The 55578-nt window shown below is 65.0% G+C and carries 55 protein-coding genes (1 of these 55 cut by a window edge); 27 read left to right on the plus strand and 28 right to left on the minus strand.

Translation table 11 applies throughout. The features are described 5' to 3' along the window. Positions 1-44: 44 nt before the first annotated feature. The 5 genes from HMPREF9710_RS06265 to HMPREF9710_RS06285 all read right to left on the minus strand — a co-directional run bounded on the left by HMPREF9710_RS06265 (position 45) and on the right by HMPREF9710_RS06285 (position 5734). A complete protein-coding gene (locus tag HMPREF9710_RS06265; protein ID WP_005664899.1) occupies positions 45-1394 on the minus strand; it encodes a hypothetical protein in 1350 nt (449 codons plus the stop codon). A gap of 38 nt (positions 1395-1432) precedes the next feature. Continuing rightward, positions 1433-4258: a type VI secretion system Vgr family protein gene (locus HMPREF9710_RS06270; protein WP_005664901.1), complete on the minus strand. Its 2826-nt coding sequence runs from the start codon at positions 4256-4258 to the stop codon at positions 1433-1435. A gap of 207 nt (positions 4259-4465) precedes the next feature. Beyond that, positions 4466-4879, minus strand: coding sequence for a lactoylglutathione lyase (gloA, locus tag HMPREF9710_RS06275; RefSeq protein ID WP_005664902.1), 414 nt, complete (start codon positions 4877-4879; stop codon positions 4466-4468). Positions 4880-4978: 99 nt separating this feature from the next. Further along, positions 4979-5410, minus strand: a complete 432-nt coding sequence (locus HMPREF9710_RS06280; RefSeq protein WP_005664904.1) for an OsmC family protein — start codon at positions 5408-5410, stop codon at positions 4979-4981. A gap of 3 nt (positions 5411-5413) precedes the next feature. Further along, the gene (locus HMPREF9710_RS06285) at positions 5414-5734 is read right to left on the minus strand and encodes a hypothetical protein (protein WP_005664905.1); all 321 of its coding nucleotides are present in this window, start codon (positions 5732-5734) and stop codon (positions 5414-5416) included. 143 nt (positions 5735-5877) lie between these two features. Here HMPREF9710_RS06285 and HMPREF9710_RS06290 point away from each other — a divergent pair, with 143 nt between their 5' ends. From HMPREF9710_RS06290 to HMPREF9710_RS06345, 12 genes are all read left to right on the plus strand, one after another. Beyond that, complete coding sequence (locus HMPREF9710_RS06290; protein ID WP_005664906.1) at positions 5878-6786, plus strand: DUF3667 domain-containing protein; 909 nt, start codon at positions 5878-5880, stop codon at positions 6784-6786. Positions 6787-6915: 129 nt separating this feature from the next. After that, on the plus strand, positions 6916-7818 hold the full coding sequence (locus HMPREF9710_RS06295; protein WP_005664908.1) for an NAD kinase: 903 nt from the start codon (positions 6916-6918) through the stop codon (positions 7816-7818). A 66-nt stretch (positions 7819-7884) separates the two neighbouring features. Then, entirely contained in the window at positions 7885-9549 is a 1665-nt protein-coding gene (gene recN / locus HMPREF9710_RS06300) for a DNA repair protein RecN (protein WP_005664910.1), read from the plus strand. 134 nt (positions 9550-9683) lie between these two features. Further along, positions 9684-10112: an organic hydroperoxide resistance protein gene (locus tag HMPREF9710_RS06305; protein ID WP_005664912.1), complete on the plus strand. Its 429-nt coding sequence runs from the start codon at positions 9684-9686 to the stop codon at positions 10110-10112. 136 nt (positions 10113-10248) lie between these two features. Beyond that, positions 10249-11352 carry a ferrochelatase gene (hemH, locus tag HMPREF9710_RS06310; RefSeq protein ID WP_005664914.1) on the plus strand — a complete coding sequence of 368 codons (1104 nt, stop codon included), beginning with the start codon at positions 10249-10251 and terminating at the stop codon, positions 11350-11352. A 237-nt stretch (positions 11353-11589) separates the two neighbouring features. Beyond that, the gene (gene grpE / locus HMPREF9710_RS06315; protein ID WP_005664916.1) at positions 11590-12165 is read left to right on the plus strand and encodes a nucleotide exchange factor GrpE; all 576 of its coding nucleotides are present in this window, start codon (positions 11590-11592) and stop codon (positions 12163-12165) included. Between the two features lie 121 nt (positions 12166-12286). Next, positions 12287-14236, plus strand: coding sequence for a molecular chaperone DnaK (dnaK, locus tag HMPREF9710_RS06320; RefSeq protein WP_005664918.1), 1950 nt, complete (start codon positions 12287-12289; stop codon positions 14234-14236). Positions 14237-14351: 115 nt separating this feature from the next. Then, positions 14352-15482 (plus strand): molecular chaperone DnaJ, encoded by a 1131-nt coding sequence (gene dnaJ / locus HMPREF9710_RS06325; protein WP_005664920.1) that lies wholly within the window; start codon positions 14352-14354, stop codon positions 15480-15482. Positions 15483-15706: 224 nt separating this feature from the next. Then, a complete protein-coding gene (gene can, locus HMPREF9710_RS06330) occupies positions 15707-16405 on the plus strand; it encodes a carbonate dehydratase (RefSeq protein WP_005664922.1) in 699 nt (232 codons plus the stop codon). Further along, complete coding sequence (locus HMPREF9710_RS06335) at positions 16383-16751, plus strand: nucleotide pyrophosphohydrolase (RefSeq protein WP_005664923.1); 369 nt, start codon at positions 16383-16385, stop codon at positions 16749-16751. Before can ends, HMPREF9710_RS06335 begins: the two co-directional genes overlap by 23 nt. A 325-nt stretch (positions 16752-17076) precedes the next feature. Continuing rightward, positions 17077-17856, plus strand: coding sequence for a gamma-glutamyl-gamma-aminobutyrate hydrolase family protein (locus HMPREF9710_RS06340; RefSeq protein WP_005664925.1), 780 nt, complete (start codon positions 17077-17079; stop codon positions 17854-17856). A gap of 80 nt (positions 17857-17936) precedes the next feature. Continuing rightward, positions 17937-19307 carry a glutamine synthetase family protein gene (locus HMPREF9710_RS06345; protein ID WP_005664927.1) on the plus strand — a complete coding sequence of 457 codons (1371 nt, stop codon included), beginning with the start codon at positions 17937-17939 and terminating at the stop codon, positions 19305-19307. A 33-nt stretch (positions 19308-19340) separates the two neighbouring features. Here HMPREF9710_RS06345 and HMPREF9710_RS06350 read toward each other — a convergent pair whose 3' ends face one another. The 3 genes from HMPREF9710_RS06350 to HMPREF9710_RS06360 all read right to left on the minus strand — a co-directional run bounded on the left by HMPREF9710_RS06350 (position 19341) and on the right by HMPREF9710_RS06360 (position 22738). Further along, complete coding sequence (locus tag HMPREF9710_RS06350; protein ID WP_005664929.1) at positions 19341-20801, minus strand: high affinity choline transporter 1; 1461 nt, start codon at positions 20799-20801, stop codon at positions 19341-19343. Between the two features lie 128 nt (positions 20802-20929). Continuing rightward, positions 20930-21676, minus strand: coding sequence for a LytR/AlgR family response regulator transcription factor (locus HMPREF9710_RS06355; RefSeq protein WP_005664932.1), 747 nt, complete (start codon positions 21674-21676; stop codon positions 20930-20932). Between the two features lie 3 nt (positions 21677-21679). Further along, entirely contained in the window at positions 21680-22738 is a 1059-nt protein-coding gene (locus HMPREF9710_RS06360; protein ID WP_005664934.1) for a sensor histidine kinase, read from the minus strand. A gap of 177 nt (positions 22739-22915) precedes the next feature. On the opposite strand from HMPREF9710_RS06360, the gene HMPREF9710_RS06365 reads away from it, so the two are divergent. Together HMPREF9710_RS06365 and HMPREF9710_RS06370 are read left to right on the plus strand one after the other, a co-directional pair. Continuing rightward, positions 22916-23692 (plus strand): DeoR/GlpR family DNA-binding transcription regulator, encoded by a 777-nt coding sequence (locus HMPREF9710_RS06365; protein ID WP_005664935.1) that lies wholly within the window; start codon positions 22916-22918, stop codon positions 23690-23692. Then, positions 23689-24837: an MFS transporter gene (locus tag HMPREF9710_RS06370; RefSeq protein ID WP_005664937.1), complete on the plus strand. Its 1149-nt coding sequence runs from the start codon at positions 23689-23691 to the stop codon at positions 24835-24837. The genes HMPREF9710_RS06365 and HMPREF9710_RS06370 overlap by 4 nt, the downstream gene beginning before the upstream one ends. Here the strand turns inward: HMPREF9710_RS06370 and thpR are convergent. The 7 genes from thpR to hda all read right to left on the minus strand — a co-directional run bounded on the left by thpR (position 24827) and on the right by hda (position 29861). After that, complete coding sequence (gene thpR / locus HMPREF9710_RS06375) at positions 24827-25339, minus strand: RNA 2',3'-cyclic phosphodiesterase (RefSeq protein ID WP_005664939.1); 513 nt, start codon at positions 25337-25339, stop codon at positions 24827-24829. The two genes, HMPREF9710_RS06370 and thpR, sit on opposite strands and share 11 nt — an antisense overlap. A gap of 10 nt (positions 25340-25349) precedes the next feature. Next, on the minus strand, positions 25350-26216 hold the full coding sequence (panB, locus tag HMPREF9710_RS06380; RefSeq protein WP_005664940.1) for a 3-methyl-2-oxobutanoate hydroxymethyltransferase: 867 nt from the start codon (positions 26214-26216) through the stop codon (positions 25350-25352). A gap of 76 nt (positions 26217-26292) precedes the next feature. Beyond that, complete coding sequence (locus HMPREF9710_RS06385; protein ID WP_005664942.1) at positions 26293-26640, minus strand: DMT family protein; 348 nt, start codon at positions 26638-26640, stop codon at positions 26293-26295. A 12-nt stretch (positions 26641-26652) separates the two neighbouring features. After that, positions 26653-27126 carry a 2-amino-4-hydroxy-6-hydroxymethyldihydropteridine diphosphokinase gene (gene folK / locus HMPREF9710_RS06390; protein ID WP_005664944.1) on the minus strand — a complete coding sequence of 158 codons (474 nt, stop codon included), beginning with the start codon at positions 27124-27126 and terminating at the stop codon, positions 26653-26655. Then, on the minus strand, positions 27123-28514 hold the full coding sequence (gene pcnB, locus HMPREF9710_RS06395; protein ID WP_005664946.1) for a polynucleotide adenylyltransferase PcnB: 1392 nt from the start codon (positions 28512-28514) through the stop codon (positions 27123-27125). The genes folK and pcnB overlap by 4 nt, the downstream gene beginning before the upstream one ends. Continuing rightward, positions 28507-29181: an HAD family hydrolase gene (locus tag HMPREF9710_RS06400; protein ID WP_005664948.1), complete on the minus strand. Its 675-nt coding sequence runs from the start codon at positions 29179-29181 to the stop codon at positions 28507-28509. The genes pcnB and HMPREF9710_RS06400 overlap by 8 nt, the downstream gene beginning before the upstream one ends. Continuing rightward, complete coding sequence (gene hda, locus HMPREF9710_RS06405) at positions 29178-29861, minus strand: DnaA regulatory inactivator Hda (protein ID WP_005664949.1); 684 nt, start codon at positions 29859-29861, stop codon at positions 29178-29180. Before hda ends, HMPREF9710_RS06400 begins: the two co-directional genes overlap by 4 nt. 179 nt (positions 29862-30040) lie before the next feature. On the opposite strand from hda, the gene purM reads away from it, so the two are divergent. Continuing rightward, on the plus strand, positions 30041-31084 hold the full coding sequence (gene purM, locus HMPREF9710_RS06410) for a phosphoribosylformylglycinamidine cyclo-ligase (protein WP_005664950.1): 1044 nt from the start codon (positions 30041-30043) through the stop codon (positions 31082-31084). Between the two features lie 60 nt (positions 31085-31144). Here the strand turns inward: purM and HMPREF9710_RS06415 are convergent, their stop codons facing one another. From HMPREF9710_RS06415 to HMPREF9710_RS06435, 5 genes are all read right to left on the minus strand, one after another. Continuing rightward, positions 31145-33175 carry an alpha/beta hydrolase family protein gene (locus tag HMPREF9710_RS06415; RefSeq protein WP_005664952.1) on the minus strand — a complete coding sequence of 677 codons (2031 nt, stop codon included), beginning with the start codon at positions 33173-33175 and terminating at the stop codon, positions 31145-31147. A gap of 110 nt (positions 33176-33285) precedes the next feature. Further along, positions 33286-35346, minus strand: a complete 2061-nt coding sequence (locus tag HMPREF9710_RS06420) for a sodium:solute symporter family protein (protein ID WP_005664954.1) — start codon at positions 35344-35346, stop codon at positions 33286-33288. After that, the gene (locus HMPREF9710_RS06425) at positions 35343-35666 is read right to left on the minus strand and encodes a DUF4212 domain-containing protein (RefSeq protein ID WP_005664956.1); all 324 of its coding nucleotides are present in this window, start codon (positions 35664-35666) and stop codon (positions 35343-35345) included. Before HMPREF9710_RS06425 ends, HMPREF9710_RS06420 begins: the two co-directional genes overlap by 4 nt. Next, positions 35644-37227 (minus strand): sensor histidine kinase, encoded by a 1584-nt coding sequence (locus HMPREF9710_RS06430; protein ID WP_005664958.1) that lies wholly within the window; start codon positions 37225-37227, stop codon positions 35644-35646. Before HMPREF9710_RS06430 ends, HMPREF9710_RS06425 begins: the two co-directional genes overlap by 23 nt. After that, positions 37224-37958 carry a response regulator transcription factor gene (locus HMPREF9710_RS06435; protein WP_005664960.1) on the minus strand — a complete coding sequence of 245 codons (735 nt, stop codon included), beginning with the start codon at positions 37956-37958 and terminating at the stop codon, positions 37224-37226. Before HMPREF9710_RS06435 ends, HMPREF9710_RS06430 begins: the two co-directional genes overlap by 4 nt. A 202-nt stretch (positions 37959-38160) precedes the next feature. On the opposite strand from HMPREF9710_RS06435, the gene recA reads away from it, so the two are divergent. The 6 genes from recA to HMPREF9710_RS06465 all read left to right on the plus strand — a co-directional run bounded on the left by recA (position 38161) and on the right by HMPREF9710_RS06465 (position 43776). Continuing rightward, positions 38161-39237: a recombinase RecA gene (recA, locus tag HMPREF9710_RS06440; protein ID WP_005664962.1), complete on the plus strand. Its 1077-nt coding sequence runs from the start codon at positions 38161-38163 to the stop codon at positions 39235-39237. Between the two features lie 72 nt (positions 39238-39309). After that, a complete protein-coding gene (recX, locus tag HMPREF9710_RS06445; RefSeq protein WP_005664963.1) occupies positions 39310-39771 on the plus strand; it encodes a recombination regulator RecX in 462 nt (153 codons plus the stop codon). 541 nt (positions 39772-40312) lie between these two features. Then, a complete protein-coding gene (locus HMPREF9710_RS06450) occupies positions 40313-40876 on the plus strand; it encodes a DUF2889 domain-containing protein (RefSeq protein ID WP_005664964.1) in 564 nt (187 codons plus the stop codon). A gap of 67 nt (positions 40877-40943) precedes the next feature. Continuing rightward, complete coding sequence (gene sucC, locus HMPREF9710_RS06455; protein WP_005664966.1) at positions 40944-42113, plus strand: ADP-forming succinate--CoA ligase subunit beta; 1170 nt, start codon at positions 40944-40946, stop codon at positions 42111-42113. A gap of 18 nt (positions 42114-42131) precedes the next feature. Next, positions 42132-43013, plus strand: a complete 882-nt coding sequence (gene sucD / locus HMPREF9710_RS06460; protein WP_005664967.1) for a succinate--CoA ligase subunit alpha — start codon at positions 42132-42134, stop codon at positions 43011-43013. A 304-nt stretch (positions 43014-43317) separates the two neighbouring features. Then, positions 43318-43776, plus strand: a complete 459-nt coding sequence (locus HMPREF9710_RS06465) for a pilin (protein WP_005664969.1) — start codon at positions 43318-43320, stop codon at positions 43774-43776. 63 nt (positions 43777-43839) lie between these two features. Here the strand turns inward: HMPREF9710_RS06465 and HMPREF9710_RS06470 are convergent, their stop codons facing one another. Beyond that, positions 43840-45897 carry a S9 family peptidase gene (locus HMPREF9710_RS06470; protein ID WP_005664971.1) on the minus strand — a complete coding sequence of 686 codons (2058 nt, stop codon included), beginning with the start codon at positions 45895-45897 and terminating at the stop codon, positions 43840-43842. 223 nt (positions 45898-46120) lie between these two features. On the opposite strand from HMPREF9710_RS06470, the gene HMPREF9710_RS06475 reads away from it, so the two are divergent. Beyond that, a complete protein-coding gene (locus HMPREF9710_RS06475; protein WP_157225439.1) occupies positions 46121-47053 on the plus strand; it encodes a MerR family transcriptional regulator in 933 nt (310 codons plus the stop codon). Here HMPREF9710_RS06475 and HMPREF9710_RS06480 read toward each other — a convergent pair. From HMPREF9710_RS06480 to moaC, 4 genes are all read right to left on the minus strand, one after another. After that, positions 47050-47760 carry a flagellar brake protein gene (locus HMPREF9710_RS06480; RefSeq protein WP_005664975.1) on the minus strand — a complete coding sequence of 237 codons (711 nt, stop codon included), beginning with the start codon at positions 47758-47760 and terminating at the stop codon, positions 47050-47052. The genes HMPREF9710_RS06475 and HMPREF9710_RS06480 overlap by 4 nt on opposite strands. A 182-nt stretch (positions 47761-47942) precedes the next feature. Next, positions 47943-48338, minus strand: a complete 396-nt coding sequence (locus tag HMPREF9710_RS06485; protein WP_005664977.1) for a VOC family protein — start codon at positions 48336-48338, stop codon at positions 47943-47945. Positions 48339-48371: 33 nt separating this feature from the next. Then, complete coding sequence (locus HMPREF9710_RS06490) at positions 48372-48707, minus strand: hypothetical protein (protein ID WP_005664979.1); 336 nt, start codon at positions 48705-48707, stop codon at positions 48372-48374. A gap of 117 nt (positions 48708-48824) precedes the next feature. Then, the gene (moaC, locus tag HMPREF9710_RS06495) at positions 48825-49331 is read right to left on the minus strand and encodes a cyclic pyranopterin monophosphate synthase MoaC (RefSeq protein ID WP_005664981.1); all 507 of its coding nucleotides are present in this window, start codon (positions 49329-49331) and stop codon (positions 48825-48827) included. 101 nt (positions 49332-49432) lie between these two features. Here moaC and HMPREF9710_RS06500 point away from each other — a divergent pair, with 101 nt between their 5' ends. Further along, positions 49433-51004 (plus strand): beta-barrel assembly-enhancing protease, encoded by a 1572-nt coding sequence (locus HMPREF9710_RS06500; protein WP_005664983.1) that lies wholly within the window; start codon positions 49433-49435, stop codon positions 51002-51004. 1 nt (position 51005) lies between these two features. Here HMPREF9710_RS06500 and HMPREF9710_RS06505 read toward each other — a convergent pair whose 3' ends face one another. The 3 genes from HMPREF9710_RS06505 to HMPREF9710_RS06515 all read right to left on the minus strand — a co-directional run bounded on the left by HMPREF9710_RS06505 (position 51006) and on the right by HMPREF9710_RS06515 (position 52855). Next, entirely contained in the window at positions 51006-51593 is a 588-nt protein-coding gene (locus HMPREF9710_RS06505) for a DUF2946 family protein (protein WP_040775146.1), read from the minus strand. Then, positions 51594-52577, minus strand: a complete 984-nt coding sequence (locus HMPREF9710_RS06510; protein ID WP_005664986.1) for a YheT family hydrolase — start codon at positions 52575-52577, stop codon at positions 51594-51596. Positions 52578-52660: 83 nt separating this feature from the next. Further along, complete coding sequence (locus HMPREF9710_RS06515) at positions 52661-52855, minus strand: zinc-finger domain-containing protein (RefSeq protein ID WP_005664989.1); 195 nt, start codon at positions 52853-52855, stop codon at positions 52661-52663. A gap of 257 nt (positions 52856-53112) precedes the next feature. On the opposite strand from HMPREF9710_RS06515, the gene HMPREF9710_RS06520 reads away from it, so the two are divergent. The 4 genes in view from HMPREF9710_RS06520 to pyk are tightly spaced (at most 59 nt apart) and all read left to right on the plus strand, a layout consistent with a single transcriptional unit that may run on beyond the window. Next, positions 53113-53865 (plus strand): AzlC family ABC transporter permease, encoded by a 753-nt coding sequence (locus HMPREF9710_RS06520; RefSeq protein WP_005664991.1) that lies wholly within the window; start codon positions 53113-53115, stop codon positions 53863-53865. Continuing rightward, on the plus strand, positions 53858-54202 hold the full coding sequence (locus HMPREF9710_RS06525; protein ID WP_005664992.1) for an AzlD domain-containing protein: 345 nt from the start codon (positions 53858-53860) through the stop codon (positions 54200-54202). The genes HMPREF9710_RS06520 and HMPREF9710_RS06525 overlap by 8 nt, the downstream gene beginning before the upstream one ends. Before the next feature lie 51 nt (positions 54203-54253). Then, positions 54254-55456 carry a phosphoglycerate kinase gene (locus HMPREF9710_RS06530; RefSeq protein WP_005664994.1) on the plus strand — a complete coding sequence of 401 codons (1203 nt, stop codon included), beginning with the start codon at positions 54254-54256 and terminating at the stop codon, positions 55454-55456. A gap of 59 nt (positions 55457-55515) precedes the next feature. Beyond that, positions 55516-55578, plus strand: the start of a protein-coding gene (pyk, locus tag HMPREF9710_RS06535; RefSeq protein ID WP_005664995.1) for a pyruvate kinase. 1386 nt of this gene lie beyond the right edge of the window; only the first 63 of its 1449 coding nucleotides appear in the window; it begins with the start codon at positions 55516-55518; the stop codon falls past the right edge of the window.

Genomic DNA, 55578 nt, shown 5'->3' on the forward strand with positions numbered 1-55578 from the left:
CTCTGGGAAGGGCTGCGCGACGTGCGCGCCTCAGCTCTCACCCTTCAAGCACTACGCGAACTTGGAGACTGACGAGTTGTGTATAACGAGGTGGGGTCAGTCCTGTCGATTTTGAAGACTATCTGCTCTCCTCCGCCCTCAAGATGTTGGTCTGGTAGCGATTTCTTTTTCTGACCAGCCGCTGGGCCTTGCCATGCTTTTAATGTTTCGCCAGGTTTGATGTCGTAGATTACGAATTGACCATTTCCGTTCCAATCTGGCCATACAGCCAGAAACTTTCTCCAGGCAACTTTTGGATCTGGCGAGTTCTGAATCTCGTTAAAGGTTTTTTCGCTTATCCAACAGTCGCTCATTGCCCGACTATTAGGAGATATAATCCGAAATAGCCGTGCTGGCCCTTTAATGGACACGCTGGCCATCTTGTGAAAGGATTCTATGTTGTCATCTGTCAGTGGAGGCCAACCATCTTTTGCCTTTTTATCGACGCGGTAACGTTCTAAGTCGGCTTGTTGCGAAGGGAACTTTAGAGTCTGACCTGCGCTCAACCATGACGGCTTTGGGTTTGATGTTCGCATCATGGTCACCGCTGCTGCTTCGGGAATTGCTCCTCGATAGTGGACATTCTTGACATCCACAATCCCATGAAGACGTCTTAGCGATTCTCTTCCCAGTCGCATGATGATCGCATCGAGTATCTCCTGAATTGGTCCACATGCTTTTCTCAACCCTTCGTCAGCTTTTGCACGAACCCAAACGATCGTATCGAGCGCCACTTTTGCCTTCGCGCCCACGCGAGGAATATGCTCGACCTTGGCGACAAGGGCTTGTGTCGTGTTCACTCCTTTGTCGAACGCGCGCAATAGCGCATCCGGATTTGTTTTGGCCTTGACCTGCTTGATCTCCTTCGCGAGCCACGCGAAAACGTCGTCGACCTTGAGGCGACGGAGATAGTGCTGGCATGTTTCGCGGCGTAGCAGCGCCACCACGCACGTCATCGAGGCATCTACGGCAAGCGAGAATCCCTTGCTTGCTCCCCGTCGTATATACGAGAAGAACACCTTCAACACGCCCTTGACCAGGGACCCAAGAACTGGAAACAGCCCAATGAGCGTCAGCGCCAGCGCAACCCATGCCCACGTATCGTCCGGCTCCTGGCGCAGCTTCTTGCAGTTCGCGACCAAGTCCCGCACATCGCAGACCTGATCGACCAGGGGAATCATCGAGATCGCGGCGTCGGCCACGATCTGTCCGGTGGACCGGTTCTCGTTGAAGTCTCCCTGAATCGCCTCCCAAAACCACTCCCAGGCACTTTTGTCACCCTCCGCTTCTGCTTGTGGTGTGCCGGTACTCCATGCAACTGCACTACGCAACTGGGTAGGATTTATCTCGGCCATTGCTACGCTCCGGCAGGCACTGCGTTATGGGGCAGAATTCAGCGAGTCAATGCTTCCAACGGATCGTGAGGATCCTCATCGTCAGGTTTCCGCGGCTTGTAAATGACCTTCTTGACCGCCTTGTTCTCAACGTTTTCGTGCAAGGCTTTGCCATCCTTGTCGAGCGTTCCTGTGACGACTGGTCCATCCTGAAAATGGATTTCGTAGTCGACGTCGGGAATGCCCTCGGCGATCTCGGGATCGAGGTAGTGCAAGGCAATCCAATGCTGCATCTCGGGGCTGAGTTCCCCCGGTAGATTGCGCAGATTGGCGGTGTTGCGACCGCCCTTGTCGAAGAGGTGCTTGCCACCCTTGACCGAAAACTTCCCAGGGCAGGCAAAGGTAATATCCCCACCTTCCAGCGTGATCGCCGATTCCCCGGCCTGCAGCACGATCTTTTCCTTCGCCTTGATCTCGATCCGGTCATTCACCGACATCACAGTGACTTCCTTGTCCGCCAAAATCTCCAGCTGATCCGTATGCGCCTGCAACGACACCGGTCCATTCGCCGCAATGGCCTGAATGCCACCCGCATGCGAAAACAGGCTGGCCGCGCCACCGGCCACGGTCGACACCGTATGCGCCGCAGCGATATGGAAATCCGACTGCGTCGTCCACTGCATCTGCCCGCCGGCATAGATCACGGTCGATGCCGGCGTCGCCCAATTGATGCTGGCCGCCGAGTCCATCAGCACGACCGCCGCCCCGAATTTTTCAACTGGCTGCCCGCCATCGAGCTCGCGCGACCCCGCCTTGGCCTTGAGCGCCGTCTGTCCCCCAACCGCACCGTCGTACTTGCCCCTGGCCTGAGGATCGATCAGCGCGATGAATTCCTCCTGCGCCTTGGCCACCTCGCTACTAAACAGCGCCTGCGACTGGCCCGCCGCATCCTGCAGCGCGTCGCCCAGCGACTGCGCCGCCTTGAACTGCGCCACCGCCTCGGCCACATCCATCTGCGTCGACGTGATCCCGCTGCCGAGCTGCGGCCGCGCACTGGTCGACAGCAGCACGCCTTCACCGCCGCGCACGACCGCCCAGGCATCGGTGCGCAGCTCGAAGCCGCTGCCGCGATAACGGCCACGTTGTGACGTGCCGGGTGGCTGCTCGATCAGATAGCCGAGATTGAGTTCGCTGCCGGCGCTGCTGCTTGCCAGCCGCGTGCGCAGCTGGCCGGGCGTATCGTCCACCTGCCACTGATTGAACCCACCGCCATCGAAGTTCCGGCTATGAATCCCGGACAGCACGCCGGCGTGATCTGCGCCCGAATCCACGCCAGCCGGAAAGGGCGGCAGGTCGACCCCGTTATGCAACTGCGCCACGATGACCGGCCGGTCGATGTCTCCTTCAATAAAATCCACCAGCACCTCGGTGCCGATGCGCGGCGTGAACACAGTGCCCCAGTTCGGCCCGGCCAGCGCCTCGGCCACCCGTATCCAGCTGCCGGAAGCATCGTTGCCCGGCGCGCTGCCCCGTTCATCCAGGTTGTGCGCCACGCCGCCGGGATTCGGGTTGACGCCACGCTGCCACGCGAACTGGACTTTTACCTGATGGTCGCGCGTGCTGGTGGCGACCGCATTCGGCAAGCCGACCACCAGCGCGGTCTGCGGACCCAGGCTCGTGCAGGGATGCGGCGCGGCGATCGCGGCCGGCACCAGCGCCACTACGTCGCGCACGCAGGCGAAGGTATTGCGGTAGGTGCCGCTCTCGACCTGCTTCGCCGCGCCCGCGATGCCGGTGTCGAAGTTGTTGCGCGCCTCGTGTTGCACCCACAGCACGGTGAAGGCGTTGGCGCCGGCCGGATAGCGGTCGTGCTGGGTCAAGCTAAAGCCATGTCCGGCCGCCAGCCGGCGCACGGCGCCCGCGCCTTCGAAGACCTTGTTGTCCAGCTCGAGCGCCAGCAGCATCAACTCGCTGTGGCCACGCATCGCGGCGCCGGTGTCGCCGCCGATGCGTTCGCCGCTGCCGTCATGGATGGAGAGCGCGGGCAGGGCGCCGGCATCGAGGTGCGAATTCAGTTCTGCCGCCGGCGCCAGCAAGATGGCCGGGTTCCAACTGCTGATGCTGACGCCGTTGGCTGCTACCCGGCGCCGCGCGTGGAAGGTGTCGATCGCGTCGTCGCGCTCGGTCGCACGCACGCCATGAAAGCGCAACGTCGCGCCGCCGGGCGTTGGGGGAATCCGCGCCCGCCGGTCGAAGATCACCAGCCGGTGCCGCGCCTGGCCGTGGTCGGCGCCGGCCACTGTCTCGAATGGGGAATGATCGAAGCGCCAGCTCAAACCTTCGGATGCGAGCAGCCGCGCGAAGAATGCGTAATCGCTTTCGCGGTACTGGGTGCAAACGGGCCGTGGCGCCAGTTCCTGCGTCACGTCGAATGCGACGTCCACCTGTGGATAATCGGCCAGTAATTCACAGACGATGTCGCGCACCGTCTTGTTCTGGAACAGGTAGCAATCGCGCCGCAGCGTCAGCAGCGCCAGCGCCGGTTCGAGCACCAGGCGGTAGCGGGCGACGCCGCCATCGGCGCCCAGCCAGGACGCTTGCGTGCACAGGCCATGCCAGGCGCGCCGGCCGCCGTCCGGCTGCAGCAGGCCGACAGTCAATTCTTCGCCGATGAAGGAAGACAGGTCGAGGTCGGTCGAGGTGCTGAGCGCATCGACTTCGAAGCGGAACAGTTCGTTGGTGGCCTCGCGTCCCGCGAAGCGCTCCGCTACCAGCGATTGCGGCAAGCCGCTTTGCTGGCTGCTGGCCAGGGTGAGGAGCCGCGCGTGCTGGCTCAGGCCCGTGCCGTACAGGCCGAGCGAAGCGGGGGGAGGAAAGGCTCTCATTGGCGCGGGCAGGCCTGGATGGACATTGTGCACTCCGTCATATTGGCGGCAATGTCGATCTTAAGAGAGCGGGTCTTTCAGGTGATGCCTGCAGGCATGACGGTCGTCAAGCCGCAAGTGGGATATGCGCAGCGGGTAGATCGGGATAAAAAAATGGCGCGGTGCCTGGAAGCGCCGCGCCATCCTTGCTGAAAATCCAGTCAGCGCTTAGTTGCTCAGCCCACCACCGCCGGCATTGTCGGCGCGCTCGATCAGCTCGACCTTGTAGCCGTCCGGATCGGTGATGAAGGCGATCACGGTGGTGCCGCCCTTGACCGGGCCCGGTTCGCGGGTGATGTTGCCGCCGGCTGCGCGCACCTGGTCGCAGGTGGCGTAGATGTCTTCGGCCGAGATCGCGATGTGGCCGTAGGCCGTGCCCATGTCGTAGCTGTCGGTGCCCCAGTTATAGGTCAGTTCGAGCTCGGCGTGGTCCGGGTTGCTGCCGTAGCCGAGGAAGGCCAGGCTGTACTTGTATTCAGGATTGTCGCTGGTGCGCAGCAGTTTCATGCCCAGCACCTTGGTGTAGAAGTCGATGGAGCGTTGCAGGTCGCCGACCCTCAACATGGTATGCAGGATGCGCATTTTGGCTTGCCCTATGTGTTTCGAAGAACCGCCATTCTATGCGTTCGACGGCATCCTTGCCGGAGGCGCCGCAGGCAGGACGGCCCGCGGCGCGCCGGATCAGTTCTCGAGCCTGGCGTCGAGCGTGATCTTGGCATTCAGCAGCTTCGACACCGGGCAGTTTTCCTTGGCCGTGGTGGCCGCCTTGTCGAAGGCTTCCTGGCTGGCTCCCGGGATCTTGGCCACCAGGTCGAGGTGCACGGCCGTGATCGAGAAGCCGCCCTCGACCTTTTCCATCGACACCGTCGCCTTGGTGCGCAGCTCGTCGGCGGTCAAGCCGGCCTGGCCCAGCTGGCCCGACAGCGCCATCGTGAAGCAGCCCGCGTGCGCCGCGCCGATCAGCTCTTCGGGATTGGTGCCCGGCGCGTCTTCGAAGCGGGTATTGAAGCCGTAGGGCTGGTCCTTGAGCGCGCCGCTGCCGGTCGAGACCTGGCCCTTGCCGTCCTTGAGGCCGCCGCTCCAGACGGCGCTGCCATCGCGTTTGATCGTCATCTGTTATTTCCTTTCCGTGTCGTTGTCTTCGGGCGCCGGTTCGGCGTCATGGTCGCGCATGTCGCGGTGGCGGTCGGGCTGCGGCGCGGCCTGGCCGGTCGCGCCGGGGGCCGGATCGACCGCCTCCGAAATGCCGGGCGTGTTGCGCGAATCGGTATCGACCAGGCCCTGCTCGAGGTCCTTGGCCGCCTGCTTCATGACGCCGCGCGGTTCCTGGTCTTGCCCGTCCGGCGTCTCGTCGCGTTCATGCGGCTGGCGTTTGACGCCATCGTTGCTCATCGGTTCCTTGGTATTGACGAACCGGTCCTTGGTTTCGGTCACCATGGTGCTCTCCTTTGCATTTTCGTCATCATCATCGTAACTGCCTGTCGGTGAATGAGTCGCGCAATTGAACTCCGTAATTTGATGATGCTTTTTTGCAATTACCTCGCTAAGATGAGCGCTTGACCGTATTGACGGAACGCACTGTGACCCCAGACATCCTGACCCACGACGCCGGCATTGCCTGCAAGAACTGCGGTACGACTGCGCAAGGCAATTACTGCCAGCAGTGCGGGCAGGCCACCCACCTGCACGTGCCGAGCGCGCGCGAATTCCTGCACGAGTTCATCGCCCACTACGTGGCGCTGGAGGGCAAGCTGTGGAAGTCGCTGGCCCTGCTGATTGCCAAACCGGGCTTGCTGACCTGCGAATACATCGAGGGCCGCCGCGTGCGCTATCTGGAGCCGCTGCGCCTGTATCTCACCTTCAGCATCATTTTCTTTGCGCTGTTCAAGCTCAGTGGCGTCGAGGTGGCGCGTTTCGACGAGCCGTCGCCGGCCCTGGCCGCGGCGGTGGCCGAAGGGCGCGCCAAGGAGACGGTGCTGGGCCCGGCCATGGGGGCGGACGCCGCCGAGTACGAACGAGTCCTGGCCGTGCTGAACCAGAAGGCCAGCAACGTGCATCCGGTATTGCGCGAGCGCGTGGCGCGCTTCCTGTCCCTGTCGCCGCAGGCGCAGAAGGCCGCGCTCAAGCAGGCTTTCTACAGTTATACGCCGTATGCGATCTTCGCCATGATGCCGCTGTTCGCGCTGTATATGAAGATCCTGTACCTGGGCGCCGGGCGCCGCTACGGCGAGCATTTCCTGTTCGCGCTGCACGCGAATGCCTTTGCCTTCCTGATGCTATCGGTGATGATCCTGGTGCCGGAAAGCTGGAAGTTCATCACCTTCGCGCTATTGCTGTGGCTGGTGTGCTACCTGCCGCTCGCGATGCGCCGCGTCTACGAGCGCAGCTGGGTGGGCACCGTCATGCGCTGGGTCGTGCTGATCTTCGCCCACGTCGTGACCCTGGCCTCGGCCGTATTGACCGTGATGGGCATGGTACTGATGGGCTGAACTTGCAGGTCAGGGGCGGCGCCCGCTATACTGTTCATTTATACAGTCATTACCGAGCGCCGTATGGCAGCCGCAGGGATTATCGGTTAATCTCCAGCGTACGCTTAACCCTCAACTGCAGAGAACGTCATGCCCGCTTCGCCCCAACCGCAACAGATCATCGCGCTCGTGGTGCGGCACAACACGGCAGGCGTCGAGGAGCCGGTCGGCCGCATCCGCGATTTCCTGCAAGAGGCGGGCTACCGCGTGGTGTTCGAGGCCGATACCGCGGCGCACCTGCAACTGGATAACATCGATTCGATGACCGTGGCCGAGATCGGCGCGCAGGCGAAGATCGGGATCGTGGTCGGCGGCGACGGCACCATGCTCGGCATCGCGCGCCAGCTGGCCGAGTACGACATTCCCCTGGTCGGCATCAACCTGGGCCGGCTCGGCTTCATCACCGACATTCCGCTCGACGACATGCTGCCGGCGCTCGGCGAGATCCTGCAAGGCCGCTCGCGCGCCGAGAAACGCACCCTGCTCGAGGCGCGCGTGATGCGCGGCGGCGAGCAGATCTTCTGCAGCGTGGCCGTCAACGACGTGGTCGTGGCGCGCGGCACCGGCGCCGGCATGGTCGAACTCAAGCTGACCGTCGACGGTCAATTCATGTACAACCAGCGTTCGGATGGCCTGATCGTGTCCACGCCCACCGGCTCCACGGCCTACGCGCTGTCGGCCGGCGGGCCGCTGCTGCATCCGAGCCTTGGCGGCACGGTGCTGGTGCCGATCGCGCCGCATGCGCTGTCGAACCGGCCGATCGTGGTGCCGGATACCAGCGAGATCGTGGTCGAACTGGTCAGCGGACGCGACATCAGCGTGAACTTCGACATGCAGACCTTCACCAGCCTGCAACTGGGCGACTGCATCGTCATTTCGCGCTCACCGCACACGATCACCTTCCTGCATCCGCTCGACTGGAGCTATTACCACACGCTGCGCCAGAAGCTGCACTGGAACGAATACCCCACCAACGACGGCAGGCTCAAGTAATACGCCGGAATTGTCCGCCCGACTTGTTCGCCACAGAATCGCCAATCACCGGAGACCCGATTTTTCATGCTGCGCACACTGACCATCCGCGACTTCGTCATCGTCGACGCGATCGAACTGGAGTTCTCGAACGGCTTTTCGGTGTTCACCGGCGAGACCGGCGCCGGCAAGTCGATCCTGATCGATGCGCTGCAACTGGCGCTGGGCGGACGCGGCGACGCCAGCATGGTGCGCGAAGGCGCCTCCAAGGCCGACATCACGGCCGATTTTTCGCCGACCGCGGCGGCGTCGCGCTGGCTCGAGCAGCACGAATTCAGCGTCGAGGAGGGCGGGGCGCTGCTGCGCCGCGTGATCGACAACGCCGGCCGCTCCAAGGCCTATATCAATGGCGTGGCGGCAACCGCGGCCCAGCTGCGCGACCTGGGCGAGCTGCTGGTCGACATCCACGGCCAGCATGCCCACCAGTCGCTGCTCAAGCCGGACGCCCAGCGCGCGCTGCTCGACAACCAGATCGCGGTGCGCGATCCGCAGGCGCGCATCGAGGCGCAAGCCGTGTCGCAAGCCTGGCGCGCCTGGCGCGCGCTGGTGCGCCAGCGCGAAGAATACGAGACCAATGCCAAGAACGTGCTGATCGAGCGCGAGCGCCTCGAGTGGCAGGTCAGCGAGCTGGATAAACTGGCGCCGAAGGCCGGCGAATGGGTCGAGATCAGCAATGAACACAGCCGCCTGTCGCACGCCGCCAGCCTGCTCGAAGGCGCCCAGGAAGCCTTGGCCGCGATCTCGGAATCGGAGCATCCGATCCTGTCGCAGCTGTCCTCGCTCAATGCCAAGCTCGGCAAGCTGGTCGACGTCGACGCCCAGCTGCAGGCGGTGCTCGACTGCATGGAGCCGGCCCGCATCCAGCTGCAAGAGGCCGTATCGGAGCTGAACAACTATATCGACAAGGTCGAGCTCGACCCCGAGCGCCTGCGCGACGTCGATGCCCGCATGGACGCCCTGCACAGCGCCGCACGCAAGTACCGCGTGACGCCCGAAGAGCTGCCCGACGAACACGCGGCGCTCGGCGCCAAGCTGCGCCAGCTGGCCGACGCCACCGATATCGAAGGCTTGCGCAAGCAGGAAGACAAGGCCAGGGCCGTCTACATGGACGTGGCCGGGCGCCTGTCGGCGCGCCGCGTCAAGGCCGCCGCCGAACTGGGCGCGCAAGTGACGGCCGCGATGCAGGAGCTCAGCATGAGCGGCGGCAGCTTCGCCATCGGCCTGAACAGCGGCGAGCCGGGCGCGCATGGCCTCGAACAGGTGGAATTCCTGGTCGCCGGCCACGCCGGCGTGGCGCCGCGTCCGCTGGCCAAGGTGGCCTCGGGCGGCGAACTGGCGCGCATCTCGCTGGCGATCTCGGTGATCACCTCGAACGCGACCACGGTGCCGACGCTGATCTTCGACGAGGTCGACACCGGCATCGGCGGCGGCGTGGCCGAAGTGGTGGGGCGCCTGTTGAAGCGCCTGGGCCAGCAGCGGCAAGTGCTGTGCGTGACCCACTTGCCGCAGGTGGCGAGCCAGGCCAACCAGCATTTCCAGGTGGCCAAGGGCACGACGGGCGAGGGCCGCACCGTGTCGCGCATCGACGTGCTCGACAGCCGCGCGCGGGTGGAAGAGGTGGCGCGCATGCTGGGCGGGATCGAGATCACCGAAACCACGCGCAAGCATGCGCGGGAGTTGCTCGCTTCCTGAACCACTGCGGTTCGCTACAGAACTCTTCATTCCGATGTCATGCCGCTTTCTTCATTCTGTGGCAGAGTGACGTTCGACCTGCGGCCTTCGCGCCGCAGCATCGTCCGCCACCCCCAACCATGGAAGGAATTCGCATGAGCATCGAAAAAGTCCTGTACCGCGCCCAAGCCACCTCGCAAGGCGGCCGTGAAGGCACCTCGAAAAGTTCCGATGGCGTTCTTGACCTGAAACTGAGCACGCCGAAGGAACTCGGCGGTGGCGGCGGCCCGGGCACGAATCCGGAGCAGCTGTTCGCGGCCGGCTATTCGGCCTGCTTCCTTGGCGCCCTCAAATTCGTGGCCGGCCAGGCCAAGGTCGCGCTGCCGCAAGACCTGACCATCACCGGCGACGTCGGCATCGGCCAGATCCCGACCGGCTTCGGCATCGAAGTCGACCTCACCATCAAGGCCCCGGGCATGGACCAGGCCCAGCTGCAAGAGCTGGTCGACAAGGCCCATATCGTGTGCCCGTACTCGAACGCCACCCGCGGCAATATCGACGTGCGCCTGCACGTGAACACTTGATTCTGGCGGCATAAGACGTGTCCGTGGCGCAAGCGCCACGCAAGGCGGTGGCGGCGCCCTCGCAAAAAGAGGGCGCCGCCTGCCGGGTCGGCAGGCTGCACTTATAATAGGCAGGTCCTGTCAACATCCCTCATGTATGCCATTCCGTAAAGAACCGCCTCACATCCACGGCAGCGTGTCGCGCAGCGCGATCGTCCTGGTCAACCTCGGCACGCCGGACGAGCCCACCCGTTCCAGCGTGCGCCGCTACCTGAAGCAGTTCCTGTCCGATCCGCGCGTGGTCGAGATCCCCAGCCGCATCTGGTGGGTCATCCTGAACCTGTTCATCCTGCCGTTCCGTTCCGGCCAGTCGGCCGCCAAATACCGCACCATCTGGACCCGCGAAGGCTCGCCCCTTCGCATCCACACCGCCCAGCAGGCCGCAAAACTGCAGGCGTTGCTGGCCGAACGCGGCCACGAAGACGTCAAGGTGGCGATGGCCATGCGCTACGGCACGCCGTCCCTGCCCGACGTGCTCGATCAACTGAAGGCCGATGGGTGCGACCGCATCGTCGTGCTGCCCGCCTACCCGCAATATTCCGGCACCACCACCGCCTCGATCTGGGACGCGGTGTTCAAGCATTATGGCCAGGTGCGCAACGTGCCCGAGCTGCGCCTGGTGAAGCACTACCACGACCATGAAGGCTATATCAACGCGCTGCGCGACAGCGTGCAGGCCCACTGGGACGCCCACGGCCGCGGCCAGAAGCTGGTGATGAGCTTCCACGGCACGCCCAAGCGCACCCTGGAGCTGGGCGACCCGTACTTCTGCGAATGCCAGAAGACCGGGCGCCTGCTGGCCGACGCGCTCGGGCTCGGGCCGGACGACTACCTGGTCACCTTCCAGTCGCGCTTCGGCAAGGCCGAATGGCTGCAGCCGTACACCGCGCCGACCGTGCAGCAGCTGGCGCGTGACGGCGTCGAGCGCATCGACGTGCTGTGCCCAGGCTTCACCAGCGACTGCCTCGAGACGCTGGAAGAGATCTCGATGGAAGTGCGGCACGATTTCGAAGCCAATGGCGGCAAGCAATTCCACTACATCCCCTGCCTGAACGCCTCGCCGTCCTGGATCCACGGCATGGCCGAGATCGCCGAGCAGCACCTGATCGGCTGGTCCACGATCCAGACCCCGGCCCAGCGCGAGGCCCGCCGCCTCGACGCCGAGCGTGGCGCGCAAAACGCGGCCCGCCTGGGCGCCTGACCCTCCACATGCCGGCGCTACGCTGGCATGTTTTTACGGACGTCCGCAAGCGCTTGCTTATTGACAACCTGCTAAAATGCCAGGTTGTTGGTGCTGGGTGCCGTGTTTATCTGTTTTTCAGATGCCATCTCTGCAATTCCCCTTGAAATTGTAGGAGATCGCCCCATCTGGGGCGCTGTGTATCGATCCGGATACGTTTCTAACTCAGCCAAGTCCTTGATTCTAGGAGTTTTTCCGATGCAAGACCAAGAAAACAAAGAGGTGCTCGACCAGCAAGCTGGCGAAGCGCCTGCCGCTGACGCCACTGAGGGTGCGACCGCACAAACCGCCGCTCCGGCCGCGCCATCGGCCGAACCGGGCCTCGAAGAACAACTGAGCGCGACCGAAGCCAAGCTGGCCGAGATGCATGACGCCTTCATGCGCGCCAAGGCCGAAGCGGACAATATCCGCCGCCGCGCCCAGGAAGACGTGAGCAAGGCCCACAAATTCGCTATCGAAAGCTTCGCCGAGGCCATGGTGCCGGTGCGCGACAGCCTGGAAATGGCCGTCAAGGTCGAAGCCCCGACGGTCGAGTCGATCAAGGAAGGCGTCGAAATGACCCTCAAGCAGCTCACCGCCGCGTTCGAGAAGAACCGCCTGGTCGAAGTGATGCCGCAGGCGGGCGACAAGCTGGACCCGAACAAGCACCAGGCCGTGGCCGTCGTGCCGTCGGAACAGGAAGCCAATACCGTGGTCACCGTGCTGCAGAAGGGCTATATGATCGCCGACCGCCTGCTGCGTCCGGCCATCGTGACCGCCGCAGCGCCGAAATAAGGAGCCGCAGTGGCATCTGTGTGTGTTCTAACTGACGCTGTCAACTGAGCCACTTGAAAGCACGCTGCCCCTTCCCAATATTGAATCCATCAGAAATTCACAAATACTAAAGGAACACATCATGGGCAAAATCATCGGTATCGACCTGGGCACCACCAACTCCTGCGTCGCCATCATGGAAAACGGTACCCCGAAGGTGATCGAGAACGCCGAAGGCGCGCGTACCACGCCGTCGATCATCGCCTACCAGGAAGACGGCGAGATCCTCGTCGGCGCGCCGGCCAAGCGCCAGGCCGTCACCAACCCGAAGAACACCCTGTTCGCCGTCAAGCGCCTCATCGGCCGCAAGTTCGACGAGAAGGAAGTGCAGAAAGACATCTCGCTGATGCCATACCAGATCGTCAAGGCCGACAACGGCGACGCCTGGGTCGGCGTGCGCGACAAGAAACTGGCAGCCCAGCAGATCTCGGCTGAAGTCCTGCGCAAGATGAAGAAGACCGCCGAGGACTACCTGGGCGAAGAAGTCACCGAAGCCGTCATCACCGTGCCGGCCTACTTCAACGACTCGCAGCGCCAGGCGACCAAGGACGCCGGCCGCATCGCCGGCCTGGACGTCAAGCGCATCATCAACGAGCCGACCGCGGCCGCGCTGGCATTCGGCCTGGACAAGACCGACAAGGGCGACCGCAAGATCGCCGTGTATGACCTGGGCGGCGGCACCTTCGACGTCTCGATCATCGAGATCGCGGACGTGGACGGCGAGAAGCAGTTCGAAGTGCTGTCGACCAACGGCGACACCTTCCTGGGCGGCGAAGACTTCGACCAGCGCGTGATCGACTACATCATCGACGAATTCAAGAAGATCAACGGCCTCGACCTGTCGAAAGACCCGATCGCCCTGCAGCGCATCAAGGCGTCGGCCGAGCGCGCCAAGATCGAACTGTCGTCGTCGCAGCAGACCGAAATCAACGAGCCGTACATCGCCATGGCGAACGGCGCGCCGGTCCACCTGAACCTCAAGATTACCCGCGCCAAGCTCGAATCGCTGGTCGAGGAACTGATCGCCAAGACCATCGAGCCATGCCGCATCGCCATCAAGGATGCCGGCGTCAAGGTCTCGGACATCGACGACATCATCCTGGTCGGCGGCATGACCCGCATGCCGAAGGTGCAAGAGAAAGTTAAAGAGTTCTTCGGCAAGGATGCGCGCAAGGACGTGAACCCGGACGAAGCCGTCGCCGTCGGCGCCGCCATCCAGGGCTCGGTCCTGTCGGGCGAGCGCAAGGACCTGCTGCTGCTGGACGTGACCCCGCTGTCGCTGGGCATCGAGACCCTGGGCGGCGTGATGACCAAGATGATCCACAAGAACACCACGATCCCGACCAAGTTCTCGCAGGTGTTCTCGACCGCCGACGACAACCAGCCGGCCGTGACCATCAAGGTCTACCAGGGCGAGCGCGAAATCGCGCAAGGCAACAAGAGCCTGGGCGAGTTCAACCTGGAAGGCATCCCGCCGGCAGCACGCGGCACCCCGCAGATCGAAGTGACCTTCGACATCGACGCCAACGGCATCCTGCACGTCGGCGCGAAAGACAAGGCCACCGGCAAGGAAAACAAGATCACCATCAAGGCCAACTCGGGCCTGTCGGAAGAAGAAATCCAGAAGATGGTGAAGGACGCCGAGCTGAACGCCGAAGAAGACAAGAAGGTCAAGGAACTGGCCGAAGCCCGTAACCAGGGCGACGCGCTGGTTCACTCGACCCGCAAGTCGCTGACCGAATACGGCGACAAGCTGGACGCGGCTGAGAAAGAGAAGATCGAAGCGGCGATCACCGACCTGGAAGGCGCGATCAAGAGCGGCGACAAGGCGGACATCGACGCCAAGACCGCGGCCCTGTCGAGCGCAGCGCAATCGCTGGGCGAGAAGATGTACGCCGACATGCAGGCGCAGCAAGCTGGCGGCGCGGGCGCCGCGGGTGCGGGCGCCGGCGCGGCCGGTGGCGAACAGTCGGCCAAGCAGGACGACGACGTGGTCGACGCCGACTTCAAGGAAGTGAAGGACGCCAAGTAAGCGTCTTTGGCGCGGGAACGAACAGCTTCCCGCGCACAGGCCGAGCCGACACCTTCACTGGTCATCGGCTCGGTTTTTTTGTCAGAGATACAGCAGATAACTTTAGGTGCCGACCATGGCGAAGCGTGATTTTTACGAGATCCTCGGGGTCGCAAAGGGTGCGTCGGAAGACGAGATCAAGAAGTCGTATCGCAAGCTTGCGATGAAGTACCACCCTGACCGCAACCCGGACAACAAGGAAGCGGAAGAGAAGTTCAAGGAGGTCAAAGAGGCCTACGAGATGCTGACCAATCCGGAGAAGCGCGAAGCGTATGACCGCTACGGTCACGCCGGCGTCGACCCGAACAGCGGCATGGGCGGCGGCTTCGGCGGCGGCGCCGGTGGTTTCGGCGATGCCTTCGGCGACATCTTCGGCGACATCTTCGGCGGCGGCCGTGGCGGCCGCGGCGGCGGTCCGCAGGTGTACCGCGGCGCCGACCTGCGCTACAACCTCGAGATCACGCTGGAACAGGCGGCCCACGGCTTCGACACCACCATCCGCGTGCCGAGCTGGGACAAGTGCGACACCTGCCACGGCAGCGGCGCCAAGCCGGGCACCCAGCCCGTGACCTGCACCACCTGCGCCGGCCACGGCCAGGTGCGCATGCAGCAGGGCTTCTTCAGCATCCAGCAGACCTGCCCGAAATGCCATGGCAGCGGCAAGATCATCCCCGAGCCGTGCGCGGCCTGCGGCGGCGCCGGACGCATCAAGCGCAACAAGACGCTGGAAGTGAAGATCCCGGCCGGCATCGACAACGGCATGCGCATCCGCTCGTCGGGCAATGGCGAGCCGGGCACCAACGGCGGGCCGCCGGGCGACCTGTATGTGGAGATCCACATCAAGCAGCACGCGGTGTTCCAGCGCGAAGGCGACGATCTGCATTGCGAAATGCCGATCTCGTTTTCCAAGGCGGCCCTGGGCGGCGAGATCGAGGTGCCGACGCTCACCGGCAAGGTGTCGTTCACGGTGCCCGAAGGCACCCAGACCGGCAAGACCTTCCGCCTGAAGGGCAAGGGCATCAAGAACGTGCGCTCGGGTTACACCGGCGACCTGTTCTGCCACGTGGCGGTCGAGACCCCGGTCAAGCTGACCGACAAGCAGAAGGAACTGCTGCGCGAGTTCGACCGCCTCACCAGCGAAGGCGGTTCCAAGCACAGCCCGCAAAGCAAGGGCTGGATGGACAAGGTCAAGGACTTCTTCGAATAAGCATCCCCTTACCGCCGACAGCGCGAGCATCGGCGGTTTTTTTTGCCTGCCGGCTTGGCAATATGCCAACCGGTCGCGCCGGGGCCGCGAAGCAGGTGCCGAGACCGCGCCCATCAACACTGTTACACTTCGTGTATTTTGAGGAGTGCCTCGCCAAGCGCCTGCGCAGAACGGGCCTGGCAACGTCCCGCGCGGGACGGCAACACACAGCATAAGGAATCACAATGGACAAGTACAAGACCAAGGGATTGACCGCGGCGGAGCTGTTCGAACGGAACCGTACCTGGGCCGCCTCGATGGTGGCCGAAGACCCGAACTTCTTCAAGGCGCTGCAAGACCAGCAGGCGCCCGAATACCTGTGGATCGGCTGCTCGGACAGCCGCGTGCCCGCCAACGAACTGCTGGGCATGGCGCCGGGCGAACTGTTCGTCCACCGCAACATCGCCAACGTGGTCGTGCACTCCGACCTGAACTGCCTCTCGGTGCTGCAGTTCGCGATCGACGTGCTCAAGGTCAAGCACATCATCATCTGCGGCCACTACGGCTGCTCGGGCGTGCATGCGGCGCTGACCGACGGCCGCGTCGGCCTGGCCGACAACTGGCTCGGCCACGTGCGCGACGTGCGCGACAAGCATGGCAAATACCTGGGCAACGTGGTCGGCCGCGCCGCCACCAACCGCCTGGTCGAACTGAACGTGGCCGAGCAGGTCATGAACACGGCCCACACCACCATCGTGCGCGACGCCTGGGAACGCGGCCAGCCGCTGACCATCCACAGCTGGGTGTACGGCGTGCATGACGGCCTGTTGCGCGACCTGGGCATCACCATCAGCAGCTTCGAGGAAATCACGCCGAAGCTCGAGCGCGTGCTGAACGGCTACGTGGACGGCGGAGAAGTGCGTGACGAACGCCGCGGACAGTGATCTCGCGCGCCTGCGTGACCTCGTTCGCGTATTCGTGGACGAGCGCGACTGGGACCAGTTCCACACGCCCAAGAACCTCGCCTCGGCCCTGAGCGTCGAGGCGGCCGAGCTGCTGGAGCATTTCCAGTGGCTGCAGACGGGCCGCGCCGAGGAGCTCGGCGCTGCCAAGCTCAAGGAAGTGCGCCACGAGATGGCCGACGTGCTGGTCTACCTGGTGCGGCTGGCCGACAAGCTGGACGTCGATCTGTTCCAGGCGGTCGAAGAAAAGATGGTGCTCAATCGCGCCAAGTATCCGGCCGAGCTCGTCCGTGGCGATATGCGCAAGTACGACGAGTACGAGAAGTAGAAAGGCTTCGCCTTCACGTATCCACCGGGCGTCGGCATCCCGCCGACGCCCACCCCTCCAGCAGTACCGCGATCGCCATCCCTGGCGCTGGCCCCTGTCCTTGAACCCCACAATTGCTTCATAAAGATTCGTGACAGCCAGAAACGTGTGGGCCTTCTTTGTCGAATGACATTAAACTTTTGACATTGGAATAGCAGTTTTTGAGCAGATCGGCAGGAGAGCCGCCGCCGTGGATCCCATGGCGCTTGATCTGGATTAAAGGCCCTCGCGCAGGACCGGATTGCCCGTACCATGGTCTCGCGCGCTCGAACACAAGGTAGACACCATGCGCCCCATCGTCATCGTTCCCGCATGCACGCGTGATTTCGGCGAACACCCGTACCACGCGGCCCAGCACAAGTACGTCGACGCCGTCACCCTCGGCGCCGATTGCGCGTCCCTGATCCTGCCGTCGCTCGGTGCGTCGCTGGACCTGGACACCCTGTTTGGCACCATCGACGGCATCATGCTGACCGGTTCGGCATCGAATGTGCATCCCAGTTATTACTCTGAAGAAGTGCTCGATCCCTCGCTGCCGCAAGACCCGGCGCGCGACCAGACCACCTTGCCGCTGATCCGCGAGGCGGTGCGGCGCGGCGTGCCGATCATCGCGATCTGCCGCGGCTTCCAGGAGATGAACGTGGCGCTGGGCGGCAGCCTGCACCAGGCGGTGCAAAGCGTTGCCGGCAAATTCGACCACCGCGAGAATCCCGAGCTGGGCATGGACGAACAGTATGGCGACGCCCACAACGTCAGCCTGTGCCCCGGCGGCCTGCTGGAACGCATCCTGGGCGTGCCCGAGATTCCCGTCAATTCGCTGCACGGGCAGGGCGTGAACGAACTGGCGCCCGGCCTGACGGTCGAAGCCTTGGCAGAGGACGGCCTGGTGGAGGCATTCACGGTGTCGAACGCGCCCGGCTTCACCCTGGCCGTGCAGTGGCACCCCGAGTGGCGCATCCAGCACAATCCGTACTCGATGAAGATGTTCGGGGCCTTCGGCCAGGCGTGCCGCGAGTACCATGAGCGGCGCTGCGAAAATCATGACCGGCGCCGGAGCGCCGCATGAGCGCCTCTACCAAGGGGCCGGGATCGCGGCCCCCCGACTCTCCTGCCTGCTGCACCCTTCAACGACAGTGAGGCAACTACATGGCAATTCGCGAAAAGTTCAGCTATACTGATATGGAAGAGTGGCTCGATGCAAAGCGGGTCACCGAGATCGAATGCCTGGTCCCCGACCTGACCGGGGTGGCGCGCGGCAAGATCCTGCCGCGCGTAAAATTCGCCGACGACCGTGGCATGCGCCTGCCCGAGGTGGTGCTGGGCATGACCGTCACCGGCAACACGCCGGAGCGCGATGACGCCTACGAGCGCGCCATCTCGAGCATCGACCGCGACATGATCCTGCGCGCCGACCCGACCACCATCACCATGGTGCCGTGGGCGGCCGACCCCACCGCGCAAGTGATCCACGACTGCTATTACGCCGACGGCCGGCTGGTCGATTTCGCCCCGCGCAGCGTGCTGCGGCGCGTGCTCAAGCTCTATGAGCAGCGCGGCTGGAAGCCGGTGGTGGCGCCCGAGCTCGAGTTTTATCTCACCGCCAAGAACATCGATCCCGACCTGCCGCTGGCGGCCCCGATCGGCCGCAGCGGCCGCGCCGAGACCAGCCGCCAGGTGTACAGCATCGACGCCGTCAACGAATTCGATCCGCTGTTCGAGGACATCTACGATTACTGCGAGATGATGAACCTCGACGTCGACACCCTGATCCACGAGATCGGCGCCGGCCAGATGGAGATCAACTTCCAGCACGGCGAACCGCTGGGCCTGGCCGACAAGGTCTTCTATTTCAAGCGCACCCTGCGCGAGGCCGCGCTCAAGCACGATATGTACGCCACCTTTATGGCCAAACCGATGGCGGGCGAGCCCGGTTCGGCGATGCACGTGCACCAGAGCGTGGTCGATGCCGAGAGTGGCAAGAACATTTTCAGCAACGACGACGGTTCGCCCTCGGCGCTGTTCCAGCAGTACATCGGCGGCCTGCAGCGCTACATGCCGTCGGCGATGGCGATCGTCGCGCCTTATGTGAATTCCTACCGCCGCATCGTGCGCGAAACGGCGGCGCCGATCAACCTGCAGTGGGGCATCGACAACCGCACGGTGGGCTTCCGGGTGCCGGTGTCGGGTTCGCAGGATCGCCGGGTCGAGAACCGCGTGATCGGCGCCGACGCCAATCCTTACCTGGCGCTGGCGATCACCCTGGCCTGCGGCTACCTGGGCATGACGGAAGCGATCGAACCGTCACCGATGGTCGAAGGCAATGCCTACGATATGCCGGTGGAGCTGCCGCAGGGCCTGTCGGAGGCGATCACCCTGCTGCGGCGCGAGGACCGGCTGCGCGACGTGCTGGGAGAGCGCTTCATCGACGTCTACACGGCGGTGAAGGAGCTCGAGCACCGCGAGTTCATGCAGGTCATCAGCCCGTGGGAACGGGAGCATTTGCTGCTGCATGTCTGAGCGGCAGGCGCGCGCCTGACGAGCGACCGCTCGTCAGGCTCGCGCCTCCAGCACCTGCTGCGCCTCGCCGCGATTCTTGAACACCTGCGGCGCCAGCGACCCCACCACCATGCCGATGAAGGCGGCGATCAGCCCCGCCAGCTGGCCCGGGAAGTGCTCGCCCAGCGACGTGATCTGCTCGAAGAACAGGATCCAGGTGAACAGGCCGGCGCCGATCGAGAACATGGCGCCCTGGGTGGTCGCGCGCTTCCAGTACAGGCCCATCACCAGCGGAATGAAGGCGCCGACCAGCGGCACCTGGTAGGCGCCCGAGACCAGCTCGTAGATCGAGGTGCCTTCCATCGCGATCGCGTACAGCAGCACCAGGGCCGCGAACACCACGATCGAGATGCGCATCGCGAACAGCTGTTCGCGGTCGGTCATGCCCGGACGCAGGTTCTTGAGGATGTTTTCCACGAAGCTGGTCGACGGCGCCAGCAGGGTCGCCGACGAAGTGCTCTTGATCGCCGACAGCAGGGCGCCGAAGAACAGGATCTGCATGAACAGCGGCATCTGCGTCATCACGAAGGTCGGCAGCAGGCGCTGGTAGTCGTTCTGGGCCAGGTCGAGCGCGGTGCTGCCCATCACGACCACGGCGGCGGCCACGATGAACATCGGCACGAAGGCGAACACGATGTAGCTGGCGCCGCCGACGATGGCGCCGGTGCGCGCGGTCGGCGCGTCCTTGGCCGACATCACGCGCTGGAACACGTCCTGCTGCGGGATCGAGCCGAACATCATCGTGACCGCGGCGGCGATGAAGAACATCACGTCCTTGAGGCTCGGCTCGGGCAGGAAGCGCCACAGGTCGGCCTGCTGGGCCATCGCCAGCACGTTGCCGGCGCCGCCGGCCAGGTCGGCGGCGAACCAGGCGATCACGCTCATGCCGACCACCAGCACGATCATCTGGATGAAGTCGGTCACGGCCACGGCCAGGAAGCCGCCCACCACCACGTAGATCAGCACCGTCAGGGTGCCGACGATCATGCCCACCGCCGGCGACATGGCGCCGGCGGTCAGCACCGAGAACACCAGGCCCAGCGCCGTGATCTGGGCCGCGACCCAGCCCAGGTAGCTCAGGATGATCGCCACCGAGCAGAACACCTCGATGCCCTTGCCGTAGCGCTGGCGGTAGTAGTCGCCGATCGTCAGCAGGTTCAGTTTATAGAGCCGGGCGGCGAAGAACATGCCGACCAGGATCAGGCACATGCCGGCCCCGAACGGATCCTCGACCACCGCGTTCAGGCCGCCCTGCACGAACTTGGCCGGGATGCCCATCACGGTCTCGGCGCCGAACCAGGTGGCGAAGGTGGTGGTGATCACCATGATCAGCGGCAGGCTGCGGCCGGCGACGGCGAAGTCGCTGGTGTTCTTGATCCGTGTGCCCGCCCACATGCCCAGGGCAAGCGTACCCAACAGGTAGAGCACGACGAAAGAGATCAGGGTGATATTCATGCTGGTGAGTGCTCCGAAGGCCAGGAATTATTATCGGGCGGAAAATTCGCGATTATAAAGGCAGAACCCGGCGGTAAGTGCAACTTTGCGCCGATTTGCCAATCGATGTTGCCTGAGAGTAAATTCGATCAGATTGCCATCTCACGCAGCAGCTTCGAAGCTTCGCGGTTGGCGCCAATGCAGGCGCCGTCGCGCATGAAGATCTGCAGCTGCGACTGCTCGTCGGCGCGCATCGATTCGACGAAGTCGAGATTCACGAGCGCCGAGCGGTGCACGCGGATGAAGCGCTGCGGGTCGAGCTGTGTCTCCAGTTCCGAGATGCCGATGCGCACCAGGAAATGCTGGCCACGCGCCACGATCACCGTGTACTTCGAATCGGCCTTCATGTATTCGATCTCGCCCACCGCGAGCGGGAAGATGCGGCCGCGGTCGCGCACCAGGATGCGGTCCAGCCGCGCCGGGCCGCTCGCCGCGCGCGCCAGCGCATCCTCCAGGCCGGCGCGGTCCTGCTGCGGTTCGGCGCCATCCAGCAGGCGCGCCACGCTGGCCGCGAAGCGCGCCCTGGTAAACGGCTTGAGCAGGTAGTCGACCGCGTGCAGTTCGAAGGCGGTCACCGCGTACTGGTCGTAGGCGGTGGTGAACACGATTTGCGGCAGGTAGTCGAGCCGGCGCAGCACCTCGAGGCCGGTCATTTCGGGCATCTGGATGTCCATGAACACGACATCGGGGCGCAGCTGCCCGATGCGTTCGAGCGCGCTGGCGCCATCGGCGGCTTCGCCCACCAGGCGCAGGGCGGGATGGGCATAGATGGCGTCGCGCAGCACGTCGCGCGCCAGTGGTTCGTCTTCGGCGAAGAATACGGTCTTGGTGTTCATGTGTCAGGTGCAGGGGAGGGTGACCGAGACGGCAAAGCCGGCCCCGGGACGCGAATCGATTTCCAGGGCCGCGCGCCCGGCGTAGTCGAGTTCGAGGCGGCGGCCGATGGTGCGGATGCCCAGGCCGGGCGAAGCGGCGATCGCCTCCTGCGCGGCGCCCGGACCGTCGTCGCGCACGGTCAGGCGCAGCATGCCGGCCTGCGGGTCGCGCCGGCTCTCGATGCGCAGCAGGCCGGGCCGGGTATACGGATTGAAGGCATGCTTGATGCTGTTCTCGATGAGCGGTTGCAGGGTCAGGGCCGGCAGCACGAAGTCGCCAAGGGCCGGGTCGAGATCCCAGTGCACCTGCAGGCGCGACCCGAGGCGCAGCTGCTCCAGCTCCAGGTAGTCGCGCGAGAATTGCAGCTCGGCGTCGAGCGTCACGCGGTCGGCGCCGGCGCGCTCGGTATCGAGCACATAGCGCAGCATGTCGGAGAACTGGAACAGCGCCGTCTCGGCGGCGGCCGGGTCGCGCTGGGTAAGGGCGATGATCGAGTGCAGGGTATTGAAGAGAAAGTGCGGATTGAGCTTGCTGCGCAGCGCGCCGAGTTCGGCGGCAACGAGCAGGGTGCGCGCCTGCTGGGCTGCAAGCGCCTGGCGCTGGGCGGCGGCAGTGGCGCGCATCGTATGGAACAGGCCGGCCACCACGGTATAGCTCATGACGTTGTACAGGAACGGCCAGACATGCCACTCGATCCCGCGCTCGAGAGGCTCCTGCAGGAGCGTCAGCACCATGTGCGCGCCGAAGGCGAACGCCAGCGCCGCCGTGAAGTGGATCGCGCAGCGCAACCCCAGCCCCACGCCGCGCCGCTCGAACCAGCCGGTGAGCGGCCAGACCAGCGTCAGCACGATTGCCGAAGGCGCGATGCTCACGAAGGCGAAGAAGATCATCGCCGGGTCGAAGTTCCCGGTCAGCAGGGTGTTGGTCTGGAGCACCACCGCGATCAGCACGATGTACACCAGCCAGATGGCGATATAGCCGCGCCACATTGGAGTCAGGAGGATGGACTTGATCAGGTTCATCTATTAAGTATCGTCGAGATTGCGTTGCTTGCGCCATGCCATGCGCTCAGTTGCAGGAAATACGGCGCGAGTTGCGGCTTGGATGCGATGACACGCTTGCCTGCATTATTTTGCATGTTCTTGCATGAAACTGCTTGTTTCGGTACAGTGACATATCAAGCAAGCTGGAGCGAATACATGCAATTGCCGGAAGAACGACGCCAACTGATCGCCGACGCGGTCGAGCGTGAAGGACGGGTCTCGGCGGCCGAGCTGGCGCTACGCCTGTCGACGTCCGAAGACACGATCCGGCGCGACCTGCGCGACCTCGATGCGGCCGGCCTGCTGCGGCGCGTGCACGGCGGCGCGATCCGCCTGCGTCCGGCCGCCAGTTTCGAGCAGCGCGCCGCCAGCGACCTGCCGCGCAAGACGCAGCTGGCGCAGGGGCTGCGCGAGTGCATCCGCCCCGGCGACACGGTCCTGATCGACGCCGGCTCGACCCACCTGGCGCTGGCGCGCCTGCTCGAAGACGGCTGCTGCGCCGCCATCGTCACCAACAGCCCGCAGATCGCGCTGGCGCTGGGTGGTTTCCAGCGCACCCGCATCGTGCTGCTGGGCGGGACCTATCATCCGAACGAGGGCGCGGTGATCGGCGCCGCCACCCTGGCCGAGGTGCAGCGCCTGCGGCCCGACCTGGGCGTGGTGGGCGTGTGCGCGCTCGACCCCGCGCGCGGCCTGGCTGCCTCGAATCCCGAGGAAGCGGCGCTCAAGGGGGCCATGCTGGCCGCGAGTGCGCGGCGCGCGGTCGCCGTCCTCAACGAACGCTTCGACGACCGCGCGCCTTTCCTGTTCGGCGCGCTGGACCAGATCGACCACCTGGTGCTGGAGGCCGATGCGCCGCCTGCCGCCATCGCCTCGCTGCGCGAACGCCATCCCGCGCTCGACATCAAACTCACCGACAAGGCCCCGGCATGACCCACGTCTCCACCATCGAACGACGCAGCATCGAAGCCGGCCGCTGGGCCATCTCGACCGTCTTCCTGCTCAACGGCGCCGGCATCGGCCTGTGGGCCGCCCACGTGCCGACCGTGCAGGCGCGCATGGGCATCGATACCGGCATGCTCAGCCTGGTGCTGCTGACGATTGCCGGCGGCGCCCTGATGGCGATGCCGCTGATGGGCGGCCTGACCGGGCGCTGGGGCACGCGCCGCATGGTGCTGCTGTCGGGCTTCGCCTTCGCCCTGATGACGGCCGTGATCATGAGCATGCCGAACCTGCCACTGCTGTTCGTGGCGGCCTTCCTGTTTGGTGTGTCCAACGGGGCGCTGGACGTGGCCATGAACGCCAACGCCAGCGAGGTCGAGACCGCGCGCGGCCTGCCCACCATGTCGTCGTTCCACGGCTTCTTCAGCCTGGGCGGCCTGTTCGGCGCGAGCCTGGGCGGGGTGCTGGTCGGCCAGGGCCTGGGGCATGGCGAAGGCGCGCTGATGGTGGCGCTGGCGACCGCCGTGGCGCTGGCCCTGACGGCCCCGCGCGTGCTGGGCTTCGCGGCGCACGCGAGCGGCAGCCACTTCATGCTGCCGCGCGGCGCCGCCCTCGGCCTGGGCCTGCTGGCGCTGCTGTGCTTCGCGGTCGAAGGCGCGCTGGTCGACTGGAGCGCGCTGCTGCTCGAGGAGCGCACCGGCGCCTCGCCGGCATCGGCGGCGCTGGGCTACTCGGCGTTCTCGATCGCGATGGCGGCCTGCCGCTTCGCCGGCGACCGCATCATCCTGCGCGTCGGCGCGATGAGGGTGATGGTGATCGGCGGCCTGGCCATGTTCGCCGGCCTGGCGCTGGCGGTCCTCAGCACCAATTTCGTGCTGTCGAGCTGTGGCTTCGCCCTGGTCGGCCTGGGCGCGGCGAACGTGGTGCCGCTGCTGTTCGGCGCCGCCGCGCGCATCCCCGGCATGCATCCCGGCGCGGGCGTGGCGGCGGTGGCCACGCTGGGCTATGGCGGCCTGTTGCTGGCGCCGCCGGTGCTGGGCTGGGTGGCGGTGCACTCGAGCGTGATGGTGGCGCTCGGCGCGCTGTCGCTGTCGGGGATCGTGATCGCGCTGAGCGCGCGGGTGCTCAAGCGCTGATGTACTCGCGCAGCACGGTGTAGACGCCGCCCTGCGATTCGACCAGCGCATACCTGTCGGCCTGCCAGGCGATCGGCGGACCATCCTGCGGCACGGCAACGCCGCCGGCGCGGCGCGCCATGGTGACGTGCGGCCGATAGCTGCGCTGCTCCGGCTGCAGGCCGAGGCCAACCAGCGCATTCGCCAGCCGCGCGTGCAGGGCCAGCAGTGCGGGTGGCTCTGCGAAGGGTTCGAGCACCGCGATTCCATGCGGCCACAGCACGGGTTTGCCGAGATCGATCCGGAACGCTTCGAACGGGACCGCGAATCCAGCGAGGAGTTCGGGCAGGCGTTCGGAGGGAACGTCGCCCAGGAAGTGCAGGGTGAGGTGCAGCTTGTCGGCATGGACCGGCGTCGCGCCGCGTGGCCACTGCCAGGCATCGCGCCGTTCGCGCAGCTGCCCGCGTATCGTGGCCGAGGGCCACAGGGCCAGGAACAGACGCGATGTCTTTTGCTGGCCCATGATGCTCACCTTAGAAGCAGTGCTCCGGCGCCGGGAAGCTGCCGTCCTTCACGGCCGCCACGTAGGCCATGACGGCCGCGTCGATGCTGGTCTGGCCATCCATGAAGTTCTTCACGAAGCGCGCCTTGCGGCCCGGGAACACGCCCAGCAGGTCGTGCATCACCAGCACCTGGCCCGAGCAATCGGGACCGGCGCCGATGCCGATGGTCGGCACCGACAGCATCTCGGTGACTTCGCGGCCCAAGGCCGCCGGCACCGCCTCGAGCAGCACCACGGCGGCGCCGGCCGCCTGCAGCGCCAGCGCGTCGTTCTTCAGGCGCTCGGCGCCTTCGCCGGTCTTGCCCTGCACCTTGAAACCGCCCAGCTGGTGCACGAACTGCGGGGTCAGGCCGATGTGGGCGCACACCGGAATGCCGCGCTCGACCAGCAGGCGCACGGTGTCGGCCAGCCAGGCGCCGCCCTCGATCTTGACCATGTGGGCGCCGGCGCGCATCAGCTGCACCGCGCTGTCGTAGGCCTGCTGCGGGTTGCCGTAGCTGCCGAAGGGCATGTCGGCCAGCACCAGCGCGTTCTTGTTGCCGCGCGCGACCGAGGCCGTGTGATAGACCATGTCGGCCACCGTCACCGGCAGGGTCGAGTCGTGGCCGGCGCACACCATGCCCAGCGAATCGCCGATCAGGAGGATCTCGACGCCGCAACGGTCCATCAGCGAGGCGAAGCTGGCGTCGTAGCAGGTCAGCATCGCGATCTTGTCGCCGGCAGCGCGCTTGGCGAGCAGCGCGGGAACGGTCACGGCCTTCGGCAACGCGGGCGCCGGCGCCGGCGCCGTGGCGGCGCCGGTCGTGGCCATATCGTTACCCTGCAAATAAGAGCTCATACAAATCCTTTGGTAAAACTGGAACGTCCAGATCCGCGTAGTGTAATGCGGCGCCCGCGAACCTGCAGGCAAGTGGTCATGAACGGAAGATGAAGTAGACGGCGCCGACCAGGCACAGGCCGGCCCAGACGTAGTCCAGCTTGAACGGTTCGTTCATGTAGAACATCGCGAACGGCACGAACACGGTCAGGGTGATCGCCTCCTGCATGATCTTCAGCTGCGCCAGCGAGAACTGGGTGTGACCGATGCGGTTGGCCGGCACCTGCAGCAGGTATTCGAACAGCGCGATGCCCCAGCTGATCAGGGCCGCCACGTACCAGGCGCGGTGCTGCAGGCCTTTCAGGTGGCCGTACCAGGCGAAGGTCATGAAGACATTCGACAGGATCAGGAGGCCCGTGGTCTGGGCCCAGACGGGCAGGTTCATGGGTGCGCTTTCCTACGCGAGCTTGGCGATGGTCTGGCCGGCCACCAGCGCCGCGAAATTGCACGCCGGGCCGTGGCCGGGAATGTCGATGTCGGGGGCGATCTCGAGCAGCGGCTGCAGCACGAATGCGCGTTCATGCATGCGCGGATGCGGCACCGTCAGGGTCGGGCTGGCGATGACCTCGTCGCCGTACAGCAGCAGGTCGAGGTCGAGCGTGCGCGGCGCGTTGCGGTAGGGCCGCTCGCGGCCATGGGCCTGCTCGATGTCCTGCAGCGCCGCAAGCAGGTCGTGCGCCGCCAGCGTGGTGTCGAGGCAGGCCACGGCATTGATGTAGTCGTCGCCGCCCGAGTCGACCGGGGCGGTGCGGTACAGGCTCGAGGTGTGCAGCAGCGTGCTGCCGTCGAGCCGCGCCAGGCGCGCCAGCGCATCGAGCACGTTCGCCTGCGCGTCGCCCAGGTTGGCGCCGATCCCGACCCAGGCCTTCATTCTTCCGATCCGGCCGCGGCTGCCGGTGCCGCGCCGCCCTCGCCACTGCTCTTGCGCGGGCCACGACGCGGCCGACGCTTCTTCGGCGCGCCATTGGTGGCGCCGCCTTCGCGCTCGCGCGTGTTGGCCGCGGCCACCAGGCGCTCGCGGTCGCCGCCTTCGGCCGCATAGAACTCGGTCCACCATTCGCCCACCTCGGCAGGCAGTTCTCCCGACTGGCAGCGCAGCAGCAGGAAGTCGTAGCCGGCGCGGAAGCGCGGGTGTTCCAGCAGCTTGTACGGCGCGCGGCCGGCGCGGCGCTCGAAGCGCGGCTGCATGGCCCAGATGTCGCGCATATCGGTGGCGATGCGGCGCTGCAGGGCCAGGTTCTCGGTTTGCGTCTCGAGCACCGCGTCGGCCGCCAGGTGCAGCGCGGGAATCGGCGCCTCGCCGGCGGCGCGGTAGGCGGTCCATTTTTCGAGCACCTGGTGCCACAGGAGCGAGGCGAACAGGAAGCCGGGCGAGACGCCCTTGCCGGCCTTGACGCGCGAGTCGGTGGAATCGAGCGCCAGGGTCACGAACTTCATGCCGATCGGCTGCTCCAGCACCACGTCGAGCAGGGGCAGCAAGCCATGGTGCAGGCCGGCCGAGCGCAGCTCCTTGAGGCAGGCCAGGGCGTGGCCCGACAGCAGCAGCTTGAGCATTTCGTCGAACACGCGCGCCGCCGGCACGTTGTCGATCAGCGGCGCCATGACGGGGATCGGCGCGCGCGTGGTCGGCTCGATCGTGAAGCCCAGCTTGGCCGCGAAGCGCACCACGCGCAGCATGCGCACCGGGTCTTCGCGGTAGCGCGCCTCGGGCATGCCGATGATGCGCAAGGTCTTGGCGCGGATATCCTCGATGCCGCCGTGGTAGTCCAGCACCGATTGGGTGGCCGGATCGTAGTACATCGCGTTGATGGTGAAGTCGCGGCGCGCCGCGTCTTCGTGCTGCGGGCCGAAGCTGTTGTCGCGCAGGACGCGGCCGTGTTCGTCCTTGGGCGCGTTGTCGCTGCCGTTGCCGCGGAAGGTGGTCACCTCGAGCAGGTCCTGGCCGAACATCACGTGCACGATCTGGAACCGGCGCCCAATAATGAAGGCGCGCCGGAACAGCTTTTTTACCTGCTCGGGCGTGGCGTCGGTGGCGATGTCGAAGTCCTTGGGCTTCACGCCCAGCAGCAGGTCGCGCACCGCGCCGCCGACGACGAAGGCCTTGAAGCCGGCTTCCTGCAGGGTCTGCGTGACGCGGATCGCGTTGGACGAGACGTTCTTGGGGTCGATGCCGTGTTCGGCCGGGCCGAGGATGGTCGGTTCGGTGGCGTCGCGCTGGTCTTTCACACCCAGGATTTTACGGATGAATTTTTTAATCATTGAATAGTTGGATGGTTGGCCAGCCCTGTTGCTGCGCGTGGCTCGCGAGCGCGGCGCTCGGATTGGTCGCGACCGGATGGGAGACGATGGACAGCAGCGGAATGTCGTTGTGCGAATCGCTGTAGAAATGGCTGCGGCCGAAGCTGCCGAACGGCTGCCCCAGGCGTTCCAGCCAGGCGTGCATGTGCGTGATCTTGCCCGGGCCCGAGCTCGGGGTCCCGGCCAGGCGTCCGGTCAGGTTGCCGGCGGCGTCGCGTTCGGGCATGGCCGCGATATGGTGCTCGACGCCGAAGGCGGCCGCGATCGGCGCCGTGATGTAGTGGTTGGTGGCGGTGATGATCGCCACCAGGTCGCCGGCGTCCTGGTGCTCGCGCACCAGCCTCAATGCCTGCGGCTTGATGGCCGGCTCGATCACTTCGCGCATGTAGCGCGCATGGAGGGATTCAAGCTCCAGGCGGGAAAAGCTCGCCAGGGTGCCGAGCGCGAACTCGAGGTATTCGACCGGGTCGAGCACGCCGGCGTTGTACTGGGCGAAGAAGGCGTCGTTGCGGGCGCGGTAGGCGTCGCCGTCGACCGCGCCGACCCGCGCCAGGAATTCTCCCCATTCGTGGTCCGAATCGAGCGGCAGCAGGGTGTGGTCGAGGTCAAACAGGGCAAGGTTTTTCATTCTTTGGGTTCAAGCGGCAGATTCTCTTGCAACAGCAGGTCGCGCAGCAGGGGCAGCGTGACCGGGCGCTGGGTTTCGAGCGAATACTGGTCCAGCGCGTCCAGCATGGTCGACAGGGAACGCATGTCGCGTTTGAAATGAGACAACAAATAGGGTAACACGCTGGCCGACAAGGTCAAACCGCGCGCCTCGGCGGCGTGCGTCAGCGCTTCGATCTTCTGGTCGTCCGACAGGCCGTGGATCTGGTACACCAGGCCCCAGCCCATGCGGGTGCGCAGGTCTTCGCGCACCCCCAGCACGGCCGGCGGCACCGGACCGGTGCAGACCATGTAGGCGCCGTGCTCGCGGATCTGGTTGAACAGCGCGAAGGCGTCGATCTGGCGTCGCGGGCTGAGGCGGTCGCAATCGTCCAGCAGGTACAGCGTGACCTCGGGCGCGTGCACGAACTGCTCGGCAGGCGCGCTTGCTGCGATGTAGCGCGAGGCCGGGCTGGCTGCCAGCGCCTGCAGCAGGTGGGTCTTGCCGGCGCCGGTATCGCCCCACAGATAAGCGAAGTGCTCGCGCGAGACGCGCTCGGCGAACAGGTGCATCAGGTGCGCCAGTTCGGCATTTTCCCCCACCTGGAAGGTGTCGAGGCTGTGCGCCGGCTCGGCGCCTAAATCGAGCACCAGCTGTTTCATGGCGTTCGTCGGTTCATGCCCGCGGTAAGGGAAAATGGCATGCCAGTAAGGTGATTTCCGCTGCGCTGTTAATCAAATTAGTTCGTCAAACGGTTATGGGGAGAACCGTTTTGCTAAAATAGTGGATTGACCAGTTTTGCCGGTCGCCTCCTATTTTACCGCCTCCGCTGCCAAATACCATGAGCCAACCATCTAATGTTTCTCTCTCTTACCGCGACGCGGGTGTCGATATCGATGCCGGCGACGCCCTGGTCGAAGCGATCAAGCCGCTCGCCAAGCGCACCATGCGCGAAGGCGTGCTGGGCGGGATCGGCGGCTTCGGCGGTCTGTTTGAGATCAGCAAGAAGTTCAAGGAACCGGTCCTGGTCTCGGGCACCGACGGCGTGGGCACCAAGCTCAAGCTGGCGTTCGAGCTGAACCGCCACGATACCGTCGGCATCGACCTGGTCGCCATGAGCGTCAACGACATCCTGGTGCAGGGCGCCGAGCCGCTGTTCTTCCTCGACTACTTTGCGTGCGGCAAGCTGGACGTGGCAACCGCCACCGCCGTGGTCTCGGGCATCGCCAAGGGCTGCGAAGAGTCGGGCTGCGCCCTGCTGGGCGGTGAAACCGCCGAAATGCCGGGCATGTACCCGGACGGCGAATACGACCTGGCCGGCTTCGCCGTCGGCGCGGTCGAGAAATCGCAGATCATCGACGGCAGCAAGATCGTGCCAGGCGACGTGGTGCTGGGCCTGGCCTCGTCGGGCATCCACTCCAATGGTTACTCGCTGGTGCGTAAAATCATCAGCGTCGCCAAGCCCGACCTCGAGGCCGATTTCCACGGCCGCAAGCTGGCCGACGTGCTGATGGCGCCGACCCGCCTCTACGTCAAGCCGCTGCTGGCCCTGATGGCCTCGATGGAAGTGAAGGGCCTGGTGCACATCACCGGCGGCGGCCTGGTCGAGAACATCCCGCGCGTGCTGCAGGATAACCTGACCGCCGTGCTGGACGCGTCGTCGTGGACCATGCCGCCGCTGTTCAAGTGGCTGCAGCAGCATGGCGGCGTGGCGGATGCCGAGATGCACCGCGTGTTCAACTGCGGCATCGGCATGACCGTGATCGTCTCGAAAGAAAACGCGGATGCGGCGTTTGCCCAGCTGGAAGCGGCCGGCGAGACCGTCTACCGCATCGGCGAGATCCGCGCCCGCGAAGAAGGCCAGGCGCAGACCGTCGTGCTGTAAGCGGCGGATCTTCGCACGCGAGACGGGCGCCTGCGGGCGCCCGTTTTCACATCCGGCCGCTCAGCGCGCCGCGCCGCTGCCGATGTGCTTGTCGAGGAAGGTCTCGACCCGGCCCCAGAAGTCGAGGCGGTTCTTTTCCAGCGACCAGCCATGGCCTTCTTCCGGATACTCGATCCACTCGACGTTCTTGTTGGTGCGCATGACGGCGTTGCGGAACGCGGTGCCGTGGTTGATCGGCACGCGCCGGTCGACCCCGCCATAGGCCAGAATCAATGGCTGGGTGATGCGCGCGGCCTGCTGGATGGGCGAGGTGGCCTTGAACTGGGCCGCGTCCTTAACCGGATCGCCGATCTTTTCAGGCATGCTGTGTTCCTTGGTGTCGCGCGAGACGTCGTCGCTCAGGCTCCAGCCATTGTCGAACAGCAGGCCGATATCGGTCACGCCGACGATATTGATCCCGCACTTGTACAGGTCCGGATCGTTGACCAGGCCCATCAGGGTGGCGTAGCCGCCATAGCTGCCGCCGGCGATGCAGATGCGCTTGGGATCGACGATCCCCTTGTCGATCGCCCAGCGCGCGCCGTCGGCGATATCGTTCTGCATCGCCAGGCCCCATTGCTTGTAGCCGGCGCGCTCATGCTGCGAGCCGAAGCCCTGGCTGCCGCGAAATTCCGGTTCCAGCACCGCATAGCCGCGCGAGGCCAGGAATTGCGACACGGGCGACCAGCCCCAGGAGGCGCCGCGGACGTAGGGGCCGCCATGCACCATGACCACCAGGGGCAGGCCGCTGCGTTGCGCGCCCGGCGGCAGCGTCAGCAGCGCCGGGATGTCCATGCCGTCGCGCGCCTTGTAGCGGAAGAATTGCTGGCGTCCCATCTGCGCCGGCTGCAGGCCGGGGCGCGCTTCGCCGATCTTGTTCAGCGCTTTCGTCCGGGTGTCGTACAGGAAGAAGATGGGGGCGACGACGTCGGAATACGCGGTGACCACGGCCAGCGGCGACGTCGCGTGCCCCGGCACCGAGACCAGGTTGACGGTCGTGGGCAGCAGCTTGTCGACGTCCTGCTGGACCTGTTTCATGGCGGGATCGAACCACTCGTTCGACATCGCGTCGGTCCGGAACAGGACCCCGAGCACCTTGTCGCTGTTGACCACGAGGCCGCCGTCGAAATCGTAGCCGGGGGCGGACAGCAGTGGCTGCGGATCGCGCTTGCCGGTGGCAACGTCGAGGGTGTGCAGCGCCTTCAGGCCGGTCTTGCCGCGGGCCACGACGAACAGGTTGCCGGTCGGGCCGAAGCCCAGCGGCTCGATGGTGTCGGCGGTTTCCTGGAAAATCGGGGAGCTGGCCAGCGCGCGCCACTCGCCGGTGGCCGGGTCGAGATACTGGATCGTCCTGGTGAGGTCCTTGTGGGTGATCGCCAGGCGCGGCTCCCCCTTGTGGTCGAGCAGCCAGCCAAAGGTATTGCCCGGGCGCGGCACGGTGCTGTACTGGCCGGTGACGGTATTGACGCGCAGCAGGTCGACGTGACTCATCTCTCCCTTCATGTTGCCGACCGCCGACGCCACATAGGTGTAGTCCGAGCCTTCCCACGGCATATTGCCGGCGATCCGGCTCTGGACCGGCAGCAGCTTGCGCGCCGTGCGCGAACCCTCGTTGGCCGACCTGCCGGTGCGGCTGGCCAGTTCGACGAAGCGTCCGCCGTCGTGGTCCACTGCATACAGGCCGGGCGCGAAACGCTGGTCGCCCGGCCCCACGCCTTTTTCGTGGGTGTCGAAGACCAGGCGCGTGTCGTTGATCCAGTAAAAGCCGTTGACGTCGGCATCGCTGTAGTTGGCGATGATCTTGCCGGCCTTGGTGTCCAGGTCGATCACCATCAGGAAGTCGCGCTGGCCGGGGGCGCTGGCGCGCACGGCCAGGTAGCGTGCCGTGGGCGAGAGCTTGGCGTCGCCGAATGGGGAGTTGCCGAAGAAGGCGGAGAGGGGAGGCGGTGCGGCGGACGTGGTGGCCGGGGCCGGGGCCTGGGCCTGGGCCGCGCCGCACAGCACCAGCGCCGCCAGCGAGGCGGCGCGCAATGCGCGGGTCAATGCAGTCATGGTTTTCCGTCTGAGATCGTTATTGTCGTAGCGGCCGCGGCGAGGCGACCTGCACGAATCACGATATCATCCGGAGCCCGGCCGGAATCTACTCAATTCTCACCTTGAAGTCACTCCGGCGCCCGGATGTAGTCGACCATGCCCTCGCTGCCGCGGCCGGGCGGCGCGGTGAGCAGGCTGACCACCACCACCGTCAGCATCCCGGCCGGCACCCCGAACACGCCGGCCGCCATCGGCAGGATGCCGAACCAGGCATCGCCCAGGTTGCCGCCCAGCGCCGGACTGGCGCGCAGCATGTAGTACAGGCAGACCGCGAACCCGACCAGCATCCCGGCGATCGCCCCCTGGTGATTGGCGCGCTTCCAGAACACGCCCAGCACCAGCACCGGAAAGAGCGTCGAACCAGCAAGTGAGAACGCCGCCGCGACAAGTGACAGGATGTCGGCCGGCTTTTGCGAGGCCACGTAGGCGGCGATGAAGGCCACCCCCAGCAGCAGCAGCTTGGAAATCGTCACCCGCTTCTGGGTCGAGGCGCCCGGGTTGACCATCTTGTAGTAGACGTCGTGCGACAGCGCGTTGGAGATCGCCAGCAACAGGCCGTCGGCGGTCGACAGCGCCGCCGCCAGGCCGCCGGCCGCGACCAGGCCCGCGATCACGTAGGGCAGGCCGCCGATCTCGGGCGTGGCCAGCACCAGCACGTCAGCGTCGATCGCGAATTCGGCCAGCTGCACGATGCCGTCGCCGTTGATGTCGGCCACGCTCACCAGGGGATTGGCCTTGTCCACGTTGGCCCAGTACGAGATCCAGGTGGGCAGCGCCGAGAAGTCGCTGCCGACCAGCGAGGTATAGATGTCGTACTTGGCCAGCACCGCCAGCGCCGGAATCGTCAGGTACACCAGCAGGATGAAGAACAGGGTCCAGAACACCGAGACCCGGGTGTCGTTCACCGACGGCGTGGTGTAGGCCCGCATCAGGATGTGGGGTAGCGCCGCGGTGCCGAACATCAGGCAGAACACCACCGCCAAAAAGTTATTGCGGCGCCCGTCCGATTCTTCCTTCGTGGCGCCGGGGAAGGGCTCGGCGTGCGGCTCGGGCGGCCGGGCGCGCGCCAGGTTGGCGTCGCGCCGCTCGCTCCATTGCGAGCGCGCCTCGTCCACCGAGTTGGGATAGGTGGCCAGCGCGCGCTCGGCCTGGCGCACCTCGGTCAGCGAGGCGTTGCGCGCGCGCGCCGCCGCCAGCTGGCGCTGGGCGTCCAGCTTGCCGGTCTCCCACGATTCGGGCAGCGCGTCCAGCCGCGCCGCGTATTCATCGGCCCTGCGGCGGAACTCGGCGCGCACCTGTTCTTCGCGCGGGTCGCGCGCCAGTTCGGCTTCGCGCGCGGTCAGCTTGGGCAGCAGCGAGCCATACGCCACCGCGGGGATCGGATTGTCGGCATGCTTGGCCGACAGCCACATGGTCGGAATCAGGAAGGCGACCAGCAGGATGATGTACTGCGCCACCTGGGTCCAGGTGATGGCGCGCATCCCGCCCAGGAACGAGCACACCAGGATGCTCGCCAGGCCCAGGAAGATCCCGACCGAGAAGTCGACGCCGGTGAAGCGCGAGGCGATCAGGCCGACCGCGTAGATCTGCGCCACCACGTAGGTGAACGAGACCAGGATGGTGGCGCCGACCGCCAGCGCGCGCACCGGGGCGCCGCGGCCTCCGCCTTTGTCCCCACTTCCACCGCCGTAGCGCGCCGCCAAAAAGTCGGGCACGGTGTACTGCGCGAACTTGCGCAGGTAGGGCGCGATGAGCAGCGCGACCAGCACGAAGCCGCCGGTCCAGCCCATGATGAAGGCCAGGCCGTCGAAGCCCTGCAGATACAGGCCCCCGGCCAGGCTGATGAAGCTGGCCGCCGAGATCCAGTCGGCGGCGGTGGCCATGCCGTTGAACATGGCCGGCACGCGCCGCCCGGCGACGTAGTATTCGGTGACGCTCGAGGTGCGGCAGATCACGCCGATGATCGCGTACAGGGCGATGGTGGCGAACATGAACAGGTGGCCGATCCACAGGCGCGGCATGCCCTCCTGCTCGAGCAGGGCGACGGCGACCAGGAACAGCGCGAAGCAGCCGGTGTACCACAGGTAGTAGCGCGCCAGCTTGCTGAAATAAGGTGGCTTGCCGCTCATCGTGGCTTATCCCCGGCGCCCGCCGCAGTATTGGCCGCAGCGTCGCGGTCGAGCCGGCGCATGCGCCAGGCATAGAAGCCGATGATGGCCAGCGACACCAGCGAGGCGCCTTGCGCCGCCATGTAGAACGACAGCGGCCAGCCGAACACCTCGAAGCGCGCCAGCTCGCGTGCGAAGAACACGGTGCCGAAGCCGGTCGCCAGCCACAGCGTCAGCAGCAGCAGGGTCATCTTGCGGGTGCGCTCCCAGTGCATGGCGTTGGCGCAGCGGCGCCGCGCCGCGGCGTCATGGTGGGGATCAAGGGGCGGCGTCGGGTTCATGGAGCGGAGGAGGGAAAGTCAGGCGGAACAGGCTGCCCGGGAAGCGCGCGGAGTGGCTGCGCGGGTTGTTGAAGATGTCGATCTCGGCGCCGTGCTGCTGCGCGATCTCGCGCACGATCGCCAGGCCCAGGCCGCTGCCCTGGGTATTGCTGCCCAGGATGCGGTAGAAGCGCTCGAACACGCGTTCGCGCTCGCTCGGGGCGATGCCGGGGCCGGTGTCCTCGACCTCGAGCAGGGCCGGTCCGCCGGCGCCGTCGCGCCGCACGCGCACCGTGACGCTGCCGCCGGCCGGCGTGTAGCGCAGCGCATTGTCGATCAGGTTCGACAGCAGTTCGCGCAGCATCAGCGGCTGGCCGGCGATGACGACCGGGCCTTCGTCGGCGGTGGGCGGCTCGAAGCCCAGGTCGATCTCGCCCGCGAACGAGGCCTGCACCCAGTCCTGCACCGTCTCGCGGGCCAGGCGCGGCAAGTCGATCTCGGCGAAGGCCAGGCCGGCCTGCGGCTGGTTTTCGGCGCGCGCCAGCGCCAGCAGCTGGTTCACCAGGCGCGTGGCCGATTCCGAACTCTTGGCCAGCTGTTCCAGCGAGCGGTGGATCTCGGCCGGGTCGAGCTGGCGCAGGGCCAGCTCGGACTGCATGCGCATGCCGGCCAGCGGGGTCTTCATCTGGTGCGCGGCGTCGGCGATGAAGCGCTTCTGCATCGCCACCGATTCGCCCAGGCGCTCGAGCATGTCGTTGAACGAGCCGACCAGCGGCGAGATTTCTTCGGGCACCTGGCGCGGATCGATCGGCGACAGGTCGTCCTGGGGCCGCGCCCGGATGCGCTGCTGCAGCTCGGCCAGCGGGGTCAGGCCGCGCGACAGCGCAAACCAGACCAGCGCCAGGATCACCGGCAGGATGATGAACTGGGGCAGGATCACCCCCTTGATGATCTCGCCCGCCAGGTGCGCGCGCTTGTCGAGCGTCTCGGCCACCTGCACCAGGGCCAGCGGCGGTTCGAGCGGCGGCTGCGGGGAACGCTCGTGCAAGGGGTCGAGGTTGATGTAGGTGTAGGCGACCCGGATCGGCGTGCCGTGGATGCTGTCGTTGCGGAACTCGACCGCGCCGCTGCGCGCATGCTCGTCGTCGGCGTTCATCCGCGGCCGCGGCAGGTCGCGGTCGCCGTCCAGCAGCTCGCCGTCGGGCCCGGCCAGCAGGTAATAGACGCTGTCGACGTCGTCGGCGCGCAGGATGTCGCGGCCGGACGGATGCAGCTGGCCGGCGGCCTTGCCGGCCACGCTGCGGATCTGCTGGCCCAGCACCGTGACCCGGTCTTCGAGCGCGTCGTCGAACGGCTGGTTGGCGATCGACTTGGCGACGAGATAGGTGATGGCGATGCTCATCGGCCACAGCAGCAGCAGCGGGGCCAGCATCCAGTCGAGGATCTCGCCGAACAGCGAATGGCGGATGTTCTCGTCCGGCTCGGGATTCGGCGGGACGTAGGTCGGCTCGGCCGGCGCGGCCGGGGCAGAAGCCGACCCGTGCTCGGGCCAGGGCGTCAAGCCGGCGTCGCGTTCGTTCACCTGTCGGCGACGGTTGCCGTTGCGGTTGCTGCGCTGCGCTCGGCGGAGGCGCTGGCGGCGGCCTCGGAGAATTTCTCGAGGCAGTAGCCCAGGCCGCGCACGGTGGCGATGCGCACGCCGCCGACTTCGATCTTCTTGCGCAGGCGGTGCACGTAGACCTCGATCGCGTTGTTCGAGACTTCCTCGCCCCATTCGCACAAGTGGTCAACCAATTGTTCCTTGGATACCAGACGGCCGGTGCGCGCCAGCAGCACTTCGAGCAGGCCGAGCTCGCGCGCCGAGAGGTCGAGCATCTGGTCATTGATGTAGGCGCTGCGGCCGACCTGGTCGTAGACCAGCGGGCCGTGGCGCACCACGGTCGGGCCGCCGCCGGCGCCGCGGCGGGTGAGGGCGCGCACCCGCGCCTCGAGTTCGGACAGGGCGAACGGCTTGGCCATGTAGTCGTCGGCGCCCAGGTCGAGGCCTTCCACGCGCTGCTCGACGGAATCGGCGGCGGTGAGGATCAGGACCGGCAGCAGCGAGGCGCGGGCGCGCAGGCGGCGCAGCACCTCGAGCCCCGACATCTTCGGCAGGCCGAGGTCGAGGATGAGCAGGTCGAACTCCTGGGTGGAGAGGGCGGTGTCGGCATCCTGGCCGTTCTTGACGTAATCGATGGCGTAGCCGGACTGGCGCAAGGATCGCGTCAGGCCGTCGGCAAGTACGCTATCATCTTCAGCGAGCAGAATTCGCATAATGGCACCTCGGTTATCGCGTTAGACAAACTCAGACCCGTATTGTGTTTGATTTGTCGCAACAATGCGAGCCTGGCCCCATTTCTTGACAAGATGGCCACGTATTAGTGCTTGCAAAAACCACTGGATTTTTATACAGTAGTGACTCTTGAAGTGCGCGTGCGCGCCCACACCTTGCCTACTCCACGATTGAAAGTACACCATGGACGACAAAAAATCCGCATTGAACGCCTCTGAAAAAGGCAAGGCGCTGGCAGCCGCCCTGGCGCAAATCGAAAAGCAGTTCGGCAAGGGCTCGGTCATGCGCATGGACACCAGCGCACCGGTCGAGGAAGTGCAGACTGTTTCCACCGGCTCGCTGGGCCTCGACATCGCGCTGGGCGTCGGCGGCCTGCCGCGCGGCCGTATCGTCGAGATCTACGGCCCTGAATCGTCGGGTAAAACCACCCTGACCCTGCAGACCATCGCCCAGATGCAAAAACTGGGCGGCACCTGCGCCTTCATCGACGCCGAGCACGCGCTCGACGTGACCTATGCCCAAAAATTGGGCATCAACCTGGGCGACCTGCTGATCTCGCAGCCGGATACCGGCGAACAGGCGCTCGAAATCACCGACGCACTGGTGCGTTCGGGCAGCGTCGACCTGGTGGTCATCGACTCGGTGGCGGCACTGACCCCGCGCGCCGAGATCGAAGGCGACATGGGCGATTCGCTGCCGGGCCTGCAGGCGCGCCTGATGTCGCAAGCACTGCGCAAGCTGACCGGTTCGATCAACCGCACCAACACGCTGGTGATCTTCATTAACCAGATCCGCATGAAGATCGGCGTCATGTTCGGCAGCCCAGAGACGACCACCGGCGGTAACGCACTGAAGTTCTACGCCTCCGTGCGCATGGACATCCGTCGTACCGGTTCGATCAAGTCGGGCGACGAAGTGATCGGTAACGAAACCAAGGTCAAGGTCGTCAAGAACAAGATCGCGCCACCGTTCAAGGAAGCCCACTTCGACATCCTGTACGGAGCAGGCACCTCGCGCGAAGGCGAAATCCTGGACCTGGGCGCCGACAACAAGATCGTCGAGAAATCGGGCTCGTGGTACAGCTATAACGGCGAGCGCATCGGCCAGGGCAAGGACAACGCCCGTCAGTTCCTGGTGGATCGCCCAGCCCTGGCGCGTGAGATCGAAAACAAGGTCCGCGCCGCCCTGGGCGTGCGTGAACTGCCGCCGGTGGCAGCCGGTGGCGACGACAAGCCGAAGCTGCAGGCTGTTGGTGAGTAATCGTCTGGCGAGGGCGGCGCGGCAAGGTAGCGCCGTGGCTGTTCGCGCCATGTTGTCGACGATGGTGTTGCCATGCCAGCACCCGTACTGAGCCTCAAGGCGCGCGCGCTGCGCTATCTGTCGCAGCGCGAGCACAGCCGGTTCGAGTTGCGGCGCAAGCTGGCCAAGTATGCCCAGGAAGACGAAGACGTCGACGCCCTCCTGGATTTCCTTGAAAAGAATAACTGGCTGTCGCAAGAACGTTTTGCCGAGTCCCTGATCAACCGTAAGGCCAGCCGCTACGGCAACAGCCGTGTGGTGGCGGAGCTGCAAAGCCATGGCGTCACCGGCGATGCACTGGTCGAGATCAAGGCTGGGCTGTCCGACAGCGAGACCGCGCGCGCCGTCGAAGTCTGGCAGCGCAAGTTCGGCACCGTCGCCACCGACGCGGCAATGCGGGCCAAGCAGATGCGCTTCCTGTTGCAGCGCGGCTTTTCCCAGCGTGCGGCGCGGGTGGCAATGCAGGGTAGCCCTGCGGACGACGAGTTGTCGTAGGGTGGACGGATTTTCCGTCCACGCGTTCAACTACAATATGCGTCATTACAGCGTGCCTTTGACTAAGATGTACGTCACTACAGCGTGCCTCGAAGGACTTCATCTCCGTGACGCTGATCTGGCGGCCATACCTCTCCAGGCGCCAGCGTGGAGCGCCATCTCCCGATATGCCTAGGGCATATTCCTCAACGGGCGATGGCGCTGCACGCTGGCGCTTTGTTACGCCTGACCGTCCGATCACTGACTGATCCTATCCCAACCACATATCTTTCATTCACCCCGTGAATGGCTTGGCGACTCGCATTAAAGACGGGCGAATAATATAAGCGGCAAACGCGCCGTCATATTCCCCTGAAGTCCCTTCATCTCCTCGTAGTATCCCTTACTAACCTTTCTTTCCCATGCGCCGCTGTGGACGCTGTGCTAAACTTTGCGGGTTTAAGCAGCGCCGCATGAGCGGTTGTTGTCGCAGAAGCTGCGGCAACGTGCACGAAGCACACCGGCTGCATCACTAACCGCCGTCTCGACGGCACTGGTATTTATGCCTTTGTCACCTCCCGTATCGCGCTCGCTCCGGCATACGCGCGCCATCACAGTCGAAGCGTTCGCGCGCGACGATGGCTTGTGGGACCTCGATGCCAGCATCCGCGATGTGAAGACGCGTACTGTCGCGCTTGCTTCCGGCGAACGTCCCGGCGGCACGCCGGTGCACGACCTCAAGCTGCGCGTGACCATCGACCGCGACCTGAACATCGTCGATGCCGAAGCCGCATCCGATGCCGTCCCGTATCCGGGCTATTGCGATACCATCGGCCCTGCCTACAAGAAGTTGATCGGGCTCTCGCTCGTGAACCATTTCCGGTTGCATCTGAAAGACCGCCTATCCGGCGTGCTCGGCTGCACCCATTTGACCGAATTGGCCCAGGTGCTGCCAACCGCAGCCCTGCAAGCCTTTGCTGACGACAATGTCGATGCCCCAGGCGGGCTCGGCGGCTCGTCAACCGACCGTCCATTTGAGCTCGACCGTTGCCACGCCCTGCGCAGCGACGGCCCTGCCGTGGCCAAATACTACCCACGCTGGTCGATCAAGGCCGTCTCGGGTTAGCGTTCGTCGTTTTATTTTTGTAGTTCAACCGTATTTCTAATTCAGTAATAGAAGAAGGGAAGCCAGCATGAAGATCCATGAGTACCAGGGCAAAGAGATCCTCCGAAAATTCGGGGTGACCGTTCCGCGCGGCATTCCGTGCATGTCGGTGGAAGAGGCTGTCAAGGCAGCTGAAGAACTGGGCGGTCCGGTCTGGGTGGTCAAGGCCCAGATCCACGCTGGTGGCCGTGGCAAGGGCGGTGGCGTCAAGGTCGCCAAGTCGATCGAACAAGTCAAGGAATACGCCGACCAGATCATGGGCATGCAGCTGGTGACCCACCAGACCGGCCCCGAAGGCCAGAAAGTGCGCCGCCTGATGATCGAAGAAGGCGCCGACATCAAGCAGGAACTGTACGTCTCGCTGGTCACCGACCGCGTGACCCAGAAGGTCGTGCTGATGGCCTCGTCGGAAGGCGGCATGGACATCGAAGAAGTCGCGCACAGCAACCCTGAAAAAATCCACAACGTCGTGATCGACCCGGCCGTCGGCCTGACCGACGCCGACGCCGACGAAGTCGCCGCCAAGATCGGCGTGCCGGCCGGCTCGATCGCCGACGCCCGCGCCAACCTGCAAGGCCTGTACAAAGCCTACTGGGAAACCGACGCATCGCTGGCGGAAATCAACCCGCTGATCGTGACCGGCTCGGGCAAGATCATCGCCCTGGACGCGAAATTCAACTTCGACGCCAACGCCCTGTTCCGTCATCCAGAAATCGTCGCCTACCGCGATCTGGACGAAGAAGATCCAGCCGAAGTCGAAGCATCGAAATTCGACCTGGCCTACATCTCGCTGGACGGCAACATCGGCTGCCTGGTGAACGGCGCCGGCCTGGCCATGGCCACCATGGACACCATCAAGCTGTTCGGCGGCGAGCCGGCCAACTTCCTGGACGTCGGCGGTGGCGCCACGGCCGAGAAAGTGACCGAAGCCTTCAAGATCATGCTGAAGAACCCGGAACTGAAGGCCATCCTGGTCAACATCTTCGGCGGCATCATGCGTTGCGACGTCATCGCCGAAGGCGTGATCACCGCATCGAAAGCCGTGTCGCTGCAAGTGCCGCTGGTCGTGCGCATGAAGGGCACCAACGAAGACCTGGGCAAGAAGATGCTGGCTGACTCGGGTCTGCCAATCATCGCCGCAGACACGATGGAAGACGCAGCGAAGTCGGTCGTCGCCGCCGCCGCTGGTAAAGCCTAATTCGCTAAGGAAATAAAAATGTCGATTCTGATCAACAAAGACACCAAAGTCATCACCCAGGGCATCACCGGCAAGACCGGCCAATTCCACACCCGCATGTGCCGCGACTACGCGAACGGCAAGGAAGCCTTCGTCGCAGGCGTGAACCCGAAGAAAGCCGGTGAAGATTTCGAAGGTATTCCAATCTACGCATCGGTCAAGGAAGCCAAGTCGGAAACCGGCGCCACCGTGTCGGTCATCTACGTCCCACCGGCAGGCGCAGCCGCCGCCATCTGGGAAGCCGTTGAAGCCGAGCTGGACCTGGCAATCTGCATCACCGAAGGCATCCCTGTCCGCGACATGATGGAAATCAAGGATCGCATGGCCAAAGCCGGTTCCAAGACCCTGCTGCTGGGCCCGAACTGCCCAGGCCTGATCACCCCTGACGAAATCAAGATCGGCATCATGCCGGGCCACATCCACAAGAAGGGCCGTATCGGCGTCGTGTCGCGTTCGGGCACCCTGACCTATGAAGCAGTCGGCCAGCTGACCGCGCTGGGCCTGGGACAATCGTCGGCAGTCGGCATCGGTGGCGACCCAATCAACGGCCTGAAGCACATCGACGTGATGCGCATGTTCAACGACGATCCTGACACCGACGCGGTCATCATGATCGGCGAAATCGGCGGTCCGGACGAAGCGAACGCTGCTCACTGGATCAAGGACAACATGAAGAAGCCAGTCGTCGGCTTCATCGCTGGCGTCACCGCGCCTCCAGGCAAGCGCATGGGCCACGCCGGCGCGCTGATCTCGGGCGGCGCCGACACCGCGCAAGCCAAGCTGGAAATCATGGAAGCCTGCGGCATCAAGGTCACCAAGAACCCGTCGGAAATGGCGCGTCTGCTGAAGGCGATGCTGTAATTCTGACGATCTCTTTATCGACAGCTAAGACGGGGAGCTTCGGCTCCCCGTTTGTATTTGCGGGTCCATTTTTCGTCGCCAATCTCCGTCGTCTGACAAAAATTGCTGTATGGCACTGACAAATTTTGTCACCCGAAGCGCCAATTTTTGTCGTAGCACACGATTTCGTTATGTCGGGATTAATAAAATCGACCGTTTTCTGCTGTTTTCGGGCTGGCACAGCGCTTGCATATAGGAAAGCGTAGCAGCTGAGCAGTACAAGACATGTAGTCCTTATTTTTGAAATACTACCCTGGAGAGAAAAATGAACTTCAAGCAAATGCAAACCAAGAAGGCCGAAGGCGGCTTCACCCTGATTGAACTGATGATCGTTGTTGCCATCATCGGCATCCTGGCAGCTGTCGCCATCCCTGCTTACCAGAACTATGTCGCCAAGTCGAAGTTCAGCGCTGCACTGGCTGAAGTTTCTGCTGGTAAGACTGGCCTCGACGTCGCCCTGAACATGGACTCGAACTTGGCTGCAGATGCAGCGCTGGCCGCCAGCGGTTTGAAGGCTGAGACCTCGAACTGCGACATCAGTTTCGTGGGCGCTCCTACCACCACTGGCGCGATCGACTTGGTCTGCACCATCAACAGCGGCCCAAGCTCGGTGAACGGCGAAACCGTGACCCAGAAGCGTGATGCAGATGGCGCCTGGACCTGCGAAACCAGTATTGATGAAGAGTTGACCGGCAAAGCTTGCGAGACTGTTACCGCCCCGTAATTCATGTAATTAGCTAGCCTGTAACAAAAGGCCGCCTTTTGGCGGCTTTTTGCTATCCGGCGATTATTTTTGCTTCAGGTACTGATCCAACCACCCCACCACAGTGTGATGCCACTGCACCGAGTTCGCCGGCTTGAGCACCCAATGGTTCTCATCCGGGAACACCAGCAGCTTGCTCTCGACCCCCTTGCGCTGCAGCGCGGTAAAGGTCCCCAGCGCCTGCGCGGTAGGAATGCGGAAGTCCAGATCGCCCTGAATCACCAGCATCGGCGTCTTCCACTTGTTCACGTGATGAACCGGATTGAAGCGCTCATGGTTCTCCGGCACCTTGAAGTAAGGCCCGCCGCTCTCCCAATCGGTAAACCACTGTTCCTCGGTCGAGTACGCCATGCCGCGCGTATCGAATACGCCGTCGTGATTCACGATGCACTTGAACTCATCCGACCAGTTACCCGCGATCCAGTTCATCATGTAGCCGCCGTACGACGCCCCCAGTGCGCAGTCGCGTGAACGGTCGAGCCACGCGAATTTCTGCACCGCCGCGTCATAGCCCTTCTGCAGGTCGACCAGCGGCTTGCCACCCCAGTCGTTGCTGATCGAATCGGTGAACTTCTGGCCATAGCCGGTCGAGCCGTGGAAGTCGATGAACACGGCCGCATAGCCCGCGCCCGCATACACCTGCGGATTCCAGCGATAGCTCCAGCTGTTGCCGAAGCTGCCTTGCGGGCCGCCGTGGACGATGAAGGCGACCGGATACTTCTGGCCCGGCTGCGCATTCCACGGCTTCATCACGTAGCCGTACACGGTCTCGCCATTGGCGCCGGCAAACGAGAACTGCTCCGATTCGCCAAAGCGCACGTCCTTCAAACGTTCCGTGTTCACATCGGTCAGCTGCTTCGGCTTGCCGCCCAGCTTCATCGAGAACAGCTGCGCGCCCGATTGCAGGTTGGCGTGGGTGTACACCAGCGTGTCGCGCCGCAGGTCATACGCGCCGACCACGCCCTTGTCGGTCAGCGGCGTCACCTTGCCGCTGGCGACGTCGATCGAGAACAGGCGGTGCTGGCCGATGTCTTCGGCATCGACGATCAGCGCCTTGCCGTCCGCACGCCACACCAGGTTGCCGGCCGAGCGGTCCCAGTCGGCCGCCAGCTTGCGCTTCTGGCCGGTGGCCACGTCCATCAGCATGACCTGGTAGCGGTCGGCCTCGAAGCCGGGACGCGCCATCGCGAGATAGGCCAGGGTGCGGCCATCCGGAGAGAAGGTGCCCTTGGTATCCCAGGCTGGATTGTCCTGGGTCAGGTTGCGCGGCCCCGCGCCGCCTGCGGCCGGCACGCTGTACAGGTCGAAGTTGGTCGACCAGGCTTCGGTCTTGCCGGCGATGCGCGCCGAGAAAACGATGGTCTTGCCGTCCGGGCTGAAGCGGTACTCCTCGCGGTCGCCGAACGGCTTCGACGGCACGTCGCCGTCGAGCGAGCCGGACAGGCTGACCGGTTCGCCGCCGGCCTTGCCATCCGCACCGATCGGCGCCGAGAACAGCACCGCGTTGCGGTGGTCGTTCCAGGTATCCCAGTGACGCACGAACAGGCGGTCATAGACCTTGCCGGTGGCCTTGTCCTTTTCCCTGGCATCCAGGCGCGATCTGGTGCAGGCCAGGTCGGCGCAGTCGCGGAACACGGCCAGGCTGAACGCCAGGCGGTCGCCGCCTGGCGCGAGGCGGAAGTTGTCGACGTCCAGCGGCAGGTTCGTCACCTGCACCGCCTCGCCGCCGGCGACCGGCTGGCGCCATACCTGCGACGAGCCCGAGCGCGCCGACAGGAAATAGACGGCGTCGCCCGAAGGCGACCATTCCGGGTCGCTGCTGCTGGACGCATGCTGGGTCAGGCGCTGCGGCGCAGGCTTGGCGGCGCGCAGGTCGACCATCCACAGTTGGGTATTGCCGCGGTTCTTTTCCATATCCGTGCTGCGCACGGTATAGATCACGCGCTTGGCGTCCGGCGACACGGCCGGGCTGCCTACCCGTTCCATATTGACCAGGTCTTCCACGGTAAAGCCGCGCGGCGCGGCCGTTGCGGTGGTGGCGGCCAGCAGGGCCGCCGCCATCGTCAGCAAGCGAAATGTCATTCCATCCTCGTCGATCAGTGCCGCGGCAGGGTGCCGCATGCAAGCTGGCAATTTACCACGTTGCATTACAGGCATGTGAAGCGCTACTGGAAGCCGGCCCAGACACTGTTGAGTACTGGAAATGCATCTTTTTCGATTCTATGACACCATGCGGTTTCAAAAATATGGTTCAACTTCGGGACGTGTAATGACGGATTCTCTTAAAACGGGACAAGAAAGGATCATGTACCGCACCGGCGCCGCCGCCCGGCTGGCTGGTCTGCCGGTGGAAACCCTGCGCGTATGGGAGCGCCGCTACAGCCTGTCGGATGCCCAGCGCTCCGAGCGCGGCCAGCGCCTGTACTCGGCCGAACAGGTGACGCGCCTTGGCCTGCTCAAGCAGCTGGTCGACCAGGGGCATTCGATCGGCGTGCTCGCCGGCCTCAACCGCGACCAGCTGCAATCGATGCTGGGCCTGGACGGCCAGGCCAGGGCCGTGGCGGCGGCCCCGGTGCGGGTGCTGCTGGTCGGCGCCATGCTGGCGCGGCGCGTGGCCGCCATGGGGCAGGGCGCCCTGGGGCTGGACGTGCGCGGCCATTGCGCCGACCTCGCGCAGGCGGCGGACATGTTGCAGGATGATGCAGGCGCCGACGTGCTGGTGATCGAACAATCCGAACTCGACGAACGGGCGCTGCCGGCCATCGCCGCCGCGCGCGATGCGGCCGGCGTCGGGGCGGTCGTCGTGCTGTACCGCTTCTGCTCGAGCGCCACCATTCGCGCCTTGCGCGCGCAAGGTTGCCTGGTGGCGCGCATTCCGGCCGACCTGAATGAACTGGCGCTGCTGTGCCAGTCGGCCCTGACCGGTCATCGCCCGCCGCTGCAGGAGCCGCTGACGGCGGCCGTGGCGCCGCCGCGCTTCGCCGACGAAGACCTGGCCAATATCACGGCGGCCGGCAATCGCCTGACCTGCGAGTGTCCGCGCCACCTGTCGGACCTGCTGCTGATGGTGGGAAGCTTCGAGCGCTACAGCCAGCAGTGCGCCTCGCGCAACCCGCAAGACGCGGCGCTGCACGCCGAGCTGGCGCTGGCATCGGGCCGCGCGCGGGTGGTGCTGGAGGCGGCGATGGAAAGGCTGGCGATCGAGGAAGGATTGCCGTTGCCGAAAGGCTGGGCCTAGACGATCTTGCCGCGGTCGGCCAGCAGCGCCTCGTAAGTCATGTTCTGCAGCAGCGTGTAGTGGACCGGATCGAGATCGATGAACTGCACGCCATAGCTGTACATCTCGGCCTGGCCGTCCGCCGGCTTGCCGACCGCCAGGTTCCGGATGCTGGCCCGGGTGCGCACCTGGGTTTCCCGGTTGTCGGGCGGGACCATCAGCGCGAACCGCAGATCCACGATGTCTTCATCGGGCGGCAAGGGCTGCGACGAATCGATGCGGGCGCCCGTCACCGACACGTTCGCCAGCTGGCAATCCATCGGCGCCGCGACCTTCATGCCGGCCACCCGCACCGGCAGGTCGGCGCGCACCCGCATCGCGCCGCGCAGGCTGGTGCCCTGGATCGAGGTCGGGAATGAAAGATGGACGTAGAACAGGGGACGGCTGAAAACGCGCTCGACCGTGGAGGCGAACGAACACACGTTCACGCCGGAAAACACCCGGATCGTCACGCGCTCGCCTTCGGTCAGTCCGATCGGCACCCCGTCCTCGAAGGGGATCTTGAGGATCAGGTACTCGTCCCTGACGTAGCCGATGAGGCTGGAAAAATGCGCGACCGGCTTGAGCCGCCGGTGCGTGATGAGCTGCAGGCGGACGCCGACCTGCATGTTCAGCGTTTCGAATTCGTATTCCTGGGGCTTCAGCTCATGGGCTTGGGCGCTGTTCATATCGGTAAAACAAGCGGGCGGCCATTGCCGCAGAGAAAAGCCGGCATGATAGCAGCAGCTTTACCTCTGGAATGTATCTTAATGTCACTGCTTGCTTCCGACAGCTGGTAGCAATAAGTCAATGGCGGCCGTATTCGCCTGCCGGCTCCGATGACCTGAGAAGAAAAACGAGCCCCCTCGAGTCAGGTCAGGTTGAGCTGCCATGAAACGCCAAAGCGGTCGCTCAGCCAGCCGAACTTGCGGCTGAACCCATAATTATCCGGCGGCATCAGCAGCTTGCCGCCGTCCGCCAGCCGGGCGAAGGCGGTGTCGAACTCGGCCTCGTCCTGGCACTCCACGAACAGCGACATGGATGGTGTGAAGGTAAACGCGTGCTTGGCCGGACTGTCGATGCAGATCACGGGCTGGCCGGCGAGGGAGAAATCGGCCCGCTTGACGGTCCCTTCGGGGCCCATTTCGCCGCTCTTGTAGTGCTCGATCTGCTTGACTTCGGAGCGGGCGAACAGCGAGACATAGAAACGCATCGCTTCCTCGGCCGAACCTTCGAACATCAGGAATGGAGTGATGCTGCTTGCCATCGTCGACTCCTATCGAGTGATGGAGCGCGGTGCTCAGCGCGCGGGTTTCCAGCCGGACGCCATGGCGTCGGCAAAGCTCTGCCCCATGATCTCGACCGCCTTCTGGTTGGCGCTGATGAGCCGGCCGAATGACTGCTGCTGGACCGACACGGCATTCCTGGTCAAGGCTTCGGCGCACGACTGCGAAGCGGCGATGAAGGCCTTCATCGTCTCTTCCATGATGATCTTGGACGAGCTGATCCAGAGCTGCTCCAGGCTGGCGCGGGTCGAATCCGCGTAGACATTAGCGATCTTCAGGAATGCATCTTGATAGGGCAGGGCGTTCAGCTGGGCGGTCGCTGCGGTGAACTGCGGGTATGCGGTCGTCATGACACATCCTCTCGGGCAGATAGCAGGTTGGAGTGGGGAAAGACGCTTTGGGCGTCGCCCATCAGTATAGGCCGAGTATGGACGTTGTCTACAGCATTGGGCAAGTTGTCGAACCGGTCAGGCGTCGATATCGGCGGTCCAGTCCCCGCTCTTGCCCCCGTGCTTCTCCATCACCCGCACATTGGTCATCACCATCCCCCGATCGACCGCCTTGCACATGTCGTACACGGTCAGCAGGCCCACCTGCACCGCAGTGAGTGCTTCCATCTCGACCCCGGTCTTGCCGATGGTTTCCACCTGCGCCCGGCAATGCACGCTGTTGGCCGCCTCGTCGATCTCGAAATCCACCGTCACGCGCGTGATCGGCAGCGGATGGCACAGCGGCACCAGGTCGCTGGTGCGCTTGGACGCCATGATCGCCGCGATGCGCGCGATGCCGATCACGTCGCCCTTCTTGGCGCTGCCCGACGTGATCAGGGCCAGCGTCTCCGGCTTCATACGGATGGTCCCGGCCGCCACCGCGGTGCGGTGCGTGTCCTGTTTCGCGCCGACGTCGACCATATGGGCCTGGCCGGTGGCGTCGAAGTGGGTCAAATGGTCTGCGGTCGGGATCGGATTCGTCATTACTCGGTTAATACGTTCTGGTTACAAAATGGTTCGCTGAGCAGCAAGATGTGCGCGGATGCAGGTATGATAGCACCGTGAAATCCGTCGTCCGTCCAGCAATGACGCGCCGCTGGCGCTCCTCCCTGTCCGTCATGGCCTTGTGCATGGCGACCGCCTTCCCCGTTGCAGCGCAGTCCGACGTGTTCAGGCGGCCCGATTCGACCCGCCTGCCCACGCTCGGCGACACCGCGCGCGGCGACCTGTCGCCCGTCGTCGAGCGCAAGCTGGGCGAGGAATTCATGCGCGACGTCCGGCGCGATCGCGATTACCTCGACGACGAGCCGATCTCCGAATACCTGAACAATTTCGGCAATGGCCTGGTCGCCGCCGTGCCCGGCGCGCGCGGCGAGACCAATGCCGACTTTCACTTCTTCGCCGTGCGCGATCCGGCCCTGAACGCGTTCGCGATGCCGGGCGGCTTCATCGGCGCCCACTCGGGCCTGATCATCGCGGCCCAGACCGAATCGGAACTGGCCGGCGTGATGGCGCACGAGATCGGCCACGTCACCCAGCGCCATATCGCGCGCCGGCTGGGCCAGCAGCGCCAGGACGTCCTGCTGCCGCTGGCGTCGATGATCCTGGCGGCGCTGGCGGCCCGGGCCAGCTCGGATGCGGCCATGGGCGTGCTGATGGGAGGCCAGGGCCTGGCCGTCCAGCGCCAGCTGAACTTCAGCCGCGACGCCGAGCGCGAGGCCGACCGCGTCGGCTTCCAGATCATGGAGGCGGGCGGCTACGATACCACCGGCATCGTCGCTTTCTTCCGGCGCCTGCAGGCCGCCTCCAGGCTGTATGGCGACCTGCCTCCCGGCCTGGCCAGCCTGAGCAGCCACCCGCTGACCCAGGATCGGATCACCGACATGCAGGCGCGCATCCGCGAGATTCCCAAGAAGCAGCGCATCGACAGCCTCGATTTTCATCTGGTGCGCGCGCGCACCCGCGTGCTGCAGGACGGGAGCGAGCAGGGTCGGCGCGACACGCGCACCGCCTTCGAGACCCAGCTCAGGGAGCAGCCCCACCGCCAGTGGCAGGCCGGAGCCCAGTACGGCCTGGCCTATCTGGCGCTCAAGGAGAACGACCTGGCCGGCGCGCAGCGCTGGCTCGACAAGGCGCTCGAGACCATGAAGCCGCGCGAAGGGGTGCTGTCGGTGGCGCCGTCGAACGTGGGCGATGGCGCGACCATGTTCGCCGGGCTGGCGCTGGAGATCAAGATGGCGCCGGGCCAGCCGAGGTCCGTGCTGGAAGAAGCGGTCAAGGACGCCGATGCGGCGCGCCAGCGCTTCCCGCTGTCGCGCTCGCTCGCGCACCAGTACGCGCAGGCCCTGATCGCGACCGACCGTTTCGATGAGGCGGCGCTGTTCCTGCGCGACCAGGCCCAGCAGTATCGGGAGGAACGCAAGCTGCACGACATGCTGGCCAGGACCTATGCCAAGCAGGGCAAGATCGCGCTGCAGCACATGGCGCTGGCGGAGTCGTACGTGCTGGCCGGCGCCGTGCCGGCGGCGATGGCCCAGCTCGAACTGGCGCGCAAGGCCAGCGATGCGTCGTTCTACGACCAGGCGGTCATCGATGCACGCGTGCGCGAGCTGCAGGAGAAACAGAAGAAAGCGAAGGAGGAGGCCGAAGAGGAGTGATTTAAGGCATCGGCGTCCGGTTGAAGCCGAACCTGGACGCGATGTCGCCGGCCGCCATCCGCTCGACCTCGTGCGGCCTGCCGTTCCACGGCAGCACCAGGCGGCCATTGCCATTTTCTAGCCACGCCATCACCGCCTCGTCCGAGGCCGCGGCGCCGTCGAGCTCGAGCAGGCCCAGCACCTGGGCCACGTCGCGGTCGTCCAGCTGCGCCACCGTCTCGTCCGCCACGAACACCAGCGCACCGGCATCGCTCAGGACCACCCGCTCTAGATCGGCCAGCGCCTGTCCGGTCTGCAGCACCAGCCCTTGCTGCGGATCGGTGCGCGCGATGAAGGGCGTGGCTTCCAGGTTCACGTACACGCGCTGTGGCCCGTTCTGGAAATACCAGTTGCCGCGCTCGTCGTGCAGGTAATTGCGGTTGATGAAACCCACCAGCGCCGGATTGTTCAAGCGATCGCCCGCCGCGTTGGCGCGCTGGGCCGCTTCGTCGCGCATGCGCCAGCCGCCGCGCGCGTCGAGCGCGAGCCAGCCGTAGCAGTGGGGCACGTTCGGCCACTTGGCCATTGCCTGTTTTACGATATCGTCCATTCAGGCAGCATCGCATGGTTCGGCCGGCGCCAGCGCGCGCATGCCATTGACGGCGTCAAAGTGGTGCAGGATACGCCGCGGCAGCCAGTCGATCCGTCCCGGGAACGGGCCGACGGCAAAGCCGACGTGTCCACCCTGCGCCGGATACTCGAGCGTCACCGCGTTCGAGGCCGACGTCGGCAGGTGAATGCCCGGCAAGAAGGGATCGTTGCGGGCATTGAGCACCAGCGTCGGCACCGTGATGTCGTGCAGCACATGGCGGGCGCTGGCGCGGTGCCAGTAGTCGTCGGTGTCGCGGTAGCCGTGCAGCGGCGCCGTGACGACATTGTCGAAGGCATACAGGTCGCGCGCGGCGAGCAGGGCGGCGCGGTCGAACAGGCCGGGAAATTGCTCCAGCTTGGCCAGACACTTCGGCTTGAGGGTCTGCAGGAACATCCGGGTGTACAGCATATTGAAGCCGGACGACAGCGCCTCGCCCCCGCGCGCGAGGTCGAGCGGGGCCGACACGGCGCAGGCCGCATCGACGATCTCGGCGCCATGGCCCGATTCGCCCAGCCAGCGCAGCAGCGCATTGCCGCCCAGCGAGACGCCGGCCGCATACAGCGCGCCTTGGTGGGACGCGCGCAGCTTGCGCACGATCCAGTCGACTTCGCTTGCGTCGCCCGAGTGATAGAAGCGCGGCGCCAGGTTGGCTTCGCCGGAGCAGCCGCGAAAATGCGGCACCACGCCCGACCAGCCGCGCGCGGCCAGCGCCGCCATCAGGCCGCGCGCGTAATGGCTGTTCGAACTGCCTTCCAGGCCATGGAACAGCACCACCAGCGGCTGGCCGGGCCGGCCGTCCACGAAGTCGAGGTCGACGAAGTCGCCGTCCGCGCTGTGCCAGCGTTCGCGGCGGTAGGCGACCGGCGGCTTGGCGATGCAGGTCGCCGGATAGATGGTCTGCAGGTGGCCGCCGGGCAGCCACGAAGGAGCTGGGTAGTGCATTAGGAAGAACTTGGGTTCCCGCCTTCGCGGGAAGTCGTTACCTCCAGTGGAGGTAACGACGCGCGTGCCGCATGGAAAGAAAATCAGTGGTGCTTGAGCACGGTGCCCGGCGCCAGACGGTACTGGGTGCCGCAGTAGGGGCACTTGGCCTCGCCGTGGTGGTCGAAGTCGAGGAAGACGCGCGGGTGCGAGGACCACAGCGGCATTGCCGGGTTGGGGCAATAGGCCGGCAGGTCCTTGGCCGTGAGCTCCACCACAGGCATCGTCTTTTGATTCATCTGTTTCTCTCCGTCAGGCAAGTTGGGCAAAGACTGGATTTTAACGGATTCGCTCTATTGTCGAAATGACCGTAAAATAATGCGTTCAGCATAAAGAGCATGATCGACGCCTGTTATATTGAGCGTCCAACCATGCCACATCCATACATGCGTTTCATGCCCGACCGTTTCAAGCCTTCCGCCTTCGCCGACATCCCCGTCCGCCGTTGCAAGAATGCCACAGATATGTCTGTGCTGAACGCGCCGCGGTCCGTTGCATGAGCGCGGCCGACGATCCGGGCCAGCTTCCCGCCTCCATCGGCGACGCGCCGAACCGCGACGCCTGGAACGAAGGTTTCAAGACCGGCCTGCCGACCCTGTTCGGCATCGCCGCCTGGGGCCTGGTGGTCGGCATCGCCATGGTCAAGAGCGGCCTGTCGGTGCCGCAGTCGCTGGGCATGACCTTATTGGTGTTCGCCGGCTCCGCCCAACTGGCCTCGCTGCCGCTGATCGCCGCCCAGGCCCCGATCTGGGTCATTTTCGCCACCGCCCTGGTGGTCAACCTGCGCTTCGTGATCTTTTCGGCGCTGCTGGGGCCGCATTTCGCCCACCTGCCATGGAAGCAACGCTTTTATCTTGGTTATATCTCGGGCGACCTGACCGTCGCGCTCTTCCTGCAGCGCTATCCGACCCTGGCGCCGGTGGCGGGCAAGCTGTCCTACCTGAAGGGGCTGATGTATCCGAACTGGTTCGCCTGGCAGATCGGCTCCATCATCGGCATCTTCCTCGGCAGCGCGGTGCCGGCCGAATGGGGCCTCGGCTTTGCCGGCACCCTGGCCATCCTGTGCATCATGGTGCCGCTGATGATCAATAACGCGGCCCTGTGCGGCGTGCTGGTGGCGGGAGCGATCTCGGTGCTGGCCTACGACCTGCCGTACAAGCTGGGGCTGCTGCTGGCGGTGCTGGTGGGAATGGTCACCGCGATGGTGATCGAAGAAACGTTTGCGAAAGCGAAGGTGCGCCGTGGCTGACTGGGAAATCTGGGTCGTGATCGGCGTGCTGTGCGTGGCCACCGCCGCCACCCGCAGTTCGTTCTGGATGATCGGCCACCGCGTGACGATCCCGCCGCGGGTGCAGGAAATGCTGCGCTATGCCCCGGCCTGCGCGCTGGCGGCCATCATCGGGCCCGACTTCCTGATCGATACGCAAGGCGACGTGCAGCTCACGCTGGCGAACCCGAAACTGCTGGCCGGCCTCGCCGCCTTCGTCTTTTATATGTGGCGCCGTAACATGTTGCTAACGATTTTATTCGGCATGCTTGTATTTACACTGTTGCGTGTACTGCACGTTTTCGGCCCCGCCGGCTAGCAGGCCTGCTAATGTACAATGACGTTTTTTCACTATTGCCACGCCGACCAAATGGACGCTCTCCGTTTCACCCGCCTGCAAGACCTGATCGATCAACAAGCGCTGCAAGGCAAGCGCGTCTTTATCCGCGCTGACCTGAACGTCCCTCAAGATGACGCTGGCAATATCACCGAAGACACGCGCATCCGCGCTTCGGTGCCGGCGATCCAGGCCGCCGTCAAGGCCGGCGCGGCGGTGATGGTGACGTCCCACCTGGGCCGTCCGACCGAAGGCGAATTCAAGCCGGAAGACAGCCTGGCGCCGGTCGCCAGGCGCCTGTCCGAGCTGCTGGGCCAGCCCGTCGAACTGAAACAGGATTGGGTCGATGGCGTCGACGTCGCGCCGGGCTCGGTCGTGCTGCTGGAGAACTGCCGCGTCAACAAGGGCGAGAAGAAAAACAGCGACGAGCTGGCTCAGAAAATGGCCAAGCTGTGCGACGTGTATGTGAACGATGCCTTCGGCACCGCCCACCGCGCCGAAGCGACCACCCACGGCATCGCCAAGTTCGCGCCGATCGTGGCCGCCGGCCCGCTGCTGGCCGCCGAACTGGATGCCCTGGGCAAGGCCCTGGGCCAGCCGCAGCGTCCGCTGCTGGCGATCGTCGCCGGCTCGAAGGTATCGAGCAAGCTGACCATCCTGCAAAGCCTGGCCGACAAGGTCGACAACCTGGTCGTCGGCGGCGGCATCGCCAATACCTTCATGAAGGCCGTCGGCCTGAACATCGGCAAGTCGCTGGTCGAGAACGACCTGGTCGATGAAGCCAAGGCCATCATCGAGAAAATGTCCCAGCGCGGCGCGCAGGTGCCGATTCCCGTCGACGTCGTGTGCGCGAAAGAGTTCGCACCGACCGCGGCCGCGACCGTCAAGGACGTCGCCGATGTGGCGGACGACGACATGATCCTCGACATCGGCCCGAAAACCGCCGCCATGCTGGCCGGGCAGGTCGCCAAGGCCGGCACCATCGTCTGGAACGGTCCGGTCGGTGTCTTTGAATTCGACCAGTTCGCCGAGGGCACCAGGACCCTGGCGCTGGCCATCGCCCAGTCCCAGGGCTTCTCGATCGCCGGCGGCGGCGACACCCTGGCCGCGATTGCAAAATACAAGATTGCCGACCAGATCGGCTACATTTCGACCGGCGGCGGCGCTTTCCTGGAATTCTTGGAAGGAAAAACCCTGCCAGCGGTCGACATCCTGCTGCAACGCAGCGTCCACTAGAACTAGCCTGAGACCCTAGCGCAGCCAGTCTGCGCTTTGTTTTTATACAAGGACAATCCATGTACCGTGGCACCAAGATCGTCGCAACCATCGGCCCTGCTTCGACCGACTTCGATATTCTC

This window comes from Massilia timonae CCUG 45783 (assembly GCF_000315425.1).
Lineage (GTDB): Bacteria > Pseudomonadota > Gammaproteobacteria > Burkholderiales > Burkholderiaceae_D > Telluria > Telluria timonae.

Coding starts and splice junctions, on each gene's coding strand:
- HMPREF9710_RS06265 (WP_005664899.1), bottom strand. CDS start 1,394: ATGGCCGAGATAAATCCTACCCAGTTGCGTAGTGCAGTTGCATGGAGT.
- HMPREF9710_RS06270 (WP_005664901.1), bottom strand. CDS start 4,258: ATGAGAGCCTTTCCTCCCCCCGCTTCGCTCGGCCTGTACGGCACGGGC.
- gloA (WP_005664902.1), bottom strand. CDS start 4,879: ATGCGCATCCTGCATACCATGTTGAGGGTCGGCGACCTGCAACGCTCC.
- HMPREF9710_RS06280 (WP_005664904.1), bottom strand. CDS start 5,410: ATGACGATCAAACGCGATGGCAGCGCCGTCTGGAGCGGCGGCCTCAAG.
- HMPREF9710_RS06285 (WP_005664905.1), bottom strand. CDS start 5,734: ATGGTGACCGAAACCAAGGACCGGTTCGTCAATACCAAGGAACCGATG.
- HMPREF9710_RS06295 (WP_005664908.1), top strand. CDS start 6,916: ATGCCCGCTTCGCCCCAACCGCAACAGATCATCGCGCTCGTGGTGCGG.
- recN (WP_005664910.1), top strand. CDS start 7,885: ATGCTGCGCACACTGACCATCCGCGACTTCGTCATCGTCGACGCGATC.
- HMPREF9710_RS06305 (WP_005664912.1), top strand. CDS start 9,684: ATGAGCATCGAAAAAGTCCTGTACCGCGCCCAAGCCACCTCGCAAGGC.
- hemH (WP_005664914.1), top strand. CDS start 10,249: ATGCCATTCCGTAAAGAACCGCCTCACATCCACGGCAGCGTGTCGCGC.
- grpE (WP_005664916.1), top strand. CDS start 11,590: ATGCAAGACCAAGAAAACAAAGAGGTGCTCGACCAGCAAGCTGGCGAA.
- dnaK (WP_005664918.1), top strand. CDS start 12,287: ATGGGCAAAATCATCGGTATCGACCTGGGCACCACCAACTCCTGCGTC.
- dnaJ (WP_005664920.1), top strand. CDS start 14,352: ATGGCGAAGCGTGATTTTTACGAGATCCTCGGGGTCGCAAAGGGTGCG.
- can (WP_005664922.1), top strand. CDS start 15,707: ATGGACAAGTACAAGACCAAGGGATTGACCGCGGCGGAGCTGTTCGAA.
- HMPREF9710_RS06340 (WP_005664925.1), top strand. CDS start 17,077: ATGCGCCCCATCGTCATCGTTCCCGCATGCACGCGTGATTTCGGCGAA.
- HMPREF9710_RS06345 (WP_005664927.1), top strand. CDS start 17,937: ATGGCAATTCGCGAAAAGTTCAGCTATACTGATATGGAAGAGTGGCTC.
- HMPREF9710_RS06350 (WP_005664929.1), bottom strand. CDS start 20,801: ATGAATATCACCCTGATCTCTTTCGTCGTGCTCTACCTGTTGGGTACG.
- HMPREF9710_RS06355 (WP_005664932.1), bottom strand. CDS start 21,676: ATGAACACCAAGACCGTATTCTTCGCCGAAGACGAACCACTGGCGCGC.
- HMPREF9710_RS06360 (WP_005664934.1), bottom strand. CDS start 22,738: ATGAACCTGATCAAGTCCATCCTCCTGACTCCAATGTGGCGCGGCTAT.
- HMPREF9710_RS06365 (WP_005664935.1), top strand. CDS start 22,916: ATGCAATTGCCGGAAGAACGACGCCAACTGATCGCCGACGCGGTCGAG.
- HMPREF9710_RS06370 (WP_005664937.1), top strand. CDS start 23,689: ATGACCCACGTCTCCACCATCGAACGACGCAGCATCGAAGCCGGCCGC.
- thpR (WP_005664939.1), bottom strand. CDS start 25,339: ATGGGCCAGCAAAAGACATCGCGTCTGTTCCTGGCCCTGTGGCCCTCG.
- panB (WP_005664940.1), bottom strand. CDS start 26,216: ATGAGCTCTTATTTGCAGGGTAACGATATGGCCACGACCGGCGCCGCC.
- HMPREF9710_RS06385 (WP_005664942.1), bottom strand. CDS start 26,640: ATGAACCTGCCCGTCTGGGCCCAGACCACGGGCCTCCTGATCCTGTCG.
- folK (WP_005664944.1), bottom strand. CDS start 27,126: ATGAAGGCCTGGGTCGGGATCGGCGCCAACCTGGGCGACGCGCAGGCG.
- pcnB (WP_005664946.1), bottom strand. CDS start 28,514: ATGATTAAAAAATTCATCCGTAAAATCCTGGGTGTGAAAGACCAGCGC.
- HMPREF9710_RS06400 (WP_005664948.1), bottom strand. CDS start 29,181: ATGAAAAACCTTGCCCTGTTTGACCTCGACCACACCCTGCTGCCGCTC.
- hda (WP_005664949.1), bottom strand. CDS start 29,861: ATGAAACAGCTGGTGCTCGATTTAGGCGCCGAGCCGGCGCACAGCCTC.
- purM (WP_005664950.1), top strand. CDS start 30,041: ATGAGCCAACCATCTAATGTTTCTCTCTCTTACCGCGACGCGGGTGTC.
- HMPREF9710_RS06415 (WP_005664952.1), bottom strand. CDS start 33,175: ATGACTGCATTGACCCGCGCATTGCGCGCCGCCTCGCTGGCGGCGCTG.
- HMPREF9710_RS06420 (WP_005664954.1), bottom strand. CDS start 35,346: ATGAGCGGCAAGCCACCTTATTTCAGCAAGCTGGCGCGCTACTACCTG.
- HMPREF9710_RS06425 (WP_005664956.1), bottom strand. CDS start 35,666: ATGAACCCGACGCCGCCCCTTGATCCCCACCATGACGCCGCGGCGCGG.
- HMPREF9710_RS06435 (WP_005664960.1), bottom strand. CDS start 37,958: ATGCGAATTCTGCTCGCTGAAGATGATAGCGTACTTGCCGACGGCCTG.
- recA (WP_005664962.1), top strand. CDS start 38,161: ATGGACGACAAAAAATCCGCATTGAACGCCTCTGAAAAAGGCAAGGCG.
- recX (WP_005664963.1), top strand. CDS start 39,310: ATGCCAGCACCCGTACTGAGCCTCAAGGCGCGCGCGCTGCGCTATCTG.
- HMPREF9710_RS06450 (WP_005664964.1), top strand. CDS start 40,313: ATGCCTTTGTCACCTCCCGTATCGCGCTCGCTCCGGCATACGCGCGCC.
- sucC (WP_005664966.1), top strand. CDS start 40,944: ATGAAGATCCATGAGTACCAGGGCAAAGAGATCCTCCGAAAATTCGGG.
- sucD (WP_005664967.1), top strand. CDS start 42,132: ATGTCGATTCTGATCAACAAAGACACCAAAGTCATCACCCAGGGCATC.
- HMPREF9710_RS06465 (WP_005664969.1), top strand. CDS start 43,318: ATGAACTTCAAGCAAATGCAAACCAAGAAGGCCGAAGGCGGCTTCACC.
- HMPREF9710_RS06470 (WP_005664971.1), bottom strand. CDS start 45,897: ATGACATTTCGCTTGCTGACGATGGCGGCGGCCCTGCTGGCCGCCACC.
- HMPREF9710_RS06475 (WP_157225439.1), top strand. CDS start 46,121: ATGTACCGCACCGGCGCCGCCGCCCGGCTGGCTGGTCTGCCGGTGGAA.
- HMPREF9710_RS06480 (WP_005664975.1), bottom strand. CDS start 47,760: ATGAACAGCGCCCAAGCCCATGAGCTGAAGCCCCAGGAATACGAATTC.
- HMPREF9710_RS06485 (WP_005664977.1), bottom strand. CDS start 48,338: ATGGCAAGCAGCATCACTCCATTCCTGATGTTCGAAGGTTCGGCCGAG.
- HMPREF9710_RS06490 (WP_005664979.1), bottom strand. CDS start 48,707: ATGACGACCGCATACCCGCAGTTCACCGCAGCGACCGCCCAGCTGAAC.
- moaC (WP_005664981.1), bottom strand. CDS start 49,331: ATGACGAATCCGATCCCGACCGCAGACCATTTGACCCACTTCGACGCC.
- HMPREF9710_RS06500 (WP_005664983.1), top strand. CDS start 49,433: ATGACGCGCCGCTGGCGCTCCTCCCTGTCCGTCATGGCCTTGTGCATG.
- HMPREF9710_RS06505 (WP_040775146.1), bottom strand. CDS start 51,593: ATGGACGATATCGTAAAACAGGCAATGGCCAAGTGGCCGAACGTGCCC.
- HMPREF9710_RS06510 (WP_005664986.1), bottom strand. CDS start 52,577: ATGCACTACCCAGCTCCTTCGTGGCTGCCCGGCGGCCACCTGCAGACC.
- HMPREF9710_RS06515 (WP_005664989.1), bottom strand. CDS start 52,855: ATGAATCAAAAGACGATGCCTGTGGTGGAGCTCACGGCCAAGGACCTG.
- HMPREF9710_RS06520 (WP_005664991.1), top strand. CDS start 53,113: ATGAGCGCGGCCGACGATCCGGGCCAGCTTCCCGCCTCCATCGGCGAC.
- HMPREF9710_RS06530 (WP_005664994.1), top strand. CDS start 54,254: ATGGACGCTCTCCGTTTCACCCGCCTGCAAGACCTGATCGATCAACAA.